Below are 57671 nucleotides of genomic sequence, written 5' to 3' on the forward strand. Positions count from 1 at the left end.
AGTAAATTATTATAGAAATAGAAAAACAGGTGGAGAAAAACAACTCGTTTTTCTCCACCTGTTTTATTTTAGGGACTTATTAGACAGCCCCTTTTATATTTATCGGTCGATTCCATTCGTTTATCAGTCAAACTTGAAGATATATCGGTCCATTTATCAATATATCGGTCAATTGGTTACTTAAAGGTTTAGTTCTTCTGGTGGCTCACCGTTATTATTCATAAGTCGAATAGAATCGGGTTTGATCTGTAATAATACGTAGTTTGGATCTTCTGGCCCTTCAAACCATTGTTCAAAGGATTTATTCCATAATTTTTTCTTCAATTCGGCGGTATCATTGATTTTCGATGTTCCTGAAATTTCAATGTATGAATCGCCAAGGCCTTCATTGTCATAGCCAAACAAGACATGAACATGTGGGTTCTTTTCTATTTCATCTATTTTTTCAGTCTTTACGCTTGTTGGTGTATAAAAGGTTAATTCCTCGTTGAAGAATGTCATGTAGCGCGAATAGGGCTTATTATTTTCTACTGTTGATAGGACTCCGATTTTACTTTCCTTGATCACATTCAATATTTTTTCTTTTAATTGATCTTGACTCATCTTCACCACTCCTTTTATTTTTCTCTTTATTACTCTTCCTCTTATGCCTATAACTTAAACGGATTTGCACAGTTTTTATTATTTGGATGAATGGAATTTATGCTAAAGTACCATACTATTGATTACGTGTTTATGGAAAAAGCAAATTCTTATTTTTAAATCTATAGGTGAAGGTGAGTACAAGCAAATGAATTGTGGAGAATTACTGATCATCGGCGGGGCGGAAGATAAATGCCTAGAAGGTGAAGTTTTGAATAAATTCGTGGAGCTTGCAACGAGAAAACCAGGTGGAATCGGGATCCTACCGACTGCTAGCGAAATTCCCGATGAGGTTAGTAAAGAATACATCCGCATCTTTAAAGAGCTTGGTGTAAATCGAGTGGAAGTTCTCGAGGTGAATTCGAAAAGAGATGCAGAGGATCCGGCCATTTGTGAACAATTGGCCTCTTTTTCGGCTGTATTCATAACAGGGGGGAATCAAAGCCGATTGTCCGAGCTGATCCGTGATTCCCGATTGCATCAGACTCTTTCGAAGTCCTGGCATGACGGAATGGTCGTAGCCGGGACAAGCGCAGGTGCCTCGATTATGGGGAAGCGAATGATTGTTGCCGCCGATATGAAACTGGATGATGAAAAATTGAAGGTGGAAATAGGGAAGGGATTCGGATTTTTGGATGGACTCCTGATTGACCAGCATTTTTCACAACGCGGCCGGTTCGATCGGTTATTAAGTGCGATAGCCGAAAATGAAGAAATCATGGGTATTGGTATAGATGAAAATACAGCGATAGTAGTAAGCGATGGGAAATTTGAAGTGTATGGAATAAATCAAGTTCTGGTGCTTGATGGAAGTAGTAGTGACTATATCAATATTACGATTGCTGAAAACGGAAGCGAAGAACTGACACTTTCAGGTTTTCGTCTACATGCTTTAACTAGAGGGTATCAATTTGACTTGAAGACAAGAAAATTGTCGCTGGAGAAGAGGATTCAATCATGAAAATCAATCGAGTCCGCTATTTAAAAGGACCTAACTTTTTCGCATATAAACCAACCATTTGCATTGAATTGGACTTGGAGGAACTGGAGGAAAGGCCATCTGATTCGATTCCTGGCTTTAATGAAAGGCTGTTGGAGGTGCTCCCCGACCTGGGCAAGCATACATGTTCTCATGGATATGAGGGTGGTTTTGCTGAGAGGTTGAACCGTGGTACATGGATGGGACATGTATTGGAGCATATGGCGATTGAACTGCAAAATATGGCTGGTATAGACGTTGTTCGTGGGAAAACGATTATGATGAAAGATCCTGGGGTTTATTCCGTTACCTACGATTATAAGGAGCCTAAGTCGGGATTTCAGGCATTCCTCTCCAGCAAAGAAATCGTGGAAGCCATTTTAAAACGTGAAAAGAATATCAATGTTCAATCCTATGTGGAGCAAATAGCCAATTTATATTACCAACATAAATTGGGACCTAGTACAGAGGCCATTTACCAGGCGGCACATGCGAGGAATATCCCTGTGGAGCGAATTGGGGAAAATAGCTTGGTCCGGATAGGGACTGGTTCTAGGCAGAAGTTTGTCCAGGCGACGATTACAAGCCAGACTTCCAATATAGCCGTAGAGAATGCCTGTGATAAATCGATGACGAAGGAAATTCTGAAAGGCTGTGGCCTTCCCGTACCGGAAGGCGAAGTCGCGCATTCGATTGAGGAAATATTTGATTCAGCGGATAGACTTGGTTTTCCACTCGTCCTTAAACCTTTTAACGGGCGGCAGGGCCAAGGGGTCATTACCCATATTAAAAATAAAGATGAATTATTTAATGTCGCTCATTGCTTGGAATCCCACGTACAGAAGTACATTGTGGAACGCCATTTTGAAGGGCATGATTATCGCTTATTAGTCGTAGATGGAAAGCTTGCTGCCGCTAGTCTCCGGCTACCACCCTACGTCATCGGGAATGGGAGGGAGACTATACGCAACCTGATAGAGAAGGAAAACCAGAATCCGTTGAGGGGAGAGGGCCATGAAAAACCGATGTCCAAAATCCCCCTTACACATACGGTAACGTGTTATTTGGAAAAACAGAACAGGAACCTGGGGAGCATTCCGAAAAAAGGCGAGGTAATCCAAGTGGTCGGAAATGCAAACCTTTCAACCGGAGGGAAGGCAATCGATGTAACGGAACAGGTTCACCCGACTATAAGGAAAGTGGCTATAGGTGCTGCAAATGCGATTAATCTGGATGTAGCGGGCATAGACTTTATTTGCCAAGACATTTCGCAACCATTCGATTACACAAAAATGGCCATCATAGAAGTGAATGCAGCGCCAGGGATCCGGATGCACCATTATCCAAGTGAAGGCAAAAAAAGAGATGTGGGCAAGGCAATTGTCGATTATCTATTTCCTAGCCGAGAAGAAGCGGCCATCCCGATTATCGCAGTAACGGGGACAAACGGAAAAACCACAACGACCAGAATGATACATTATTTTCTTTCTAATGATCGGAATAAAGTAGGAATGACGAATTCCGACGGGGTATATGTGGGACAAGAGGTTCTAGATCAAGGGGATTGCAGTGGGCCAATAAGTGCAAGAATGGTCTTATCCCATCCAGAAGTAGATACAGCCATATTGGAGACAGCAAGAGGTGGGATTTTAAGGGAAGGGCTTGCTTTTCGTAGGTGCGACGTAGGGGTTATTACAAATGTGAGTGAGGATCATCTTGGCTGTGATGGAATTGAAACGCTGGAGGACCTAGTTAAATTAAAGCGACTTGTAGCGGAGGTTGTTCTCGAAAATGGATATTGTGTGTTGAACGCGGATGACCCTCATGTAGTGGCCATGAACGAATATACAGACGGGGAAGTGATTTATACCTCTACTCAAGCCAACCATCCCGTCATAATGGCAGCGATTAAAGAAAGAAAAAGGGCTTGGTTTGTGGATGAACAAGGAATAATCAATTATGTGGAAAATGGAGGAGTAAAACGTTTCATGGAATGTGAGGAAGTACCCATCACGATTAAGGGCAAGGCACGCCATAACGTATCCAATTTGCTCCAAGCTTTAGCGGCAGCCTCGACACAAGGCATTTCTATCGATGAATTACGAAAGAAGGCTATGACATTCATGCCAGATGGGAATCTATCCAAAGGAAGATTTAACTTGAAAAAGGTCAATGAAAGGACCATACTCATTGACTATGCTCATAATGCAGCAGGACTAAAAGCCATTTTCGATACCGTTAGTGCGTATCATAGAAATCGACTCATTACTGTTTTGGCGGGACCAGGCGATCGAATAAATGAAGAAATCATTAGCCTGGCAAATATCGTGGCTGTACAGACGGATTTGTTCATTATTAAAGAGGACGATGATTTGCGAGGCAGAAACCCTTTAGAAGTAGCTGAACTGATTCAGGAAGCGGCGTTTAAAAGAGGTTTGACCGGTGAACAGGCAGTCATTGTTCCAAATGAAATGGATGCGTTTTTAAAAGCTTGGGAATTATCCCAACCTGGGGACCTTCTATTGTTTTTTTACACCGATTTTAATTATGTAGAGCGTTTTTTCGAAACCATTACAAAAAATGCATTGCCTAAGAAAATGAATGGAAAATAGGTAAATAGCGGATTTAGGAAGATGATCCTTACATAAAGGTCATCTTCTTTGGCCTTTTACCCTTTATCCTATAAAAAACCCTGTAGTTCAGACTCCTTGAAAAGTCTGAACTACAGGGTATAGTAATAGGGTTAGCTTTTTTTTGCGTTGGTTTCATTGACGGCAGGCACATTTGTCTTTTCGTTGTTATAAACACGTTGAAGTACAATGGTCTGTACAATCATGAATAATCCGCCTACTGACCAATATAGTGGCAAAGCAGCAGGGGCGGAGAATGAAATGAACAAGATCATGGCAGGTGAGACCAAACTCATTATCTTCATTTGTTTCTGTTGATCTTCCGGCATTTGCCTCATGGAAATCACAGATTGGAAATAGTAAATGACTCCGGCAATGAGTGCCATGGCGATATTAGGCTCCCCAAGACTGAACCAAAGGAAGTTATGGGTAGCAATTTCATGAGATCCTTGAATCGCATAATACACACCCATTAGAATCGGCATCTGGATCAAAAGGGGCAAGCAACCCATATTTAAAGGATTGACACCATGTTTTTGATAGAGTTTCATCATTTCCTGCTGAAGTTCCTTCTGTTTGGCTGGATCTTTCGTTTCTTTAATCTTCTGCTGAATGGCAGTCATTTCTGGCTTGAGTCCATTCATTTTCGTCTTCATATTGCGTTGTGTTTTATATTGCTTGATATTCAATGGTAACAGAATGAGACGAATGATGACAGTCATCATGATGATGCCTATCCCATAATTCCCGTTAAAAAAATCCGCATTAAATTCAAGCAATGTGTTCATCGGATTGACTACTACAGTATGAAAGGGTCCGCTAGTAGCTGCTGAACATCCTGATAAAAGGCCGATCATTAGAAAGAGTGTTCCAATTAATAGTACATTTTTCTTCTTCAAAATATATTCCTCCTCAAATTGTTAATGGTTAAACAATGAGAAGGAGGCTTGGCTCTTCAGAATCATCTGGAGAGTCCTTTTGGCGAATATAAGTGATAAAGCGTCGTATTCCTAGTGGATGAAAAACGCTACCTGTATAAACAAGAGATTTACCAGGGCTTGAGTGAAGTGAAGCTTGATATTTATCATTTAAGAGTGTCTGATTTTTATTAATAAAGTAAAACGCCGCAAAAGGGAAGACGAAGGTCAATAAGTACCCTGCCCATAGTGCATGGCGGATGGTTTGATAATCAAATTCTAATAATAACTCCCACATAGTAATCCCTTCTTTTTCTTAGATAAGGATAGTTGCTGTATAAAACGCATTCTAATATCTGTAAGAACACTATACCAGATTCAAGTTATAGAATGCGAAAAAATCATATGTTTTTTAAAAAGAAAATAGAGGGATATTTTAGTTTTTCATGGGTACGCTGAATGAAAATCATTTTAATTATATCAGTCAGCCATGTCACGGATGGTCTGCAGCCTACATATGAATAGAGGGAAGTTTATAACGAGGTGAAAAAAGGATGAATCTATACGATCCATTAAATTCGCACATCAATTATTTTGATAGTCATTTCTATCTTAATCCATTTAACCCATATGTGGATAATGGTTTTCCAGTGGAGCCCAATCAATTTGACTATCTGAATTTTGAAGAGAGGCAGCCGCCACCACCAAGACCGCCTCAAGGTGGACCACCACCACGACCACCTCAAGGAGGTCCGCCACCGCCTAAGCCGCCTCAAGGTGGTCCGCCACCAAGGCCCCCTCAAGGAGGAGGACCACCTACTGTACCTCCGCCGTCATTCATCCCCCAATTTCCAAATGTAGGTTTTTTCGGAATTGAAGCTGGGGCAATGAGAGGGTGTTTATATAAAAATACGTATATTTGGTTAAGGAATGGCCGCTCATTTTGGCTTTATCCTACGTATGTTGGTCGGAATACCGTTGCAGGTTACCGCTGGAGACCCAATCAAAAACGATGGGCCTACTATGGTACCGATGAAGATGAAATTCAATCTTTTCAATGCTATTGAAAAAAACAATCCGCAGAAGCGGATTGTTTTTTTGGGGGATCCAATGTTATCTCTCTTTCAAAAAAAGTCGGGAAAATCCGAAATGATTCCATCCAAGTTCATTTTCTTTAGAGACTGCATCTGTTTTTTATTGTTGACTGTCCAAGTAAATACTTTCATTCCGTGACTCTGAATTCGTGTTTTAAGATTCGGGTTTAACAACGTTTGCTTTGGATTCGCAAAAGTTGCAAATTCTGAAATCTCTTTTAGTTTTTGATCCGAAATTCGCCGATTGATTAGTACGCCGACTGGAATTTTGGGTAAGAGTTCGTGAAAAGTTTTCATGGAGTTCATATCAAAAGAATGAACCATGATTTTATTTTCAACGTTTGAATTAAGCGGACTTTTCAAGAGTTCTTCTGCCAGTTTTCTCTCGATACCGGGGTAAAGGGAGGGGTGTTTAATTTCTATTAATAGTCCAATCTCATAAGACGAAAAAGTTTCCAAAACCTCGCTAAGCAAGGGAATCTTCTCGTTTTTAAAATCAGGGTGAAACCAGCTCCCGGCATCCAATTCTAGTAACTCTGCGGCTGTATAGTCCCTGATATTTCCCTTACCGTTAGTCGTCCTCTCGAGAGTTGGATCATGATGCACCATAAGTTCCCCATCTTTACTAAGATGGATATCTACTTCCAGAACATCCACGCCCATCTCTATTGCTTTATAATAGGATGCCATTGTATTCTCAGGACAATATCCCGATGCCCCGCGATGTCCAATCTTTAGTGGTGTATGTTGATTTGAGAGAATGGGAACCACCCTTTTCCTTCTGTTAAAGGAAAAAATGAGCAGGATGAATAAGATGATAAAGACTATAAGGAATAACTCTTTCAATTTGCACACTCCTTGATTATATTTATGGGTTATTAGATATCTACCCTCATTTAAAAGAAATAAAAGAACGTTGTCAAAACGTCTATATGAGAGAGATAAGGAGGATTGAAGGAGCTTGGCGTCTTGTATATAACAGGCAATAAAAGAAAGAATGGATGCAGCTTTAGAAGCTGCATCCATTCCTTTTTCATTATACGATGATTGGTGTAACGTCTATATTCCCGCGGGTTGCCTTGGAGTAAGGGCAAGTTGCGTGTGCTTTCTTTACAAATCCTTCAGCTTCTTCTTTGCTCAGGTCTGGGATGGAAACATCTAATCTAACGGCCAATTTGAAACCGCCATCTGTCTCATCTTTCCCGATTGTGACATTCGCAGTCACGGATGTATCCACTTTCTTTTTTTCCTTACTAAGTACAAGGTTCAATGCACTGCCAAAACAAGCGGCATACCCTGCGGCAAATAACTGTTCCGGGTTTGTTGCCTTTTCACCAGAACCACCTAATTCTTTCGGTGACCTTACATCAAAATCGAGGATGCCGTCCTCCGATTTTACATGGCCTTCACGTCCACCGTGTACGGTAACTGCAGTTGTATATAATGGTTTCAAAAAAACAACTCCTTTTGATTTAGTTATATTATATAGGTTCCCATTAATTGGACTTGTTAAACAAAAGAAAGAGAGTTGGTCATCTATTTATAATTTATTTAAAAATTGTATGAAATTGGAATAAGTTGTTTTATAATAACTGTATTAAGCCAAGTAGTACACTTATTACAGTGAGGGGGCTGATGATGTTTGAGTTGGACGTACAAAGTAGAAGACCCATTTATGAACAATTAATGGAAAAATTCAAAGAGCTTATAATCAGTGACGTACTAAAAGAACATGACCAGCTGCCTTCCGTTAGAATATTGGCTCAGGAACTGACCATTAACCCTAATACGATTCAAAAAGCTTATAGGCAGCTTGAAGCGGAAGGGTTTATATATACGATACCAGGAAAAGGTAATTTCGTTTTACCCCCCGGGGAATTGAAGAATTCATTAAAGGAAGAGAAGATAAGGTCGGAGCTTACTAGGGTGTTAGCGGAAGCCCTGTATATTGGTATCGAAAAAAAAGAAATTTATAGGTTGGTCAAGGATATAAGTTCGATAGCAAAGGGGGGAGAAACATGATAGAAATCAAGCGTGTTAGTAAGTTATATGAAGGAAAAGTAGCGATCAAAGACGTAAGTTTGGATATACAAAGAGGATCTATTTTTGGATTGTTGGGATCGAACGGGGCAGGAAAGACGACCCTTTTGAAAATGCTATCAGGAAATTTGATCCAGGATAGCGGTGAGGTTCTTATCGATGAATCCCCAGTATTTGAAAACCGGGTAGTGAAAAATCGATGTTTCTTCCTTCCTGATATGCCTTACTTCTTGGCTAACTATTCCATCATGCAAATGGCAGGTTTTTATAGTCATGTTTATAGTGAATGGAATCAAGAACGTTTTTATCAATTGCAGGAAGTGTTTGCGATTCCCTTTCAATATAAAATTCACAAGCTGTCTAAGGGAATGCAGAGGCAGGTTGCTTTTTGGCTGGCCCTTTCAACGATGCCAGAAGTTTTAATACTCGATGAACCCTTTGATGGGCTTGATCCGGTCATGCGCAAAAATGTGAAACAGTTGCTGATTCAGGATGTATCCGAACGAGAAATGACGATCTTGATTTCATCCCATAACCTTCGGGAAATTGAAGATTTAGCAGATCATGTGGGGATATTGCATCAAGGGGAGCTCATCATCCAGAAGGATTTGGATGATTTGAAAGCGGATGTACATAAAGTTCAAATAGCCTTTAAAAATAAAATTCCATATGGCATTTACCGTGGCATGCAAATCCTGAATAAGGAAAGGAGGGGCAGCGTCATCGTCTGCATCTTAAAAGGAAAAGAATCTGATATCAAGACTCATTTCAGCCAGTTTCAACCTGATATATTCGATATCCTGCCCCTCACTTTGGAAGAAATCTTCATATATGAAATGGGGGACATCGGCTATGCCATTCAAAATAGTCTCGTTTAATAAAGAACTGGTATTTTATATTTTTAGAAGTACCGGATGGATTGGGTTTCTTTATTTTATCGGCCTCATTTTTGCACTACCTTTGGAAATATTAACGATTATTCTCAATAATAATAGTGAATATATGAACTTTGTAAATTTATTTTCCAGTCAGGGGATGATTCAATTCGTCCTAGTCATAAGCATTCCAGTATTGCTCGCCATTTTCCTATTTCGATTTTTACAAGTAAAACAGGCTTCGGATTTTATACATAGTTTACCGATCACTAGGAGAAGTATATACGTTCATATGATAGGGATGGGGATTTCCTTTATCATTGTCCCCATTTTGCTTACAGGCCTCATCTTGTATTTATTCCACTCAGCCTTAGATGTTGAAAAATTGTATAGCCTGACAGATATTTGGTCGTGGGTGGGCATTACTTTTGTCATGGAGACAGTGATTTTCTCTGTAGCTGTCTTAATTGGAATGGTGACGGGATTATCGGCTCTACAGGGCTTACTTACCTATATAACGCTTGGGTTGCCAGCTGGGCTATTTATCTTACTAGCGGCGAATGTGAAGTTTTTGATGGTTGGTTTTTTTGCCGAATACTACTTAAGTGCCAACATGAATAGCATGTCCCCTATATTGGCGGCAACTGAAATGGAAAAAATGAATGTTTTCTCCTTTCAGCTACTAATCTATGCACTGGTCTCCTGCCTATTTCTATGGCTTTCATTGGTTCTCTATAAACGGAGAAAGCTGGAGTATGTATCGCAAGCCTTTGTGTTCCCCTTGATTAAACCGGTATTTAAATATGGTTTAACGATAAGCATGATGCTTTTTTCCGGCTTTTATTTTAGTCAAACAACCGGGAAAATCGAATGGGTCGTGTTCGGCTATGTGATTGGATCCATAATTGGCTATTATTTAGGCGATCTCGTCTTGCAAAAGACTTGGCGGGTCCGGTTTTCTTTTAAAGGGTACATCACCTTTATGGTGAGTGTCATCGCTCTTTCCATCCTTCTAAAGTTAGATCCGCTTTCGTATGAGTCAAAGGTGCCTGATAAAAAGATGATCAACCAAATATATATAGGGAACCATTCACCTATATATTATGAAGATGAGGATTCAGGGAGTTCAATCTATCTAAAAGAAAAAGAAAATATCTCAGCTGTACGTTTGTTACATCAGCAGATTCTTGAAAAGGGTAAGATGGAGAGCGTCGCAGATCCTAATCCTGAAAACTCCGTGTTTCTTATATACGAACTTGAAAATGGAAGACATTTAGCGAGGGAGTACCATTTGCAAAATTATGAGTCGTATATGCCGCTTTTAGCCAAAATCTATGAATCTAGCGAATATAAACAAACAGTGAATGAGCTGTTGCATGTACCGGTTGAAGAAGTTTCCAAAATGAAAATCAATGCCACCGGAGAAATGGATAAGTCCGTAATCATTACTGATAAACAGCAGCTTGCGGAAGCGGTTCAGGCGTTATCGGAAGACCTGAATAACCAGACACTCGCCCAAATGACGAAGACCTGGGGAGAATATGCATACATTGAAGTTCTTCTCGAAAATAACAAGACCATCTATATGAATTGGAACTCTTCTTATCCTGCCTTCACAAATTGGATGGAACAAACGGGACAAGCTGAAGAGGCAAGATTAACGGCAAATGATATCTCTCATATTCTTGTAACGAAGACCGATTTTAATTTATATAGTACGTCCGAAGAAGAAATTGAACAAATAGTGGAAAAGCAGTCGATTCTGTTGAAGATTGATCAGCCTGATGAAATAGAGATGGCCATCGAAAACAGTCAATTGGATTATGGGGAAGGAAAGTATACAGCTGTTTTTTATTATAAGGATAGCCGAGATTTTGAGATAAGGACTTTTTCTGGTGACCATGTTCCCGATTTTATTTTAAACCACTTTGAATGAATAGAAAGGGAGGATGAATTTGAAGAAAGGACATTGTAATGAAGCTGAAGGTTTCACCAGGGTTTATCATTCATTTTATAAGCGAATCTATTACATTGCTTTATCCATCATCAAATGTCCATATCTCGCCGAAGATATTACTCAGGAAACCTATATAAAAGCCTATACTAAACGTGATACGATCAAGGATGACAGAAAAATGGGGGCATGGTTAGCCTGCATCGCCACGAGGACGGCCATTGATTTTTCGCGTAAGCAAAAACGGGGAAGCCATTTGATTCAGCAGGAAATGATGGATTGGTTGGAAAGTCAGCCCTGTAGTCAAAATGAGGTAGAAGATGCCATGGATTTATGGACATTAAAAGAAGACATCATCCACGTCTTATTTAAATTATCCCATAAACAGCGGGAAATACTATTGCTTAAGGTGAATGGCGGGTTAAAAGAACGTGAAATCGCCATGGTGCTCAACATTAAGCAGGCGACGGTTAAAATCAATCTGTATAGGGCAAGAAAACAATTAAGAAATGAGTTGCAAAACAAGGAAATTGCATAAAAATCAACGGGATGATGCCCAATTGCTACTTCCATTTATATTTTTATTGAACGGTTTACGTAAGTTATTCTTACTTTAAGGAAAAAATATGTAAAAGGGGGGAGATGAGATGAAAATCAGTCAAGTTTATTATCTACTAGTCATCATGGCGGTTTTCATGGCGGGTTGTAAAGATGAAGAAGGTTCTACTCATTCTTCAACTGCGGATGAGGGCATCACTTCGAAGCAGGCGACCCACGCATCAGTAGAGGGAGCCACGTATCCTCTTGAAGAAATGGAGAGTTTGTCAAACAAAATGGATGTGGCGTTCACGAGCCAAAATCGTTCGAAATGGCAGAATGAAAATCAGGCAGTCATGAAACGTTGGAAACAATTGCATGATCAAGTAGGGATAGTGAATGAGGAGTATGCGGCGGTAGAAAATGAGCTGAAAATGATAGAGGCTGAGCTTCAAAAAGAAGAGGCAAATGAAGCAAAACTGAAATCAATGATGAAGGAAGCAAAGGTGAGAATCGATTTACTTAAGCTGACATTAAAAGAATGATGTGGGGCGATCTAAAGTTTTCCTAAACGATATTTTGGGTATAGAAAAGGAAAGAAAGGATGATGAATCATGAAAAAACTCCTAAAACGAGCAGTCATTTTTGCCGCTCCTTTAATCTTTAAAGAAGTCAAGAAACGTTGGAAAAAAAAGCGTAATCAAAAAGCCATGAAGGCTGGTAGGATAAGTAACTAGCAGACTCAACATCACATTATAAGCACCAGGGGAGAAGACGCTGATACAGCGTCTTTTGTTTTTTATTACTCCTTTCATTTCTTGGATTCATTCACCTCTACATCTTTCGTTCATATCGTGTTAAAATAGTAAGGTTGATTGAAATGGATACCGGAGTAGCGAAGGTATAAGCCTTATGATATATTTTTCGTACATATATTGTGTATGTTCAAGACTTTTGCATACTAGGAAAGGTTGACATTCCAATGTGAAAAAAACGATTAGGTTCTCTATACATGCTATGTGACAATTCCAATAATGAAAGGAACATATTATGCCTACTTTAAAAGATGAGGTCCATTCAAGACGGACTTTTGCAATAATTTCCCACCCGGATGCCGGGAAAACTACATTAACAGAGAAACTACTACTGTTTGGTGGCGCGATTCGTGATGCCGGAACAGTTAAGGCTAGAAAAACAGGAAAGTATGCAACGAGTGACTGGATGGAGATTGAAAAGCAGCGGGGAATCTCCGTTACATCTTCGGTCATGCAATTTGATTATGACGATTTCCGTGTGAATATCCTGGATACACCAGGTCACCAAGATTTCAGTGAAGACACATACCGCACACTGATGGCTGTAGATAGTGCCGTAATGATTATCGATTCGGCAAAAGGGATTGAAGATCAAACGGTTAAATTATTCAAAGTATGTCGGATGAGAGGCATTCCGATTTTTACCTTCATTAATAAAATGGACCGTCAAGGGAAAATGCCACTTGAATTGCTTGCTGAACTTGAGGAAGTGCTTGGTATTGAAACGTATCCAATGAACTGGCCGATCGGGATGGGAAAAGATTTCGTAGGTATATACGATCGATTCAATAACCGCATCGAACAATTTAAGACGGAAGGACCGGAACGTTACCTTACTTTGAATGACGAAGGTGAACTTGATGGAGATCATATATTGAAGGAATCACCGTTATATGAGCAAACATTAGAAGAAATTATGCTGTTGACGGAAGCCGGAAACCAGTTCTCGGAAGAGAGAATTGCTAATGGTCAACTAAGTCCAGTATTTTTCGGTAGTGCGTTAACGGCGTTCGGTGTCCAAACATTTTTAGATGCTTATCTCCAGTTTGCACCTGAGCCACAAGCTCGTATGACCACTTCAGGTGAAGTGAATCCTGTCAGTGAAGAATTTTCCGGATTCATTTTCAAGATTCAAGCGAACATGAATCCGAAACACCGTGACCGGATTGCTTTCCTCCGCATTTGTTCAGGAAAATTCGAGCGTGGAATGAATGTAAACTTGAGCAGAACGGGCAAACCAATCAATCTTTCGTCTTCTACCCAATTCATGGCGGATGACCGGAACACCGTGAATGAAGCCGTGAGCGGAGATATCATTGGTCTGTATGACACTGGGAACTATCAAATTGGTGATACGATTACGACAAGTAAAGATATGTATCAGTTTGAACGTTTACCTCAGTTTACCCCTGAGCTTTTCATGCGGGTAACGGCTAAAAATGTTATGAAGCAGAAACATTTTCATAAAGGTATTAATCAACTGGTCCAAGAAGGAGCGATTCAGCTCTTCAAAACGGTCCGTATGGAAGAATATCTTCTAGGTGCCGTTGGTCAACTTCAATTTGAAGTATTCGAACACAGAATGAGAAACGAATACAATGTTGAGGTAATGATGGAGCGTATGGGTAGCAAAATCACCCGTTGGGCAGAAGATGAAAAACTCGATGAAAATCTGCACAGTTCTAGAAGCATACTGGTCAAAGACCGTTATGATAAATATGCATTTTTGTTTGAAAATGAGTTTGCATTACGTTGGTTCCAGGATAAGAATCCGGATGTGACTTTATATAACCCAATGGATTTAAAATAAGGTTGAGCCCGTGGATCATAAACACGGGCTTTTCTCATAGAAATCAATAGTGATTAGTTTTTCCTATAGTTATGTCTTCAGCTTAGAGAATAAATTCGAAAAGGACATCTAAGGATCATCACGTAACTGTAATAAAGGGGAAGACTTAAGGATAATGCATATGAATAGAATCGTAGAAGGTATTCGTGCAATTTGGTGATACTATGAGCACCGTATAGAATAAAATTCCTTTGACAATATTGAAAAACTTATATATATTTATACCTATGCTTTAGTGCTTAAAAGCGTCTAAGTGAAAGTGAGTGCGAGCGATTCTTACCTCGAGAATATTTAACTTGAAAGCGGTGAAAAATATCATGCGTCTTGAAGATGCGAAGCTTAAGCTCTCATTGCCCGAAGCACTCGGTGTTTTGGCCATTCTATTATTGATTATAGCAACTGGAATTATACATTATGGCTTGGATCCTCATATTCCAATTATAGTAGCTATCCTTTTTTTATTTGTTTATGGGAAAGTGAAAAAGCTTCCATTTTCAATCATGGAGTCAGCTATCGTCAAAGGGGCGGTCTCCGGTATGGGAGCCATCTATATTTTCTTCTTTATTGGAATGTTAATTTCAATCTGGATGGCGAGCGGAACAATTCCGACCATCATGTATTATGGATTTGACTGGATTTCTGGTGAATCCTTTTATGCAGTGACATTTCTGGTGACATCGCTTCTCGGATTGTGCATCGGGAGTTCACTCACCACCTCGGCTACGATAGGTGTCGCTTTCATCGGAATGGCGGCGGCCATGGATTTATCGCTGGCCATCACGGCGGGTGCCATTATCTCGGGGGCCTTTCTTGGGGATAAAATGTCACCACTTTCCGATACAACGAACTTGGCATCGGAAACAGTGGGCGTATCTTTGTTTGAACATATTAAAAATATGCTTTGGACGACACTTCCGGGATTTATTATCACGCTGGTTATCTTTTTCTTCCTTTCCCCTGATATCAATATAGCCCGGATAGAGGAAATAGAAGTGATGAGCCGTACGTTGAAGATGGAAACGAATATCAGTATATGGAGCTTGCTTCCATTTATCATCGTTTTAGGTATGGCTTTGAAAAAGATATCAGCCATCCCGACTTTATCTGCAGGAATCGTTTCCGCAGCAATCATTGCCTTTTTACAAACACCGGGTTTTACTGTTCCAAAGCTAGCTGATATTCTATTTAGCGGTTTCGTTCTTGATAGTGGGATGGAACAGCTGGATTCCATTTTATCCCGGGGTGGCATTGAAAGCATGATGTTCTCGATTTCTCTCGTTCTATTGGCATTGGCCATGGGTGGACTTTTATTTGAATTGGGCATTATCCCATCTATTCTTAGTAGCATTCAGGATTCGCTGACGAGTGTTTCGAAGTTAATTGCCGCAACTGTTTTTACAGGAATCAGTACCAACTTCCTTGTTGGGGAGCAATATTTATCGGTGTTGTTGCCGGGGAAGGCTTTCCAACAAAAGTATGATGATCTGGGGTTGCATCCTAAGACACTGGCACGTGTGCTTGAAGATTCAGGAACGGTAGTGAATCCACTTGTACCTTGGGGAGTCTGTGGTGTCTTTCTGACAAAGGTACTGGATGTTCCGACCTTGGAGTATGCACCATTTGCTTTTTTCTGTTTACTCTGTCCATTACTTAGTTTGATCAGTGGATTCACAAAAATCGGCATTCATTATAATAAGTAAGAAAAAAAGCGGTGAAGAAAACGAAAGGTTTTTCTTCACCGCTTTTTTACATTACAGACTCTTCTTTTGAAACAATACTCCATCCGTTCGCCAAAAGCTTATCTATATAATCTTCGATAGGCAATTCCTCTAAATCTATGGCCACGGGTTTCATAGATACATAGCATTCATCTTTCTCATAATTAACAGTGACTTTTACGACCTCGTACCCATTATGATACTTAGCATCAAATCCAGGGTCCTCGATGATATCTCCTAGAAAGGGACGAAAGGATGATTCAAATGTTTTCATTACAACTTCGGATCTATTTTTTTCCTTATGTTCCTTGGAAGACGTTAAAAAAATGAACAGTTTAATTTTCATCAGTACCTCTCCTTTTCTAAAGTATAGTAAGCAGTAGCTACCCTTTGAAGTTCTTGAAATAGGAAAGGCTGCCCCAAATGTCACCTTTGATGATGTTTGGGGCAGCCCTTTTTTTGTTAAATTGGTTTTATCCAATTCACTTGGAAGAGATAATATCTTCCGTTGGAACCGTCGTAATGACTTTTTCTTTTTGTTCAAGCAAGTTCATTCTCATCACGACATTTTGGTAGATACCCATTGAAAGCATCAGTAGGAGTAAGGATGAACCACCATAACTGATGAATGGAAGGGTAATCCCTGTAATGGGAATGAGCCCCGTCACGCCTCCAACATTAATGCCCACTTGTATGCCTATCATGGAAGATATACCAATCAAGAGAAGGCTGCCAAATGGGTCTTTGCATTTTGCAGAAAGGATGAAGCCCCTTAAGACGATGAAACCGAGTGTCAACAGGACGAAAGCCACACCGAATATTCCTAGCTCTTCCGCAATGATGGCCATGATGAAATCGGTATGGGATTCGGGAAGATAGCCATACTTCTGTACGCTGTCTCCAAGGCCGACTCCCGTAAGACCGCCAGAACCGATTGCAAATAAAGAGTTCACGAGTTGATATCCGTCTTCTCCGGCTGTACCGAAAGGATCAGCGAATCCGGTAAAACGGGATACCTTATTCTCGGTGAAAATACTCGAAAAATTCCCTGTCACTAGTACGCCTAGAGCTACAAGGCCGATTAATAGCATCGTAAGTATAGATAGCTTAAAGATACTTTTAAAAGACATGCCAGACGAAAGGACCATGGTAACTGCAATGAGAAATATGACGGCAGCCGTTCCATAGTCAGGTTGAATGGCAATTAAAAAGCAAATACCAACGAGAAACCCGATCGGTGGAATGACGGCTTTATCGATGCTGTTGATTCGATCCTGTCTTTTACCGTAAATGGCGGCCAGATAAATAATCATGGCTAGCTTGGAAAACTCCGCGGGCTGAATGGATTTTGTTCCTATCTTAAACCAGCTCGTAGCATTACCCGCCGTATGGCCGAAGATGAATAGAAGTAAAAGGATACCAGCCATTCCAAACATCATACTCATTAAAAACGTTTTGTGCTTGTACATCTTATAAGGAAGAATCATCGTCACGATCATGGCAATGAATGAGATGATAAAGGCCGTTTTTTGTTTTTCAAAGAAGAAATCCATGGACAAGCCGTATCGAGCAACTGCAGTAATCATGCTCGAACTATAAATCATGACTAAACCAAACAGACAAAGTAATGTGACTGCGATGAAAATTGGGAAATCATATGCTTTAATAATTCTTTTCACTTGTGCGCTCACCTCGAATATGTATGCGCGAAAAATTCGCCTTCTTATATAGTAACGGAAAATCGGTTAGATAGATAATGATTTTAATCATTTACTAGAATTTAACCTTAAAGAATCGAATATAAACACCCGGTTTATTTAATGCACATGAATATTACTATTCTCTATTTTCGATAATCTGGTTGGATACTCCTTTTAAAAAAACAATATTTTTCTTTTCGTCCCTTGAATAATAGTAATAATTTGTCAAATAACTTACAATTAAGATAATTAAAGGGAGGGATAGGATGGGACATATATACTTTTTTACTGGTTTTCCAGGGTTCATTAGCAATCAGTTGATTAGGGAGCTTATAAAACAGGACGAGGCAGTAGATAAAGTCTATCTACTTGTACTACCTGAGCAAATGGGAAAAGCGGAAGCGGAAATCAAGACAATAGAAAGTGAACTGGACGGGGCAAAGGTGCTATTCCAATTAGGGATAGGAGATATCACGAAAGAGAACCTCAATATCGCTGTTCCGGAGAGTCAAAGTCTTCAACAAGAAATCACGCATGTTTTTCATCTAGCTGCGATATATGATTTGGCTGTCCCGGAAAAAATTGCTCAGCTAGTCAATGTCGTTGGTACGAAGCATGTGAATGAATGGGTCAAAGGGATCCCCAACCTTGTGCGTTATACCTATTTTAGTACCGCTTACGTTGCCGGTAATCGGGAAGGTGACCTGTTTGAACATGAACTTGTACTGCCGAAAAGCTTCAAGAACCATTACGAGCGGACGAAGTATGATGCAGAATTACTGGTCGAGCAATTAAAAAGCGAAGTACCCACAACAATCATCCGTCCAGGGATCGTGAAGGGACACTCCAAGACAGGGGAAACCATCAAATTTGACGGGCCATATTTTATCCTCAACTTCCTAGATCGTCTAAGTTTCCTGCCTATGTACCCATATATCTCGTCGGAAAGGGAGACCGTTGTCAATCTTGTGCCAGTTGATTATATTATACAGGCAACCGCTTATCTGGCATTATATAAAGAAGGTGTAGGTAAGACGTATCATCTAACCGATCCGAGTCCTTGTAAAGCCACTGAGATTTATGAACTTTTTGTTGGTGAATTATATAAGAAGAAACCAAAGGGTCATATGCCAATGGCGGTAAGCCAGGCCTTTTTATCGATCCGTCCTGTACGGACATATTTAGGTGTAGAAAAAGAAGCATTGGATTACTTCACATGGCAGGGACGATTCGATTGTACAAAAGCACAGGCTGATTTAGCGGGATCTGGAATTGCTTGCCCGAATTTCAAGGATGGCGTACCGGCCATGGTCGAATTTTATTTAAGAAACAAAAACGAAAAAAGATACCAGATAAAAATAAGGTGAAGCAAGGGGAGACATTATGGAAGAACTACATAAAAAGTGGGAAGTGTATTCTCCGGCAACAGGAAAGAAAATAGCGGAACTTGATGAAACCCCACTGGAGTCCATTCCTCAATTATATATAAAATCAAGGCAGGCTTTTCTGAATTGGTCTAAACTACCCATCGCCGAACGCTTGAACTATTTAAAGCGCCTTCGTTTTTTGATGGTGGAAAAGATGGATGAACTAGCAGAAACGATTTCGAAAGATACGGGGAAGGTCAAGATAGAAGCGCTTGTGGCAGATATCATGCCAACGATAGATGCGATCAAGCATATTGAAAAACATGCTGCAAAAGCCCTTTCGAGGCAGAAGGCATCAACCCCACTCATGTTAATTGGTAAGAAATCCTATATTGAATATATGCCACGTGGGACGGTCCTTGTCATTTCACCTTGGAATTATCCTTTCCAACTGGCGATGGTGCCGATACTGAATGCCTTAATTGGTGGAAATACGGTCATTTCCAAGCCTTCAGAGGTGACCCCTTTAGTGGGTATAAGCATGGATGACTTGTTTCAAGAAGCTGGATTTCCGGAGGGCGTCATTCAATTTGCCCATGGCGGAAAAGAGCTAGGGGCGGCATTGACGGAACAAAAACCCGATTATATATTTTTTACCGGCTCTGTAAGGACCGGTAAAATTATCGGTGAAGTGGCGGCTAAACAATTAATCCCCACTACGCTCGAACTTGGTGGAAAGGATCCGATGATCGTATTTGGTGATGCCAATTTGGAACGTGCTGTAAATGGGGCACTTTGGGGAGCTTTTACTAACAGTGGACAGGTGTGCATGAGCGTGGAAAGGGTTTATGTGGAAAGGACCGTTTATAAAGAGTTTCTGTCCTTGCTGAAGGAAAAGACGACTGCTTTAAGGCAGGGTACACAATTAACGGACGATGTTGGTTCGATGACGTTCCCGGCCCAGCTTGATATCGTTGCAGACCACTTGGATGATGCACTGAATAAGGGAGCCATCATGGAATCCGGCAGCATTCCGCATGACTGGAAAAAGGGAAGTACTTATTTCATCCCACCGACCATTTTGTCCAATGTCGATCATTCGATGAAAATCATGAATGAGGAAACATTCGGCCCGGTTCTTCCTGTTGTGCCATTCGATAGTGAAGAAGAGGCGGTTCGTCTTGCGAACGACAGTCAATATGGACTTAACTCAAGCGTATGGAGCATGGATGAGGAAAAAGCGAACCGGGTGGCCCGTCAGTTAGTGACAGGAGCGGTGACCATCAATGATGTCTTGATAACCGTTGCCAATCATGGACTGCCGTTTGGCGGGGCAAAGCAAAGTGGTATTGGCCGTTATCATGGGGAACAGGGAATGCGGATATTCTGCCATGAAAAAGCGATCATGCAGGATAAAGGGAAAAAGAATTCGGAAATCCAGTGGTATCCTTATGAAGGGAAATACCCAAGATTTTTATCGCTGTTCCAACATTACTTTTCAGCCAAGACCAATTGGATCAAATTTGGAAGAGAATATATGGAATTATTAAAGATTTCCAAAGAAAAACGAAAAAAATGATTGTTATTTATGCGGGTAGCACGTATACTACTAATATACTTAATAACTGATTTTCCTTTAATCAAAGGGGAGTAGCGTTAGGGTTCGCCCTAAAACAAAGTCGTCATTACGTGAATGGAGACATTCATCGGCTTTGTTGACATGATTTCATGTTCAGCAAGACCTTTGCCTATACGGCAGAGGTCTTTTTATTTTGCCAAATGCCGATAGGGAGGAAAATACAAACTATTGGAGGTAAAATATATGGAAGTATCATTATTATTGGAATATGGATGGGTCCTTCTTATCTTGGTCGGACTTGAAGGGATACTCGCTGCTGATAATGCAGTCGTCATGGCTGTCATGGTTAAGCATTTACCAAAAGATCAACAACGGAAAGCTTTGTTTTATGGATTGTTAGGAGCTTTTGTTTTCCGTTTTGCAAGTTTATTCCTGATTTCTTTCCTTGTCGACGTATGGCAAGTTCAAGCACTCGGTGCGCTTTACCTTCTCTTCATCGCTTTTCAGCATCTTTATAAGAAATATGCTGGTAAAGGCGAGGCTGAAGTCAAGAAACCTAAGAAACAATCCGGCTTCTGGATGACCGTCGTCAAAGTAGAAGTAGCGGATATTGCATTTGCCATTGATTCGATGCTGGCAGCCGTTGCATTAGCTGTTACACTTCCTGCTACAGGCTGGATGAAGGTCGGTGGAATTGACGGAGGACAATTTGCTGTCATGTTCCTCGGCGGGATGATAGGCTTGGTTATCATGCGTTTTGCAGCTAATGGATTCGTGAAGTTGCTTCATCAGCGTCCATCACTTGAAACTGCAGCCTTCTTGATTGTAGGTTGGGTAGGGGTTAAATTGGCCGTCTACACGCTAGCTCATCCTTCCCTCGGCGTCTTAGAACAGCATTTCCCTGAATCAACCCTTTGGAAGTCAATTTTCTGGGTTGTATTAGTTGGAATCGCGGTTGGTGCTTGGATCATTTCGAGTAAAAAAGAGAAACAAATTCAAGAAGTATAAAAAATGTCAGGCGTGAGAGTCACGCCTGACATTTTTTTTGTGCAATGAAAATTAATCATTTTGTGGAAAATGACCGCGTTACCCACAAAAAAATAATCCTATTTTCGAAATTTATGCTTAAGAGTCAAATATTAAATTAAAGTAATAAAAATGACAAATGTCCTATGAAACCATTAGAAAACTTCGATTTTTTTATTGAACTGTAACTTTAATGTAATAAACGAGAAAAAACTAAGCATTTTATCATGTTATATCGAAAATTTAATCTGTGATTTTCGGAAAATAGGTCTTTTGGAACTGTCATTTAGGCTTGCTCCCCTTAAGATTAAGATGTTGATGCATTATTTTGCATCAATAGGAGCGAGGTGAACAAATGCTTGGTTTGTTGTTTACAGCATTCAAAAAAAAGCGTTCTTTAGAATCGACCGTCTTGAAAATTCAACAAGGCGATTTAAGCCTTCGAAATGATACCATAGAATCATTCAAGCCTTTTATAGCTAAAACCGTCTCATCCGTTTGCAGACGTTACATATATGAAACAGATGATGAATTCAGTATTGGATTGATTGCATTTAATGAAGCAATCGATAAATATTCTCCTGAAAAAGGAAGTTCGTTACTGGCATTTGCAGAAACCCTTGTTAAAAGGAGGGTTATTGACTATTTGCGGAGCCAGTCAAGACGTAAAGAAATGACTGTGGATCTTGCAGTGGACGAAGAAAATAACCAAAACCAAAGTTATTTCGATGATAAAAATTCCATACAAGAATATGAAAAGCAATTGGAATCAGAAAAAAGAAGTGAAGAAATTCATCTTTACATAAATGAATTAAAAGATTTTGGTCTGTCGTTTGACGATCTTGTCGAAGTTTCTCCGAAACATGCTGATGCTAGGAAAGGAGCAATCATGATAGCTAAAATGCTAATGGAAGATGACGAGTTAAAAGAAATCCTGTTTACCAAGAAACGTCTTCCTGTTAAGCAGCTAGAGGGTAGGGTGGAAGTGAGTCGAAAAACAATTGAACGGAACCGAAAGTATATCATTGCTGTGGCCATAATACTGAATGGGGATTTCCTGTACTTGAACGAGTATATTAAAGGGGTGATTAATGGATGAAAAAAGGAGTTGTTCTTTCTATAAATAAACGTTTTGTCACTCTTTTAACCCCTGAAGGCGAGTTCTTAAAAACTAAAAGGAAAGCCCGGCCCTATAAAGTAGGAGAGGAAATTACCTTTTCGACTGTTAAACCATCGTTTAATTTTTCTTTATCTACCTTTCATTTTTCAGCAAAGAAAACCGTCGTACTCAGCTTGACATCCAGTTTTCTTATTCTCATTTCCCTCCTTCCGTCATTGTTTTCTGACCATGTCTCGGCTTATATGACGATCGATGTGAACCCAAGTATTGAATTGGAACTTAATGATGAACTGGAGGTTCTCAAGCTCACTGGACTTAATGGAGATGGGAAGTTGGTGATTAGGGAAATTTCAAACTGGAAAGGCAAGAATGTTAAAACGGTCACGAATCGTATCGTGAAGACCACAAAACAACTTGGTTATTTGAAAGGGAAAAAACAAATTGTGGTTTCAACAACTTTATTGGATGAGAATAAAGAACTGGATAAGAACCTAAAATCAGAAATTAATAAAATCTCAACTCAGGATAATATCGCCCAAACAAAGCTGAAAGTTATCCCAGCAACAGAAAGTGACCGCAAACACGCAAGGGAGCAGGGGATATCTACCGGAAAATATGTGGAAAAGAAGCTCGAGAAAAAGGAGAAGGAAAAAGGGGACACAAGGAAACCGGTACAGGGAAGTAACGCGAATCATTCAAGACACAGTGAAAATAATAGTAGCAAACGTGAATTACATAAAAAAGAAGCCGGAACAATACCTGAAAAAAATAAAGAGCTCGAGCAAAAGGAAAAAGCGGTAAAATCTTTAAGGGCTTCAGTAGAAGAGTCAACCAGAAAAAAGGAAGAATCGCCTCAGAAAAAACAAAAGGTGAATAATCCTAAAGTAAAAGCACCAAAGCAGGAGCCATCAAAGCCAAAGCCACAAAAGGAAAAAGCGTCAAGGCCACAGCCACAAAAGGAAAAAGCACCAAAGCCACAGCCACAAAAGGAAAAAGCACCAAAGCCACAGCCACAAAAGGAAAAAGCACCAAAGCCACAGCCGCAAAAGGAAAAGGCAGCAAAGCCAAAGCCACAAAAGGAAAAGGCAGCAAAGCCAAAGCCACAAAAGGAAAAGGCAGCAAAGCCAAAGCCACAAAAGGTGAAAGCACCAAAGCCACAGCCGCAAAAGGAAAAGGCAGCAAAGCCAAAGCCACAAAAGGTGAAAGCACCAAAGCCACAGCCGCAAAAGGAAAAGGCGTCAAGGCAGCAACTGCCAAAGGAAAAAGCACCGAAACAACCACCCCATAAAGAAAAAGCAACAAAACAAAATAGTGAACATTCCCCTAAGAAAAATGAAATCGATTTTCACCATAAATAGAGCCCAGCTAATAGCTGGGCCCTTATCCATTATATTCAGTTAGGTTAATTATTGACCTTTAAGCTGAGATTGTGCCTGCTGGACAAGTCGTTTTGTGATTTCTCCACCAACCGAACCATTTGCTCGGGCTGATGTATCTGAACCCAATTGAACACCGAATTCTGAAGCAATTTCATATTTAATTTGATCTAAGGCCTGTTCAATTCCAGGCACAAGAAGTTTATTGCTGCTACTATTATTAGCCATTTTATTTTCCCCCTTATTGGTTCAGCGGTTTTTCCGCTGTAATTATAGTATGAGTAAAACGGTTGTTTTTACTTATAGGACGGATGTCAAATTTATTGGTAAACCTACCTTATTGTTGTAAGTAAGTCAGTTCCTAAAAGGTAATGGAAAAATCATCGAAAAAAGAGTACACTAAGATAGATTTTGTAACAATCATCGATTACGTAGAGTAAGAAAGGAAAACTGCATGGTTGCTATTAAAAAGCTATTATCAAAATTAACGCCAGCCCAACTTATCGTTGGTTATTACTTTATGGCCGTCAGTGTTTCTACAATACTGCTTAGTTTGCCAGTTGCTCTAAAACCTGGAGTGAGATGGGGATTCATGGATGCACTTTTCACTGCGGTTAGCGCAGTAAGTGTGACAGGATTAACCGTAGTCAATACAGCTGAGGTATTCAGTAACACGGGCTATTTCATCTTAATGTTCGTTCTCCAATTTGGCGGAATTGGCATAATGACACTTGGAACTTTTTTTTGGTTGATTTTAGGCAAGAAAATTGGGATCAAAGAAAGACAGCTGATCATGACTGACCAGAATCAGACTAATCTTTCGGGTCTTGTTAAGTTATTGATTCAAATTATAAAGATTTTTGTCGTAATTGAATTAATTGGAGCTCTTATTTTAGGTGTTTACTTCCTGAATTATTATCCAGATTGGAAGGCAGCCTTGGTCAATGGACTCTTTTTAGCGGTCAGTTCCACTACAAATGCTGGTTTTGATATTAGTGGTGTTTCCATGATCCCTTTCAAAAGCGATTATTTCGTCCAATTTATCACGATTATCCTCCTGATTCTGGGGGCAATCGGATTTCCGGTCTTAATCGAATTAAAAGAGTTTTTGTCGAATAGTTCGCGTAGTTATAAGTTTCACTTTTCCTTGTTTACAAAGCTCACCTCGGTGACTTTTTTTGGTCTTATCATTGGAGGAAGCATCCTTATCTATCTCCTTGAAATCAAGGGCTTTTTTCACGGGAAAAGCTGGCATGAATCACTTTTCTACTCATTATTCATGTCGTCGAATACGAGAAGTGGTGGCCTTTCCACGATGATTGTTAGCGAGTTTTCGGAACCGACCTTATTACTGATGAGCATTCTAATGTTTATTGGAGCATCGCCTAGTTCTGTAGGTGGTGGCATACGGACGACGACCCTTGCTATCATGATTCTCTTTTTGTGGAACTTCATGCGGGGGAGAAAGTCCATTAAAGTATTCAAAAGGGAAGTGCATCCTGATGATACCCGAAAAGCAACGGCTGTCATGATAATGGGTTCCTTGCTATGTATCCTGGCGATTTTCGTTTTGACTATAAGCGAGAACTTCACTTTGATGCAGATCATTTTTGAAGTTTGTTCCGCTTTCGGTTCAGTAGGTCTTTCGATGGGCATTACTCCGGAATTGAGTAATGTGGGCAAAGTTGTCATTATGATAATTATGTTTATTGGTCGGGTTGGAATTACCTCCTTCCTCTATATCATCGGTCATAAAGAAGTTACAGAGAACTACCATTATCCTAAAGAGCGTGTCATAATTGGCTGATTATTAAATAATAAAGATGAACCTTTCCGTTATTGGAGAGGTTTTTTTGGTTAATAGCAGGAATTGCAGATATTTTATGGAATTTTACTTTAAAGAGATTGTTTACCATATATAACCAAATCCAGAGCGAATCGGACAAAAAATTTTATTGTTAGTATGGGAGGTGTAAGATTGAATACCTATGTTGGCAGACTGGTTGTCCCCACCCTATTTTCCGCATTGCAACTACCCTATATAGTTTGGCTTTACGCCGAGTCACGGAAAGTCCCTGTAGTAGGAATATTCTATCTTGCCATTATTGCTGCCGTTGCATGGTTGTTAGGAGCCGTCTATGATAAAAAACAAAGGATCATTGAATTATTGAAAGATAGCGAAGGACGTTATCGCATTATTTCTAAATCCTCTAAAGAGTTGCTTAACAGCTTCAACGAAGTGATTTTTAAAACGGATGAAAAAGGGAAATGGCAATATTTGAATCCAGCATGGAAAATGATGAGCGGAAGGACTGTCAATGAATCACTGGGTCTCCATTTTTCAAAAGAAATAGATAAGACATCTTATCATCGCATTTTGAAAGCGTTTGCAAATTCCTTCCGTGAAGGAAAGCGATATTTCCGTGTCGACATTAAAATGAAGAATCGAAATAATGAAGGGTCTTGGGTAGAAGCGTTCGTTAAATTAGTCTATGACGACGGTGGTGAATTCATTGGGACGGCGGGCATATTATCGGAAATCAATGAAAGGAAACATGCAGAAGAAAAACTTGTAAGCCTGAATGAACATTTAGCCATTACCTCCAGCAAGTTATCCACAGCTGCCCAACTTGCAGCTGGTATTGCCCATGAAGTCCGAAATCCTATGACTTCCATCTTGGGGTTTGTAAAATTAATCAAAGATGGGTCTGAAAACAAACAGGAATATTATGATATCATTTTCTCGGAAATTAGCCGAATCGAGCAAATCCTCAATGAATTATTGTTACTTTCGAAGCCTAGTAAAACTGAATTTTCGGAAAAAAATCTAATCGGTATTTGCAATCATGTTTTAACGTTGTTGGAGACAAATGCTGTTCTTAATAATATCCAAATTCATAAAAACTTTGATGAAGACCCGATTTTAATTTACTGTGATGAAAATCAAATCAAGCAGGTACTAATTAACCTTATAAAAAATGCGATTGAGTCCATGGCGAATGGTGGTAACATTTGTGTCAATATTCAAGAAAAGGATCACGAGGTTTCAATAGGCATATTGGACGAAGGGGAGGGAATACCAGAACACTCGATTCAAAAAATTGGCGAACCATTCTTCACGACGAAATCGTCAGGTACGGGGTTAGGTCTTTCTGTATGTTTCAAGATCATTGAAAATCATGGGGGAAAAGTGTTCATAACAAGTGAGAGAGCAAAAGGAACGAAAATTGTTTGTATCTTTCCTACCTGCAAAACCAGTGAAAAAAAGGAGGTACCTTTTAAAATAATGAATCAATTTTCAGAAAATAAAATTTAATTATTGAAAATATTGTAAAAATAATAATATAATGGAAAAGAATGAACATACCGACCAGTTAGTTAGTAAAAGGGAGGAATGAATGTGAATTTCGAACACACTCAAAAAGTGAAGGACTTAGAAAAAAAGTTAATCGGTTTCATGGAACAACATGTCTATCCAAATGAGGCCGTCTATCAAAAGGAATTAGAAAAACAAAACAGTCGCTGGAGTGCCATACCGCCCATTTTATCTGAATTGACGGGTAAAGCGAAGGAAGCTGGACTTTGGAATTTGTTTTTACCTGATAGTGAACACGGAGCAGGTTTAACCAATCTTGAATATGCACCACTTTGTGAAATCATGGGAAGATCCATGATAGGACCCGAAATATTCAACTGTAATGCACCGGATACGGGAAATATGGAAGTTTTGGTTCGTTATGGAACGGATGAGCATAAAGAACGCTGGCTTAAACCCTTGCTTGCCGGGGAAATAAGGTCTTGTTTTTCGATGACTGAGCCTGAAGTGGCCTCTTCCGATGCAACTAATATTGAATGCAGAATTGTAAGGGAAGGTGATGAATACGTCATCAATGGTCGAAAGTGGTGGTCATCTGGGGCTGGAGATCCGAGGTGTAAAATTGCAATTGTCATGGGTAAGACCAATGCCGAAGCACCCAAACATGAGCAGCAATCGATGATTCTGGTGCCGCTAGATACACCCGGCGTCAAAATTGAACGTATGCTTTCTGTTTTTGGTTATGACCATGCTCCACATGGACATGCTGAAATCACATTTACTAATGTCAGGGTCCCTTCTGAAAACATCCTCTGGGGTGAAGGGAAAGGATTTGCCATTGCTCAAGGAAGACTCGGACCTGGCAGGATCCATCACTGCATGAGGCTAATCGGTGCAGCTGAAAGAGCACTTGAAGAATTATGTAAGCGTATACAAGAACGTGTAGCATTCGGTAAGCCTTTGTCGAAACAGGGGGTGATCATGGAGTGGGTGGCCGATTCGAGGATTGAAATTGAACAAGCCAGACTTTTGACTTTAAAAGCTGCTTATATGATGGATACTGTTGGAAATAAAGAAGCGAAAGCTGAAATAGCCATGATAAAGGTAGTAGCTCCCAATATGGTATTGAAGGTGATAGACCGTGCAATCCAAGGCTTTGGTGCTGCAGGGGTTTCAGGTGACTTCCCGCTTGCTGCCCATTGGGCCAATGCTAGAACATTGCGGCTAGCGGATGGCCCAGATGAGGTACACCGTCAACAGGTGGCTAAAATCGAACTTCGTAAGTATCAAAAGGATGAGGTGAAAATATGAAAATAACCGAGTTATTCGACTTAACTGGAAAGACGGCGATAATTACTGGCGGTGGAAGGGGATTGGGCGAACAGATAGCGACCGGTTTTGCCGAGGCTGGGGCCAATGTCGTCCTGTGTTCAAGAAAGAAGGCCGCGTGCGATGAAGTTGCCGCCCGCGTGGAGGAACTTGGCGTAAAGGCGCTTTCCTTTAAATGCGATATCACAAATCCTGCCGACGTACAAGAAGTCGTGAATGAAACGATCCGGAAATTTGGCTCCATCGATATCTTGGTGAATAATAGCGGTGCATCCTGGGGAGCATCGGCCATCGACATGCCCCTTGAGGCCTGGAACAAAGTGATGAATGTGAATGTAACGGGTACCTTTATCATGTGCCAGACTGTTGGCAGGATCATGATTGAGCAGGGATATGGAAAAATCATAAACATCGCCTCGGTTGCCGGTCTGGGCGGTACGAATCCAAACATACTGGATGCCGTTGGCTATAATACGAGCAAGGGAGCGGTCATAACCTTGACAAAAGATTTAGCCGCTAAATGGGGTCAACATAATATCAACATAAATGCGATAGCCCCGGGTTTCTTTCCCACAACCATGACGAAAGGCGTGCTAGCTAAAGGGGAAAGTCCTATTCTCGATTCCACTCCGCTCAAAAGATTAGGCAACGAGGATGACTTGAAGGGTGCTGCTGTATACCTCGCCTCAAAAGCTTCAGATTATGTGACGGGCAATATCCTGATTGTTGATGGCGGTTCTCATGTCATGTAGAAAATAGAATCAAAAATGGCTGGAGGGTATGTAATGAATAATAAAAGATGGCTGTCCGTTTATCCTGATTCAATCTTGAAGGAAATTGAAGTCCCTGAAGTCCCGGTGCAACAGATCCTCCAAAAGGCATTTGAGTCCTATCCAAGCAACACAGCGATCACTTTTTATGGGAGAAAGATTTCGTACAAAGAGCTCTTCTTTGCATCACAGGCTTTTGCTTCCGCCCTTCAAAAAAAGGGAGTGCAAAAGGGTGATCGCGTTGCCCTCATGCTACCTAACTGTCCTCAATACGTTATCGCCTATTATGGGGCCTTGACGGCAGGGGCAATCATTACCCAAGTCAATCCAATGTTGGTCGAAAGGGAGCTTCAGCAAATTCTACAGGATTCCGGAGCCGAGACGATTGTCATTTTAGATGGATTGTATCCAAAAGTGAAGAGCGTACACCCCAATGGGAATGTGAAAAATGTCATTGTAGTCAGTCTCCAGCCATCTGAAGCGGATTTTCAACCCGATGTTGCTTTTGACCAGTTTTTGAAAACGGGTGACGGTAACATAATCCCTGTTTCATTTGATTCTGTAAATGATATAGCCGTCCTTCAATATACAGGAGGAACAACGGGACGATCCAAGGGTGCCATGTTGACGCATCGCAACATCTTGGCCAATGTCATTCAGTCTTATGAATTTTTTAAACATGAGTTGAAAATGGGAAGGGAACGAACGTTGACGGTCATCCCGCTTTTCCATGTGTTTGGGATGCAGTCTGCAATGAATTTGTCCATTTATACTGCGGGGGATTCGATTATGCTCCCTCGTTTTGAAATAGAAGAAGTACTTGAAACAATCAAGCGTGAACAGCCAACTACTTTTCCTGGAGTACCGACAATGTACGTCGCTTTGACGAATCATCCTAAAGCCGAAGAATACGGCATGGATTCTATACACCTTTGTAACAGTGGCAGTGCACCGATGCCCGTTGAGTTGCTTCGTGAATTCGAGAGGAAATCAGGTGCGAAGATATTGGAAGGATATGGACTTTCAGAAGCATCCCCAACCACACATTGCAATCCGGCGTTTGCTGAAAGAAAGCCAGGGAGCGTGGGGATTGGTTTCCCATCGACGGATTATAAAGTAGTGGACCTGGGGGAGGGATTGAGTGAAGTATCACCAGGGGAATTGGGAGAACTGGTGGTTAAAGGCCCACAAGTGATGAAAGGGTACTGGAACATGCCGGAGGAGACAGCGGTCACATTGAGAGATGGATGGCTTTATACGGGGGACATCGCCAAAGTGGATGAGGATGGATATCTCTATATTGTAGATCGGAAAAAGGATTTAATCATTGCTAGCGGATATAACATTTATCCGCGTGAAGTGGAAGAGGTACTTTATGAGCATCCAGCCGTCCAGGAAGCGGTGGTAATCGGAGTTCCAGATGCGTATAGGGGAGAAAGCGTAAAAGCGGTACTTGTTCTTAAAAGTAACCAGGAAACCAGCGAACAGGAAATCATCGATTATTGCCGGAAAAACTTATCGGCTTATAAAGTCCCTCAATTAGTTGAATTTCGAGATGCACTTCCAAAAACAAATGTCGGGAAGATTTTAAGGCGCGCTTTAAGAGAAGAAATGACTAGGAAATAAGAAGAGGCATGATTGTACGAAAGCGTATGGTATCAATTCAACTGATAGTTTAACAGAATGCGGGGATTACACACATGAAAGATAAAATGACGGAACATGGCATACGCTTATTCGAACAGAAAGGCTTCAGCGAAACGTCCATTCAGGATATTGTCGAATCGGTAGGGGTGACAAAAGGAACGTTTTATTATTACTTTACAAGTAAAGAACAGCTACTGATGGATATTCATCTCGCTTATATCAATGAACTGCTAATTGGGCAGGAAACGATTCTTCAGGATACTAGTAAAGGATGTAAGGATAAGCTGTTCGATATGGTTTATATGCTTTTAAAAAGCATCAAGTCCAAAAAGTCGAGTGCAACCATCTTTTTCCGCGAAATGAAAAACCTCAGCAAAGATAAATTGGATCAAATCCTTCCGAAGCGGGATGAATTCCGCAATAAAATAGAAGGATTGTTGATAGAGGGGGGCAAACGGGGGGAATTCCGTTCTACTCTTGATACCTCTATTATCTCATTTGCCATTTTGGGTGTGGTCAATTGGAGTTATCAATGGTTCGACCCTGATGGAAAAAAGACAGATCGGGAAGTGGCCGAAATATTCATGGAAATGATTTTACATGGAATTAATGAATAAACGAGTTAAAAAGGGAGGGTGACTCAATGTCGACCAATAAGATACAGTCGATATCGGTAATCGGGGCAGGACAGATGGGACATCAAATTGCGATGCTTGCTGCCCTAGGCGGATTCAATACGGTATTACAGGATGTCCAGGACACTGCTTTGCAATCGGCAAAGGAAAAGTTAGAGGCAATCATGAATAAATGGGTGCAAAAAGGAAAGCTGAGTGAAGACAGTAGATTGGCAGCCTTCACCCGTCTTCAATTTACGACCGATTTGAATAAAGCCGCCAGCAATGCCGATTTGATTATTGAGGCGGTAGTCGAAAAAATTGAAGTGAAGCAGGAGGTCTTCGCTAAACTAGAGCAATTTGCACCGGCAAACACCATTTTTGCGACAAATAGTTCGACTATCGTGAATAGTTTACTTTCCGGGGTGACGAACCGTCCGGATAAGTTCATCAATATGCATTTCTTTTTCCCGCCTCTTGTCATGGATTGCGTGGAAGTGGTCATGAGTGATCAAACATCCGAAGAAACAGCGAAGCTTGCATTAGAAGTCACGGAGAAAATGAATCGGACAGGAATTTTACTACGCAAGGAAATTTCCGGGTTCGTCGCAAATCGCATATTGGGGGCGTTGCAACGGGAAGCCCTTTATTTATATGAAGAAGGGATAGCGGATTATAAGGACATCGATTTGATTTGCCGTAAAGCTTTAAGTCACCCCATTGGCCCATTTGAATTGATGGATTTGTCTGGTATTGATGTGGGTTACTACGTTATGCAGCAACGTTATAAAGAAACAGGTAATCCAGAAGATAAACCTAATGCCTGTATAGAGGAAAAGGTGAAACAAGGTAATTTAGGAAGGAAAACTGGAAAAGGCTGGTACGACTATACAAATCAAGGAGTGAAGAATGTATGACAAACTTAGTGAGAGTGGAAAAAGAAAATCAGCTTGCGATTGTGACAATTGATAATCCGCCGTTGAATGTGATCAGCAGACAGGTATTTCAAGGATTGTCCGAAGTTTTCACACAACTTAAAGATGATAATGAAATTGTTGCCGTGCTCATTACCGGGTCTGGAGATATGGCGTTTGCCGCAGGTGCGGACATAAAAGAATTCCCACAAATGATGGGCAATCCAAATATGAAGGAGACGGTAAGAGAAAGCCATGGGGTTTTAACTCAGATTGACCAATTTCCTAAACCGACCATCGCTGTTTTGAATGGAATGACTTTAGGTGGTGGATGTGAATTGGCACTGGCTTGTGATTTGCGTGTTGCCGAAGTAGGCGTGCAAATCGGTTTACCGGAAGTGAAATTAGGGTTATTTCCAGGAGCTGGGGGCACGCAGCGTTTGTCGAGACTTGTAGGAAATGCTAAAGCGAAGGAAATGATCTTTACTGGAGATCCACTTTCTGCTCAGGAAGCAGAAAAAATTGGGCTCGTCAATAAAGTCGTGGATGTGGGAAGCGCGTTAAACGAGTCTAAAAAGTTGGCATCCCGAATGACGAGGCATTCATTACAGGCCCTATCAAGGATTAAGAAGGCCATCAATGAAGGGAGCGAATCCACACTTGAACAAGGGTTGGAGCTTGAAACGAATCTTTTTGAGGAAATCTTTCAAACGGAAGATGTGAAAGAAGGAGTTGCAGCATTTTTGGAAAAGCGGAAACCCGCGTTCTCCCATCGCTAAAAATTAGGAGGTATATTATGCATGAACTTAATGTGAACGTGCGTTTTTCTGAAACGGATGCATTGGGACATATCAATAACACCAGTTATTTTATTTATCTTGAAGAGGCCCGAATGAAATTCTTTGAAGCGCTGGGATTGGCCTCGAATATCGAAGACTGGAATTTCTTACTTGCTTCGACAAAATGCGATTTTATTACCCAAGGGTACTTTAACCAACTCTTATCCGTTCGAACATATTTGACAAAGGTAGGGACGAAAAGCTGTGAGATGAGCCATGATATTATTTGTTCGCAAACGGGAGAGACCATCGCAAAAGGAACGGCGATATTGGTTTGCTTTAATTTCGGGGAACAAAAAAGCGAACCCATTCCTGAAACGATTAAAGAAAGATTAGTCTCGCATATTGTCCATAGCTAGTTTACTAAAGTACAAGGGGTGAAGGGAACGATGGATGATACCATTCCTGTTCGTTCAGGGGAGGAGCTCGGTGTTAAAAGACTAGAGGCATTCCTCCAGGAAAAGATAGTGGATTTGCCAAATGATCCATTGGAAGTGCAACAGTTCTCGACAGGATATTCCAATTTGACCTATCAACTTAAAGTCGGTGAGTGGGAAGCAGTATTGAGGAGACCTCCACTTGGTCCGGTCGCTCCAAAAGCCCATGATATGAAACGGGAGTACCATATTCTTTCTTCCATCCATCCGTATTTTCAAGCAGCGCCTGAACCCATCCTGTTTTCGGATGATGTCTCGGTTGTGGGCTCCCCTTTTTTTCTAATGGAAAGAAAACATGGAATAGTAATAGATTCCATGTTTCCTAAAGATATTGTCCCGACTGTGGAAAAGTGCCGTCAACTATCCACTATCATGGTGGATCAGCTTGCGGATCTTCATTCCATTCCATATGAAAAGACGGGATTAGCTCAAATTTCAAAGCCTGATGGATTTATGGAGAGACAGGTACACGGGTGGATTTCCCGATATGAACGGGCAAAGACGGATGAAATCAAGGAAGTGGGACCGCTCGTTGCTTATTTACAAAAGAATATGCCGCGTTATAGTCAAACCTCGATCATTCACTATGACTTTAAGATCAATAATGCGATGTTCAACCAGAATTTAAGCGAGATGGTCGGTCTTTTTGATTGGGAAATGTCGACGGTCGGTGATCCGCTGGCTGATTTAGGCGTTGCCTTAAGCTATTGGACGGAAAGTGGCGACCCAGAAATGGTCAAATCCGGTTTGGGCCAAGCATCGCTTACTACTATGGATGGTTTTTTATCAAGGAATGAATTTATCGAAGCCTATGCTGTGAGAAGCGGTAGAGACGTTTCTACCATCGATTATTATTTGACATTTGGCTATTTCAAGTTAGCTGTGATTCTTCAGCAAATCTATTATCGGTATGAATTGGGGCAGACCAAGGATATACGCTTTTCTTCATTGGGGAAAATGGTGAAAAGTTTAATTACTCATGCTGCCCACGTAGCCGCAAAGGAAGCCTGATTAGATGAAACAGACGATGCAGCATATACACTTGCTATTGAAAAAAGAAGAAATCAACAGGGACAAGCTTCTAGATGGGGAGAAAGTCGCCATCGTACTAGATGTGCTATTAGCAACCACGACCATCGTGTCTGCTCTTCATAATGGAGCGGAGCAGGTAATCCCTGTCCTGAGCCCTGCCGATGCCGAATTGAAAAGCAAAGATATGACTCAAGGGGAATGCCTCCTTGCCGGGGAAATGAGGGCCCAACCTATTGAGGGCTTCATCTATCCGAGTCCGACGCTGTTGAATAAGCTAGTTCAGGGTAAAACGCTTGTCTTATCGACAACTAATGGCACAGTGGCCCTACAAAAATCAAGTTCGGCCAAAAAGGTGTATATTGCCTCTTTACTGAATAATCCATCCGTTGCAGAAAAAATCAAAAACGTTCACCAAACGGAAACCATTGTTATTGTGTGTTCGGGCAATTCGGGTGAATTCAGTATGGAAGATTTTTATGGGGCCGGCCATTTGATTCATTGTTTGGTCAATGGGACACAAGATGCGTTCCTGTTAAATGATGCAGCGAAAGCAGCATGTGCCTTTTATAGCACGAATATCAACAGTGCCTTTGAAATCCTCCAAACTTCGCATGTTGGTCAGCTGTTTGAAGATCATGATTTAAATGGCGATTTGAGGTTGGCAACTCAAAAAGGGTCGATAACCCTTGTTCCGGAGTTGATAAATGGAAAAATACAAACTGTGAAGAATAGGCAGCAGACATAAAGGGTCGATAAGGTAAGAAGGAAAGGTGTGAAACAATGAGATTCTCACAATCCATTGCTGTAATAACAGGTGCAGGTTCGGGTATTGGGAAAGCGACAGCATTAAGGTTAACGGATGAGGGTGCACAGGTTTTATTAGTAGGAAGGACGAAAAGGAAGCTGAAAGAAGTGGCGGCTGAGATCAATGCCCGCCATACTATCCCGCTGGCTGACATTTTTCCTGCTGATGTTACGGATGAGGAAGACGTTAAAGAGCTGGCCATGTATGTTACCGAACAATACCGGGATCTTCATATTTTGATAAACAACGCGGGAGGATCGAGGTCCTCCAAACTTTTAGATACCTCCACAGAAGTCTGGGATATGATCCAAGATGTCAATTTGAAAAGTGTCTTTCTTGTCTCAAAATATTTAGGGAAGGTGATGAAAGAAGCGGCAAGCCATGAACTTGACTCTGCCGGCAATCGGGCCATCGTCAACACGGCCTCACTATCCGCCCATCAAGCAGGGGCCCATATCCCGCATTACAGTTCTGCTAAAGCTGGTGTACTTAGTCTGACGAAGTCATTGGCACTTGAACTGGCTCCATACGGAATCCGGGTTAATTCGGTATCACCGGGATTCATTGAAACTCCATTAACGGAGGATGGCTTGCAGAATGAGAAATTCCTGAAGTCGATACAAAGAAACACGGTCCTCGAAAGAGTAGGGAAGGCAGAGGAAATCAGTAACGTCATCGCATTTGTCGCTTCACCTGAAGCCTCATACATGACAGGCACCGATATTTTAGTGGATGGTGGATGGTTAATCAAATAAAGGGGGATGAAGACATGTTAAGAGAACATTTATTAACGGAGGTTTCCAATCATGTATTGCTGGTGACTTTGAACCGGCCTGAAAGTTTGAATGCCTTTAGTCCGGATATGATAGCGGACTTAACCAATACGATTGTTGATGTTCGGCAGAATTCTCAAATAAGAGCCATCGTAATCAGGGGAGCCGGACGGTCATTTTCCGCCGGAGGGGATGTCAAATCGATGGGCCAGGCCACTGCCGTACAAATGTATGACCATGTCGGTAAACTGAATGATTGTATATTGGCGATGGATTCCTGCGAGGTTCCCATTATTGCCGCGGTACATGGATTTGCTGCAGGGGCTGGTTTTAATTTGGCACTTGCTTGCGATTTAATCGTGGCTGCAGAGGATAGCCAATTTGCTATGAGTTTTTCAAAGGTAGGGTTAATTTCGGATGGAGGTGGTTCATACTTTTTACCCAAATTAGTGGGACCGCATCTTGCCAAACAACTCTTTTTCTCGGCCGAACCGATTTCGGCCGAACGTTTACATCAGTTAGGCGTTATCAATCATGTATTTCCATTGAATCAACTTGAAGAAGAAGTGTTAAAGATAGCCGACAAGCTGGCACATGGGCCAACAAAAGCCTATGGAATGATGAAAAAACTTGTGAGTCATTCGTTTACGGCTTCACTTGAGGAAATACTTGAACAGGAACGGATTACCCAAACCCTAATGGGGACAACTGAAGATCATATAGAAGGGGTTACTGCATTCAAAGAGAAACGAAAGCCGAAATATACGGGGAACTAAAAGAGGGGGAAGAAGATGAAAGCCATACAATTTGAAGCCTATGGTGGACCTGAAGTTCTAAAGTTGACAGAAAAGGAAAAACCCACGCCTACCGGATATGAAGTGTTGATTGAAATTGACTGTGTCGGGGTTAACTATGCCGATACAGCCCGGCGAGAAGGGCAATATGTCGTACCAACGCCGCTCCCGTTTATTCCAGGTGCAGAAGTGGCAGGGGTTGTGGTGGAAGTAGGCGAAAAAGTAACCAAGATCAAGGCTGGAACTAGGGTTGTGAGTTTGATTGAATCAGGCGGCTATTCCGAATATGCCTTGTCCAATGAATTCTCCGCCATTCCATTACCGGCTGAAATCTCTTTCCATGATGCGGTTGCTTTACCCCTTCAAGGGCTAAGTGCGTATCACATCTTAAAGACGATGGGACGCCTGCAGGCTGGGGAAGCGGTACTTATCCATGCAGCAGCCGGGGGCGTTGGAACGATTGCAGTCCAGCTTGCAAAGATTTTCGGGGCAGGGAAAGTAATTGCCACAGCTAGCACCGAAGAAAAACTGGAACTCGCAAAAGAGATGGGGGCGGACGTACTCATTGATTATACGAAAGAGGGATGGGAGCTCGAAGTGAGAGAGGCGACAGACGGTAAGGGCGTGGATGTTGCCCTTGAAATGGCAGGAGGGGACATTTTCAATAAGACCCTGAAATGTCTGGCTCCTTTTGGTCGCATAGTCGTTTTTGGCAATGCTAGTCGTGAGCTATATACGATGAATCCTCAGAATTTAATGCGCCGTAATCAATCCGTCATAGGTTTTTTCCTACCCCAGATCATGAAAAGACCGGATTTGCTTGTACCGAGTATCGAAGAACTTTTCTCTTATGTAGCCTCAGGTAAACTAAAGATGACCATCGGAGGTATTTATCCAATCGAACAGGCTGCAGCGGTTCATGAAGAAATGAACGCGCGTCAAACGAAAGGGAAATTGATTTTGCAGATTAAATAAGGAAAAAGGGTGTCCTTGAAGTTTCAGGATGCCCTTAAATTTGCGAGAGCTTAATCCGTTTCCGAGCTGACATCTTTATCGGGATGGAAAAAAGGGGCTTGAGGATCTCGTTTGGCTTCTAATAGTTCCCGATTTTCAGTCGAGTTCCAGCCAATATCATTTGTCGGGTGGACCCATTCATCACCAGCCATGATTTCCGGGTCTGTATCCTCACTCCAATTTTCAAGCGGTGAATTGTCTGAGGCGTACTTGCTGTCCCCAATGACCACTCCATACTCATTCACAAATGGTGCTTCTGGTTTTATTCCAGTGTTTTTGAAGCTAGGTGCATTGATTTGATGTGGCTGAGTATCTGATAAAATTGGGTTATCAAGTTTTTTCTTCATTATATCCTCCTCCGTTTTTAGTCTTAATGTACGCGAATGACGATATATTATCCGTGAATAATTTTGAACGGAATTACCCCATTCTATAATGTTAACTTTTTTTATAGAGGTGGAATGAAAATGAAAAGGAAAGCCAATGTTGATGGGGCTGTAAAAGCCAGTAAAACGCCGAAGAAGAATCAAGGAATAGATGAATTTTCAAATGAATTTGCAGCCGATGAAAATGTCATGAAGGGTGCAAACCGTAACTCTAAACAAGGCAGAAAAGGAAGAAGTTAAATGAATAAACAAACACGTAAACAACCAGAGAAAAAAGATAAGGCCCAGTACGTACGAACGGAATTCGGTATGGAATTTAGTGAAGATATGAATGCAACCGAGATCTATGAAATACTGGCCGCGAAAAATAACAAAAAGTAAATAAGGACGGACCCCACAAACAGGGGTCCGTCCTTATTCTTATTGTATTGTGCTTTCAGCCTTAGATAGTGAAAAGATGCGAGAACCTTTACCACTTGGATCAAAATAGGCAAGCATGATGGAAGGTTGTTCAATTATGGTCCCATCCGTTAAGTAGGTTTCTAAATCAAACGGAAGTTCTTCAATCAAGGTATGCTTATATATTTCCTTTTCGTTCAGTTGTAAATCCCTGAAATCGGTTCCTAGGTGCTCGGGATGCTTAAGAATTTCTTCATAAATCTTAGAACGGCCATGTTTATCTAAAGAGGCTTCCCACCAAGGTTTACGTGGCTTATATTTTTGATTCTTAAAGTAATCCAATTTCATGAGACCGATGACATTATTCAATTGATCGGTTTCCCTTTTAATCAAAAATAGCTCTAATCGCTTGAATAAATCTTCAAGCTGATGCCCAATGCGTGACCAGCCCTGCTCATCCCAATAGGTGCCGAATTCCTGGAAGAAGTCGAATGGGGAGGTAAATACCGTTTCTACAAGAAACTCGGTTGTATGGTTCATTCGATGATCGTTCCAGTATTTTTCAAGGACATCTTCGACTTGTTTAATGCGGACAATATCATCAAAGGTTAAAACATTGTTTCCCAGGATTTCGTAAGGGGCATGATCACTGTAAATATAATCGTGTTCATCCGCTCTAATTCGCAGCCCAGTGCCACGCAACATTTTTAAGAATCCGAGTTGCATCTCTTCGGGGCGTAGTGCAAAAACATCATTGAAGGTCTTTCTGAATGAAAAATAATCTTCTTCAGGCAGGCCAGCAATTAAATCGAGATGCTGATCTATTTTCTGTCCGTCTTTTACCATCGTGACAGTTCGGGTCAACTTTTCGAAATTCTGTCTTCTCATCACGAGATCATTTGTATGATCATTCGTAGACTGTACACCGATTTCAAAACGGAACAATCCGGCAGGCGCATGATCGTTCAAGAATTGAATGACTTCCGGGCGCATGATGTCAGCCGTGATTTCGAACTGAAAAACGACTCCAGGTTGATGCTCATCAATTAAAAACCTGAACATCTCCATCGCATAGCTCCGGCTAATGTTAAAGGTACGATCGACAAACTTAATCGTTCTTGCCCCATTATCCATCAAATACCTGATGTCTTCTTTAATTTTTTCGCGGTCAAAATAGCGCACACCCACTTCAATCGATGATAGGCAGAACTGACAGCTGAACGGACAGCCACGGCTTGTCTCGATATACGTCACCCGTTTGGATATCTCATTACGATCTTCCTCTAAACGGTATGGTGAGGGAAGGGATTTCAGGTCCACCTTGCCATTCTGGGGCTGAATCACCTTTTTACCATCTTGCCGATAAGCAATTCCACTAACTTTCTTATAGTTGTGTTCCCCTTCAATTTCGGAAAGCAGGTCCTTGAAGGTTACTTCCCCCTCGCCAATGACAATAAAATCAGCACCTGGAATTTGATCTAGCCAATCATGAACATCGTAGGTCACTTCAGGACCACCGAGGATGATAACCAGTTCAGGATTGATCTTTTTAAGCATCGCCACGACTTTCATGGTTTCTTCGATATTCCATATATAACAACTGAATCCGATTACATCCGGCTTTTTGGAATAGAGGTCGCCGACGATGTTCATAATCGGATCTTTGATGGTGTATTCCGCAAGCTGTGCATCGTATTCCGGTTGGGCATAAGCCTTCAGGTATCGTATGGATAGAGATGTATGGATGTATTTTGCATTAAGAGTACTAATAATTATATTCATAAAAAATGGCGCAATGAAAGCGCCTATCTCCTTTCGTGTACATGTTATCTAAAAGCCAACAAGCACTAACGAATAATTGTACCATAGTCTCTTGGTTTTGGAAAACCACTTACAGTATAAAATGTTAAATAGAAGAAATTAAAAGGACAACCCTATGGCTGCCCTTTTTGTTCTAAAACCTGGTAGTAGATTGTTTATGTTCTTTACTAGGCTTTATATATTCTTTAACTTTACGAGCGAACTGTTTGGTCCTGGATATTTTCAATTCGATAATGGGCTGTGCCATGGAACCTATGATTTCGCTTGAAAGCATAACTGTAATCAAGAAGGAAAGCCCGGCTAGCATGATGAAGCTTTCGGTGTTACTAAAGTATTCCTGAAGGGTGCTTTCACGGAAAAAACGAATGAAGAAGCCGTGAAGCAAGTACACATACAGGGTTTGCTTACCCCAGTTGGTAAAGAAATATTGTTGTCTTGGGATAAAGGATAAAAAGCTAAACACTGTAATGACACTTAATCCGTAAAAACCAAGACGTTTAAACATGGATATGATGGACGCTTCCTCTAGCTCGGAATAGGGCTTAGAGCCAAGCAACCATTTATAATTGATATCTGCTTTTAAATAAAAACCGATGAAAACAACAAGGATGATAGAGAGTGATGCTATATGGACTTTAGGTGTAAATAGTCTTTTTAAATGATCTTTGTTTAAATGATACCCAATTAAAAACATGGGGAAAAATACAAACGTTCTCGATAAGCTTAGGAAATTGGAAATGAAGTCCACATATCCAATTAGCAAGGCGATTAGGAACGATAAACCTATACCGACAAGCGGCTTCAGTTTAGAGAAACCGAGAAGCATGATATTCCAGCAAAATAAACTGATCAAGAACCACAAAGACCAATGGGGGGTGAGCATGTCTACATTGAAGGAAGAACGATCATAAAGAAAATAATAGTACACTGTGTAAATGATTTGGAAAATGATATAAGGTACGATCATTTTCATGGTGATTTTCGCTAAATACCCTTTTTGATAAAATCCTTTTGCAAAAAAACCGGAAACAAGGATGAAGGCCGGCATATGGAAGGAATAAATGGTTTTGTAAAGTGCATAAATCGTTTCACTATCGTTTATATAGGTGTTCAACAAGTGTCCAAAAACGACAAAGCCCATGAGAATGAACTTAGCATTGTCAAAGAAAAAATCACGTTGTTTCATAGTTGCCTCCAAATATTTATTTTTAGGAGAAGAAATCATTGTATCTCTATACCCTAAAAATAGAGATTGAAATCCATTATCATGGAAAGAGCTTAAATTTCCCTTAATTCAAAAATGAATTAAGAGAATGGCAATATAAATTTTACACGCATGACTAATTCTATTCTACTGTTTTTTTTGGAATAGCGAGGGAATTTGGGGTGGATGTCGAAAGAGATAGGTGTCGAAAGAAATGAATGGAAGTAGGTTAGGAAAGGGGTTTGAATATGAATGTAGAGTACGAGGCTGTCTGTAATGAGGAGATCATCAGGTTGAATAAACACATCGAAGAATATAAAGAAATCTTTAATTCCATTATAGAGCCCCATATAATGATCGATGAAAACCTGAGATTCACCTATGCGAATGAGGCGGCATGCTTGTTGTTCGATCAGCCCAGAGAACAACTGGCTAAACTGAAGCTTAGTGATTTTCTTCAAGCAAGTACCTTACTTGCAGTTGATGTGGAGGGATTAAGCAGGCATAAAAAGCCTCTTAAGAAAAGGAAAGCGGTACAACTCCATAATGGAAACATGAGGGAGTTTGAGTTTATACAGGTTGGGACACTTTCAGGTGGAAAGAGGATTTTTCGTTTGGAGGATGTGTCTGAAATCGATCAGGTCGGGAATTTGATGCCAACGCAAATGGTTTTGGATAATTTCGATACAGCAAAAGAGGGTATTCTCCTTTTAAGTCGTAAAGGACTTATACTAGAGGCAAACTCCGCATTCATGAATGGTTTGAAAATCAATAAAAGAGATCTTATTGGGAAAAGACTATCAGATTTGGTGACACATGATGATAAGTCACAGCTAGACGAAGGGGTTAGTGAAATTTTTACAACATTGAATTCTATGGGTGAATTGGAGGTAACCCTACATGGGAAGCCTTGTCGTTTTACTTTTTCAACCCGTACACCAGTCGGAAATGAATTATTCATAACGACGTTTTCGAAGATCACTGAATCGAATATTATTGAAAAGAAATTAGAGTCGAGCGAAAGGATTTTTGCCGAGTTATTTGATCAATCGATGGAAGGAATCGTTTTTTGGAATGAGGCCGGTGTTATTTTTCGAGTCAATCAATCAGCCTGTAAAATATTTGAATCCACTAAGGAAGAAATGATTGGCAGTGACATATGGAAATTCATCTATAAGGAAAATCGTTATTTTAAAAGAATGCTTGCTACTTTTGAAAGAGACGGCCAAGTCAGGGATGATATTTTTTATAAGATGCCAAACAATCAAATCAAATTACTTGAATTAACGGCAAAGAAACATGAGGGCGATGGGTATAATGTAACCATCTTTCGTAATGTAACCGAACGCTGGGAAATAGAAAAAGAATTAAGGAAAAGTGAAGAGAAATTCAGGAAAATTTTTGAGGGGTCACTTGATGGGTTGATCTTATGGAACAAGGATGGATTTACGGACTTTAATGAATCAGGCAAGGCAATACTGGAAATCTCTAAGGAAAAACTCCTTTCTCTAACCGTAAAGGAATTCATCGGAAAAGTACCGGAAAATGCAATTGATTTGAATGCACATGTGGAAGCGGTATATAAAAAAGGAGTGTATTCTTCCATCATTCCACTAAAATTCGAAGATGGAAGGATTAAGCATATTGAATTTTTAACAAGAGGCAATCTGTATTCAAACCTGAATTTAACCATTTTTCGCAATGTAAGTGAAAGGCTTGAAATGCAAGAACAAATCAGGAAATCGGATACCTTACATGTTGTTGGTGAACTTGCCGCCGGAATCGCCCATGAAATTAGAAACCCCATGACAGCTTTAAAAGGTTTCATCCAACTGCTTGAAGATTTGGTCAAAGAGGATTTCTCTACTTATTTTCACATAATCACTTCAGAAATACAGCGCATCGAGACGATTATTACAGAGTTCCTGGTTTTGGCTAAACCGCAGGCCCTTCAATATTTGGAACAAGACTTGCACATCATCCTGAAAGAGACACTGGAGCTTTTAGCGGCACAAGCTTTACTTAATAATGTCCGCTTTGAGACAGATTTTGAGGGAATTGCATGCAACATATTCTGTGAAGCAAATCAGTTAAAACAAGTATTTATCAATATTATTAAAAATGCACTGGAAGTCATGCCGGATGGCGGCACAATTCGTATCCAATCGAGCCAAGTATCAAATAGCCACGTTCGCATCTCGATTATTGACCAAGGAAACGGGATATCCAAAGAAAAGTTAAAAAAGTTAGGTGAGCCATTTTATACGACAAAGGAAAGAGGGACCGGCCTCGGATTGATGGTCAGCTATAAAATCATAGAAGAACATAATGGATATATCGAAGTGGAAAGCGAAGTCGATAAAGGGACAGTTTTTCATATCTATTTGCCCATTAAAAGTGAAGCTTAGAGGATGATGCCAATTGGGTAACTGGTTCTTTTCACAAGGTTGGGTACTTGAAATCTTTCATAAATTGAAGGGTTTTTTTTTGTTTGAAAAGGTCATAAGGGTTCCCGTCATTTTCTGTCTTCTGTTGCTTTGAATTTTATCGCAATATAAGAAGTTTTGTCTTTTTTTGCGAACCTATTTACATATAAGGTATATTTTGTAATAATTCTTAAATATAATCAAACTCTAAAAAGGGCAGGAGTAGTGAATATAGGTATGAATTGTCGGAATGCAATGGAAATTTGTAACGAAATACGAATAAAACGGTGGGAAATGATGGATTTTGCGCAAATACACGGAATGAGTCATAATCATACCATTCGGATCAGTGAGGAGCTTGATAAACTGATTAATGAATATTTGATTCTGCAACATCATACGCCTATTGAAATGAGAGTGGAAACAAAAGACTTGGTCGTCATCTTACAGGAACCTTTCTACAATGATTACTTCCTTTAATAAAATATATAAGAAAATGGATCGTGAATTTATCTTTGGATAGCAGTGACTATGAAGAAATAGAGGTCAAGAATGGAATATATTCAACTAGTAAAACGAGGGGAGATTAGCCAGGCGGCATTATTTTTTATCGAAGGGGAACTGATGAATGTCATTGTTATGGATCCTGATCGATTTAATTCCGGTGATGCCGTTATCTGCCTGCATAAATCCCAAACATTCGAAACGAATATCATAAAAAAACAAGAGAATAATCTATACTTATTTGTTCCATGGTACGATACCCTTCAGGATAGTGAAAGAAGACGGGCTGCAAGGGTATCGTATGTTGCTCAAGGAAAAATCCAGTCCCCCCAAAAAAGTGAAAGGGTTCAGTTGATTGATTTGAGCATCAAGGGCCTAGGATTTTCGTGTGAAAACAAACTAATGAAAGCAGAGTTGCATACCATCACCTTTATGATTGATCATGCCAGGAATCATTTTACCATCAGGATACAAAATGAGCGGGAAATGGAAGATGCATATCGGTATGGAGTCAGTTTCATAGGAGTGCCTGTCAAAGATTTGTTTTATGTCAGGAGATATATTCTTAACAGTCAGCTTGATAAATTATCATCTGCGGCTGTTTAAAAAGGAAAAAGGCTGACTCACATAAGGAGCCAGCCTTTGTCATGTTCAATTATCATAGAATTTCCAATAAGATGACCATAAATAAGAGTCCGACTATGAAGGAATAGGTGGAGGTGCGCTCATTCCCATCCCCGTGACTTTCGGGAATCAATTCTTTGTAGACGATGAATAGCATAGCACCAGCGGCAAATGCAAGACCATAAGGGACCAAGAATTCAATATAAGAGGTTAAGTAATATCCTAATAGACCCGTGACGATTTCTATGGCGCCAGTTAAGGTGGCAATTATGAAAGCCGTGAATCTCCCAATTTTTTGATTGATTAGAAACAATGCGACGAGCAAGCCTTCGGGAGCATTTTGGAGACCTATTGCAAAAGCTATCAAATTCCCTGTATCAGGCGCATTTGAGGCATAACTGACCCCAACGGAGAGACCTTCAGGAATATTGTGCAATGTGATGGCCGTGATGATGAGCAAAGCTTTCTCATCAAATTGAATACCACTTTTCGTATGGCCGAGATCAATGTGTGGAATATTTTTTTCCATCATCGTTAAAGTTAAGACTCCGAGGAAAACCCCGATGATAAGTTGGATATACCCCCCGGTTGCCAATGATTCTGGAATGAGGCTTAGCAAGGAAGCAGCCATCATGATTCCAGCTGTAAATGCTAAAAGTGTATCCCTGAATCGATGGGTCATGGACCCTTTAATGAAAAGAATCGGTAGCGCACCGGCCCCTGTAGACATAGCAGAGAGGATACTGCCTAATAAAACTCCACTCATAAATTTCTCCTTTGCATGGTTGTTCTTTTTTCATTCTTTCTTTTTTCTTCTTCTCTGGGTAAAACAATAATGTATTGTATTTTTGATTATCCAAATTGGTTACAGTGTGAAACCTATTTTTCGGGATACCATTGTTTTAACATGAAATCACTTGGTAGGAAGACACTGAGGATCCCTAGCAAGGGCAAAAATCCTACGATTTTAATCATGGCTGCAATCCCGATAATATCTGCAATCGCCCCCAATGAAACGGATCCAATCGCCCCCATGCCAAAAGCGAGTCCTACAGTTAGACCAGCCATTGTCCCCACTTTACCGGGAACTAATTCCTGTGCATATATGACGGTAACGGAAAAACTGCTCATGATGATGAATCCGGCAATCAGTAATAGAATGAAAGCTGCAATCGGTGGTACGAATGGCAGAAGACCGGTTATCGGCGTACTTGCAGCAAAGGAAAAAAGTATCACGTTTTTCCGCCCAAAGCGGTCGGCGAGCGGGCCACCGAAAAATGTCCCGACTGCCCCAGCGGCTAAAAAGGCAAAAAGGAAGATCTGTGCCGCTTTTATTGTGAATGAGTGCTGTTCGATTAAATAAAAACTATAAAAATTTGTCATGCAGGATACATACCAGGAGCGGGCGAAGATAATGAATAATATTAAGACCAAGGCTTTGGCCACTTTATTGGAACGCTCTTTATTAACGACTTTAGCCGCCAGAGTTTTTGGCTGAAAATGCACGAGCCTTTGGGAATACCACTTGGCTATGTACAGTAATAGCATGACCGCGGCAAAGGCAACGAAAGCAAACCAGAGAGCGCCCTTCTGCCCGAACGGGACAAGAATGATGGCCGTGATGAGCGGAGCTAGTGCCTGCCCACTGTTTCCACCCACTTGATAAATTGACTGGGCCAATCCACGCTTGGGACCTCCAGCCATATAGGCGACTCTGGATCCTTCTGGGTGGAAAATGGCTGATCCAAAGCCCATTAAAACGACAGCACCGAGTATAGTTATATAGTTTGGTGCAAGAGCCAGGATGATGACTCCGATTAATGTGCTGGTTAATCCAACTGGCAAAGCATAAGGCAGTGGCTTTTTATCGGTATAAAATCCGACAGCTGGCTGTAGAAGTGATGAGATGATGTTCAGGCAGAAGGCAATCATGCCCAACTGTGTATAAGTTAAAGACATGGATTTTTCTAGGATGGGAAACATGGCCGGTACCACGGCCTGAAGAGAATCATTCATTAAGTGGCATATGCCAATAATAATCATTATTTTGAGGGTCATCTCTTGATTTTTTGGTATAGGTTTAGTTGCTGTGGTACTTGCCATATGTATTTGCCTTCTTTCTAAATTAGAATCTTATTCTAGTGACCTTTTATTTAAGGTCCGTCAAGATGATTATCTTAGGTATAGAAGGGTTTACTTTACTGAAACGTGATTCTTTCCATATAGATTACTTACTCACGTTCTCTTTTAGGATTGGTAAGCGAATCATGACCGTCGTACCCTCCGAAAGCTTGCTTGTAATCTCGATTGTTCCATTGAAGAGTTCGATGATTCTCTTGCAGACGAAAAGTCCTAAACCGGTCCCTTCCTTTTTGGAAGTATAGAATGGCTCAAATACTTTCTGGATGTCGTTCGATTCCAACCCGTGTCCAGTGTCAATGATTTCTATAATAGCTTCTTGTTTTTTTTGATAAATATGTATGGTCAGGTTTTTGCCTTGTTCCATGGCCTCAAAGCCATTTTTTGCTATATTAAGTATGACCTGCTTGAGTTGGTCCTTCGTACAGTATACAGGAAGTGGTGACCTAACTATATCCCATTCGACTTCGATACAGTAAAAACGAGCTTCAGATTCTATTATCGGTCTTAATTCAGCAACGATACCGCGTACATCATATGAGGATAAGTTTTGCACCATCGGCTTACCTAGAATCAAGAACTCACTGACGATACTGTTTATCCTTTCTATCTCTTTCATGATGATGGAATAATAAAACTGGTCTTGTTCATCTGGATGCTTCTCATTTAGCAATTGGACAAGTCCTTTTATGCCCGTGAGTGGATTTTTGATTTCATGTGCAGTACTTGCTGCAAGTGTACCTACGAAATTCAACTTTTGGTCATCAATGAGTTGTTTTTGTTTTTTTGAATTCCTACGATAGAGGAACTCATATACAATAATATAAATCACATGGGTGATGATGAAGGTGAAAAATATAAAAGAATAGAATATATGGATGTTTTGGGTATCCTTTTTTTCAAGCATTTTAACTGATATGGACCATTCGGCTTCTGTCAAGGGGAGGGTCATCCATCTTGAACTTGGGTTTACATTCCCGATATTTATATCAACGACCTTTTCTCTCTCATTCGTTTGAAGTTTTACTGTTTGTTCAGGTGAAAGTGTATTCAAGATATTCTTTAAATAATCGAATTTGATCTGAACCAATAAAAATCCCCGTACTTCCTTATCCTTTTCCAATATTGGGGCGAAGATGGTGAAGCATGTACAATTCAAATCATCAATTCCTGTTTTGTGGGCCATCACCGCTTTTTGAGTATTTATAGCTAAGTCCATATCTTCATGATTAATTAATTTGGATTGGGGGGGCTGCTTGCTTGTACTATGTATGGTCATTCCTTCTCGATCCAGTAGATAAATGTCAGCGTATCTGGGGTCTGTATCTTTGATGGAGTCTAACAATTGATTCTTTGATTTTTCGTCCATATATGGAATAGAACGGTTACGACTCAACCATTCCACATTTCCCTTGGTTTCCCTGATTACTTGGTCTATCGATTTTTGATAAACGGATCCAATCCATTCAGCCTTTGCTTTCCGTTCTTCTTGGATGGAATAATCAAAATATAACCAATAAGTGATAGTTAAAATGATTAATGGTAAAATGACAATAAGTATGTATTTCGAAAATCTCTGCCTTGAATTCATGTGGTCACTACTTTTATTTTTTCTTTTAGTATATCAAACTGGAGAATTAAACAATAGCAATAGCCATGCCCTATAGGCAAATTGACAAAAAAGGCGCAATAGAATATAATAACCTTCAATTCAAGATATTTTAATTAAAAATTTTAAGGTTGTGAAGTTATGGGGAATGATAGCATCCAACAGTCATTAAAGCTGTTTATCGTGATGTCAAGAGCTCACCGTTCGATTAATGATATAGTGAATAAACATATAGCTGAAGCGGGCTTGAATCCTACTGAATTTGCCGTACTTGAACTGTTATATCATAAAGGTGATCAACCTCTTCAACAAATCGGTGGCAAGATCCTGCTTGCAAGCGGTAGCATTACTTATGTAGTGGACAAGCTTGAACAGAAGGAGTTTTTACAGCGGATAGCTTGTAAAGATGACCGACGTGTAACGTTTGCCAAAATTACGGATAAAGGTAAAGCCTTTATTGAGGATGTCTTTCCTGATCATGAAAAAAGAATCGATGATGTGATGAGCGTCCTTACGAAAGAGGAAAAAGAAACGGCAATAGAATTACTGAAAAAGATTGGTTACTCCGCAAAAAAATAATCCAGTAAACCAGCACCTTAATTTAATTGAGGTGTTTTTGTAGTTTTATTATGATTCGTCCGAAACTGACGGTCATGCCCACTAAAGGCGGAGAACCCTATTACTTTTTTCGTAAATAGGAAGGCTTTACATAAGAATATGGCGAATGTAATTATGTCCTATTTTAACTGGCAACCAATGAACACGATAGGTGTTTTTTGGGGAAAAAGGGATACAAATGATGAAATTGGGGTGTAAGTATGAAATTTAATGAGTATAAATATGAACGGCCTGAATTGGATGACATTAAAGGGAAGTTCACGAAAGCTCTTAAGCAGTTTGTGGATGCGACTGAGGTTGAAGAACAAGTAGAGGCCATAAGTGAAATAAATGCCATTCGAAACTATGTTGGTACGATGAGCAATCTGGTCTATATTCGGCATACCATTGATACGACTGATGAGTTTTATAAAAATGAAAATGATTATTTGGACGAATTCTCACCTGAAATGGAGGAAATGACTTCCGCGTTTTATACAGAACTCGTTCAATCGAAATTCCGTCGGGAACTTGAGTCCAAGTGGGGAAGGCAACTATTTGATTTGGCTGAGGCACAGCTCAAAACGTTCTCGCCGGAAATCATCCCGCAACTGCAAAAAGAAAATAAGCTGGCAAGTGAGTACTCACAGTTAATAGCTTCCGCGAAAATTGAATTTGAGGGAGAAGAGCGGACATTGGCACAGCTTCAGCCCTTCATGGAGTCTGAGAGCCGTTCCATCAGAAAAATGGCAAGTGATGCTTACTATGGTTTCTTTGCAGAGAAGCAGGACGAACTGGATCGGATTTTTGATGAGCTGGTAAAGGTGCGACATGGCATAGCAACGACATTAGGGTATGATAACTTCGTCGAGCTAGGTTATTATCGCATGACACGGACCGATTATAATGCAGAGATGGTGGCAGCTTTCCGTAAACAGGTGAAAGAGGAAGTGGTCCCGCTCGTTACCCGCTTGAAGGAACGTCAGCAGAAACGCCTAGGTCTGGAGAAACTCTATTATTACGATGAGAATTTCCAATTCAGTACGGGGAATGCCGTTCCTAAAGGCGAAGCGGAGTGGATCGTGGAAAATGGTCAAAAAATGTACCATGAACTTTCTGCCGAAACGGATGAGTTTTTCAATTTTATGATTGAAAATGATTTAATGGACCTGGTTGCTAAAAAAGGAAAAGCAAGTGGTGGATATTGTACATTCATTGAAGATTATAAAGCTCCCTACATTTTTTCCAACTTCAATGGGACATCTGGTGATATCGATGTTCTTACACATGAGGCAGGACACGCTTTCCAGGTGTATCGAAGCCGTGACCTGGATATTCCGGAATATAATTGGCCAACCTATGAGGCTTGCGAAATCCATTCGATGAGCATGGAGTTCCTTACATGGCCTTGGATGGATCTGTTCTTCAAAGAAGATACAGAAAAGTATAAGTTCTCCCATTTAAGTAGCTCGCTCGTGTTCCTGCCATATGGGGTGGCTGTGGATGAATTCCAACATTTTGTCTACGAAAATCCAAACGCATCGCCACTTGAGAGAAGACAGGCATGGCGCAAAATCGAGAAGGAATACTTACCTCATCGTGATTATGAAGAGAACGGATTTTTAGAGGGCGGAGGCTATTGGCAACGTCAAAGTCATATCTATCAGTCTCCATTTTATTACATTGACTATGCTTTGGCTCAAATATGTGCTTTCCAATTTTGGAAAAAGTCTGTGGAAAAAGATGAAAGTGCGTGGAAGGACTATTTAAACCTTTGTCAACTTGGAGGAAGTAAATCATTCCTTGGGCTCGTGGAATCGGCCAACCTTGATTCCCCATTTGCAGAAGGTACTGTGCAGTCTGTCGTAAGGGTTATCGATGAATGGCTGAGTTCGGTCGATGACCAAGCTTTATAAGTTGTGAAATCTCGTGAATCGTTAGCGGGTCTTCTATAGAAAGGCGCTCCCTTTAGAGGGAGCGTTTTTAAAATGGGAGGACCGAAGCTTTCCCATTAATTTAGGTTAAACTGACTTGGACTGTCTTAAAATTCTCCCTCTTACATATAGATGTAGGGAGGAGGGGTGTACATGCTTTCTAGGTGGTCAGGAATCTTTCAGGTTGCAGCCGTTTATGTAGGTACAGTTGTCGGAGCGGGTTTTGCAACTGGAAAGGAGGTTGTTGAGTTCTTTACCCGTTATGGCTTTTATGGCTTTATCGGGATTTTAATAGCAGGCTATATTTTCATTTTCAGTGGTACGAAGATCATGTTGATTTCCTCAAGGATCAAGGCAGCTTCCTATGAAGAATTCAATCAATTTTTATTTGGGAAGAAATTAGCGGGCGTCATCAATGTTTTTTTCCTTATCATGCTGCTAGGTGTTACAGCGGTCATGATTTCGGGATCAGGTGCCGTTTTCGAGGAACAGCTTGGCATCTCGAAAAACGTTGGGAGCTGGACAACGGCCCTTCTGGCTTCATTGGTTTTGATGCTAGGAATGCGTGGGCTTTTTACAGTGAATTCTTTTGTTGTTCCCATCATGATTCTATTTAGCTTGATTCTGTTCTTCTCGACTTTAGGCACGGGTGAATTTTTATCTTCTCTAACGCAATTCCCAGAAGAACGGATCAGCTTGAAGATGATATTCTCCCCGTTTGCCTATACCGCTTTTAACCTGGCTTTAGCGCAGGCGGTGCTTGTTCCGGTGGCGTTTGAGGTTAAGGATGAAAGGATTATAAAGCAAGGTGCTATTTTGGGTGGGGTATTCCTTACGATTATTCTACTCACTGGGCATTTATCACTTATGACCCTTCCGGATGTGATGAGCTATGAAATTCCATCGGCGGTCCTTATGAAAATGGTGGGCGGTCATTTACATTGGATGTTCATCTTGGTGATATACGGCGAAATCTTCACTTCAGTCATCGGAAATATTTACGGATTGCAGAGGCAAATCAGCAACTATATTAAAGTGCCTGGCATATTCATCATCGCCTTCAGCTTTATTGTGGCGTTGATTATCGGCACGTACGGATATGGAAGACTCCTGGGTTATCTCTATCCGGTATTTGGATACATAAGTTTACTGTTTTTAATCCTCGTCTGGAAAAGTGATGCAGGCAAAAAAATTTAAAACGAGGGAAAGGGCTTACGTGCCCTTTCCCTCGTTTTGATATCAGGATTCTTTCAGGATTGTTTTAGCCATCTCTAGAAAGGCATCCCGGTAATCTTTGTCCTTCTTTGTAAACATGGTTAAGCGGACAGGGGACTTCTCATCTTTGAGTAAGACAGAAGTAACCACATCATCGCCGTTCACGACTTCATAGCCGGAACCATTATCTATGTTAAGTGCCGGGTCCTCTATCTTCTCTGAAATGCTTTTCAGTTGGGTTTGGACATTTTCCTCTACTTCGTCCCATTTGACATCGCCCGTTAATAATTCAATCCTCATGGATACAGAGTCGTCATCGGTCAGGAAAAGGACATCCTTTCCAGGCTCCTCGGCAGTCAACTCGAACTGTTGTAAGACGTATAGGCTGAATGGTTGATTATCACTATTTTTCAGGAAGGCTGTTTCTTCTTTTGCTTCACCATTACTTGTATATTGCAAATTCTGTTCCATAAGCCTAACCTTTTTTGTCCCTTCAGAACTATCAGTAGCTCCATTTGTTGAGCCTGCTGTATTCTCTTCTTTTACCGTATCTTCTTGTGGTTCAGCCGTCTTGTCGTCCGTGGTTGTCCCACATCCGCTCAGCAATAGGGCCGCCATTGTCGCTCCGCCTAAATATTGCGTCCATTTTTTCATCGTTTTCCCTCAACTTTCTGTTGAATTTCTCATATGTGTAGAAAGGCATGACCTATCGACGCTCTGGAGAGAATCATCCCTTTTATATATAGACGAATGAAAAAGAAAAAAGTTACAAATAATATCATGGTAACCAAATGAACCATAAAGTTCCTGCATAGGAAAACGGAATGGTCAAAAACCATTCCGTCGTTCAGTACCTTCATCCGATGATCTTATAATTTTTATGATTGACAACTGTCTTCTGTTCAAGCTCCAAGTCAAGGTAATTTTCCATATACGTGACGTCCACGATTACAGAGTTCTCATTCACTTTCTCGACGATTCCTTGTAAGCCTTCTCTAAATTCAATGATATTTCCAACTTCCGCTTTCTTCATGGTAATCATCCTTTCCCATCTCGTTTTCAATGATAATCAGTAACTATGAATAAATGGATTATTCGAACACCTTGCTGTTTAGATTTTGACCTGGGAAGTGCAAGTAAAAAGATATAGAGTAGTTATAATGACTGGTTAGAAAGTACAGGTATGTGTTTTTTACATATTATGGAAATCAATATAAGCACACTTACTCTTACTTGTATGAGTCTGGATGATACTTATGTACGAAAAATACCAATCAATTTACAATGTGATATTTTACTTTACAGTTTGCACTATTTTTATGTATTCGTAAAGAATAATATAGTCAAGAGACCACAAAAAGTTCTGATTGATAATAAGCGTTAAGGTTATGTTAAAATAGAAACGGAATTTCTCCTATACAGGTAAGGAACAGAAACAACTAATAAGGAGGAAATAGAATGGATTCCGAAGAAGCAAAACTAGTCCTGAATAAACTGGCTAATCGGGAAATGGAAGAGTTCAGGATCAATAAGGAAGAATTTTTGAGTTTTCGTGAAGTGCTTGTTCAAAGAGCGGATTTCAAACATTTCCGAGGAAATGCCCAACATAATGGGGAAGTCATTTATACGTATTTAGAGGAAGCAAGAAGTTAAAATAGGAAAAGGACGGTTCGAATCGATGAACCGTCCTTTTCCTATTTTTTTATGGAATATCCATCTCCTTCCTCAATTTAAGAAGGGTGGTTTTTCGCCATGATTTCACGGCTGCAATCGAGACATTGAATGTATTGGCGATTTCATTTTGATTTTTATTTCCGATGAAAGTAAAGATGAGCCAGCGTTGCTGGTTCAATGTCAAGTTTTCTGTGTAGGCTAAGAGGTTCTCTGTCACGAGGGCCTCTGTGTGCATAGAAAAGGGATCTTCTATTTCAAGAACCGCTGCGTCAACTGGCTGGATATGCGTGTCGTATTTATGGAGGCGTTTTAATTCATTGATGATTCTCCCTTTTATGACTGTATATGCGAAGTTGGAGAATTGTCCGTTTGCTTCCTTGTACTTGCCTTGAGCTTCCCATAATGCAATTAATCCAATTTGAAAGAAATCCTCTTTGTTTTTATAAATGGATAGTGAGCGGATAACATGATGAATCATCGGAGTGAATTGTTCTGATAAACTTGTAAAACCGTCCATTTTCTACGCCTTTTTAAAAAGTGCACTTTTCGTATATTCCCGGGTGCTTTCACCTTAAATAATTTCATGGAATATATCGAAATGGAAAAATGCATAAAATAAAGGGGAGAAAATTGAATTTTGCGACGGAAAAACGTAAAAAAGCACCATCCATTATCGATATTTCGAAGTTTTGATTGGGTTAGACAAAATAAATAAAGGCACACCCGGCTTGCCGGGTGCGCCTAATGAAACTATTGATTATTTTTCCGATAGATTTTCAGTTCCTTGATTATCGTTTCTTTCAAACTTTCATTTTCATTCATAATGAAACCGTACATATAAGCGGATCCACTTTTCTTTTTCCAGAGAATTCGTCCACGTAAATCAATCTCGTCTGCATTTATGATGAAAGTTAGCAAAAGCTCGAGGTCCGCTTGCTCCGGAAGGTCAAGATTGGACTGGAACTTGAGCCCTCCGGCACTGATGTCCAGAACGGACATGGCCCCATTTCGGCTTTTATTTTCCAAGTTGTTTACTCTAATGATGCTAAAAAAACCAGAAAGCGGACGATCGAAAATAAAACGAAATGCTTCATCCCTGTTATATTTCACAATATGTCCCCCTGGAAATTCAGTATCTTTTCCGTTTTCTATTTTATCCATTTACAAGAATGAACGGATGGATACGTGTATGACCTTAACTCTGTGATTTCCGGAAGCCGGCCTTCACTGCATCCTGTTCTGTACAAAACATTTCTTCTTCTTTTGTTATATCATAGTATTGTCCACTTGGTATGTGGTAGATCTTATCACCTTTTGAATTGATATTTCCTTTAATGTTCGGATTGGAGCACGATGATTTTTCGGTGGTTTTTTCTGTTGTTCCTTTATCCGTTTTCGAATCATCGAATCCTTTCGAAGTGGCATAGTTTTCAATCGACCAAATGCCGATTTCCTCTTTTTGAGCTTGTTTCTGGATGGCTTCCAGTTCGTCAAGATATTTTGTATTGGGTGCATATACGTATGCGACCCGTGCGAGCCCTTTTTCTAGCAGAAGTTTATTTACCATTTTTCCATCTACATAAAAATAGGCCAGCAGACGCCCATATTTGTCTCGTTCACCGATTCCTGTCTCCACTTCCACCTCCGAACCGGCAGGCATTAGCTCTTTTGAAAACTTGCTAGCTTCAGGACCAAAGGGTTGTACGGGCTTGGAAGGATGGACGGTTTCAGGGGTATCGATTAAAAGAAGCCTGACCGTTTCTTCCTTTCCATTAGACGTCTTAATTTTCACCGTGTCGCCATCGACCACGCGAACTATTTGAGCTGTGAAGGTTTTTCCTTTTGATTCATTGGAGACTTGGTCTGTAGAAAGGGAGTTTTCCTTGGTGGAAGTATTCGTTTCTTCTGTGGACTTTTCTTCTGACAAATCGTCGGTTATTTCCTGGCAACCTGTTAATGTAAACGCACATAACGAAATCAGTAAAAATACATATTTAAAAAAAGTACTATATGTCGGTGTAGTCACCATAAATCCTCCATTCAAGTTGTTTTCCATGGTGTCATGGATAAGTAAGGGTCGCAAATAATACTACCTTATAAAATGATGAAAGAAAATGAAAAATATTCTATTTTCACCATATCCACTGTCCTCTCTGATGGTTTATTCTTATTAAGAAATCGTGAAGCAAGAAAGGTAGGAACCGGAAATATGTTCAGGTTAGAAAACATAACGTTTAAAGGGATTCTAAATATTGACCATCTTGAAATCCCGGCAAGGAAAATAACTTGTTTGACTGGGGAGAGCGGAGCTGGGAAAACGTCACTGCTTAGACTATTAAATAGAATGAATGAGCCGGACACCGGGTCGATTTTTTATCAAGAGCAACTCCTTGGAACATTTAACCCGATAGAGCTCCGTCGCCAAGTTACGATGCTATCTCAAACAGCACTCACCTTACCTGGAACCATTGAAGAAAACCTCCAATTTGGATTAGAGTTGACCGAAAGAGAAAAGGAATCAAAGGACGAGCTACTAAACGTACTTGAAACGGTATTGTTAAAGAAGCCATTATCAGCTGATGTAGAGAAATTGTCGGGTGGGGAGAAGCAAAGGTTGGCATTGGCAAGATTGCTTCT

60 protein-coding genes and 1 riboswitch (1 of these 61 running past the window's edge) are annotated in these 57671 nt (G+C 40.6%); of the genes, 41 read left to right on the plus strand and 19 right to left on the minus strand.

Annotation, left to right across the window (positions count from 1 at the left end; genetic code table 11):
• A partial coding sequence (locus ACIQXQ_RS05435; RefSeq protein WP_402956056.1) for a hypothetical protein occupies nt 1–184 on the plus strand: 184 nt, incomplete at its 5' end.
• On the opposite strand, the gene ACIQXQ_RS05440 is transcribed toward ACIQXQ_RS05435, so the two are convergent.
• On the minus strand, nt 181–603 hold the full coding sequence (locus tag ACIQXQ_RS05440; protein ID WP_402867910.1) for a pyridoxamine 5'-phosphate oxidase family protein: 423 nt from the start codon (nt 601–603) through the stop codon (nt 181–183). The genes ACIQXQ_RS05435 and ACIQXQ_RS05440 overlap by 4 nt on opposite strands.
• Before the next feature lie 187 nt (nt 604–790).
• On the opposite strand from ACIQXQ_RS05440, the gene ACIQXQ_RS05445 reads away from it, so the two are divergent.
• A complete protein-coding gene (locus ACIQXQ_RS05445; RefSeq protein ID WP_402867911.1) occupies nt 791–1603 on the plus strand; it encodes a cyanophycinase in 813 nt (270 codons plus the stop codon).
• The gene (gene cphA / locus ACIQXQ_RS05450; protein WP_402956058.1) at nt 1600–4233 is read left to right on the plus strand and encodes a cyanophycin synthetase; all 2634 of its coding nucleotides are present in this window, start codon (nt 1600–1602) and stop codon (nt 4231–4233) included. The genes ACIQXQ_RS05445 and cphA overlap by 4 nt, the downstream gene beginning before the upstream one ends.
• 131 nt (nt 4234–4364) lie before the next feature.
• Here cphA and yidC read toward each other — a convergent pair whose 3' ends face one another.
• Together yidC and ACIQXQ_RS05460 are read right to left on the minus strand one after the other, a co-directional pair.
• Nucleotides 4365–5150 carry a membrane protein insertase YidC gene (gene yidC, locus ACIQXQ_RS05455; protein ID WP_402867913.1) on the minus strand — a complete coding sequence of 262 codons (786 nt, stop codon included), beginning with the start codon at nt 5148–5150 and terminating at the stop codon, nt 4365–4367.
• 28 nt (nt 5151–5178) lie between these two features.
• Nucleotides 5179–5466, minus strand: a complete 288-nt coding sequence (locus ACIQXQ_RS05460; RefSeq protein ID WP_402867914.1) for a hypothetical protein — start codon at nt 5464–5466, stop codon at nt 5179–5181.
• Nucleotides 5467–5722: 256 nt separating this feature from the next.
• On the opposite strand from ACIQXQ_RS05460, the gene ACIQXQ_RS05465 reads away from it, so the two are divergent.
• Nucleotides 5723–6235, plus strand: a complete 513-nt coding sequence (locus tag ACIQXQ_RS05465) for a transporter (protein ID WP_402956060.1) — start codon at nt 5723–5725, stop codon at nt 6233–6235.
• A 57-nt stretch (nt 6236–6292) separates the two neighbouring features.
• On the opposite strand, the gene ACIQXQ_RS05470 is transcribed toward ACIQXQ_RS05465, so the two are convergent.
• The gene (locus tag ACIQXQ_RS05470; protein WP_402956062.1) at nt 6293–7108 is read right to left on the minus strand and encodes a glycerophosphodiester phosphodiesterase; all 816 of its coding nucleotides are present in this window, start codon (nt 7106–7108) and stop codon (nt 6293–6295) included.
• Nucleotides 7109–7298: 190 nt separating this feature from the next.
• Complete coding sequence (locus ACIQXQ_RS05475; protein ID WP_402867917.1) at nt 7299–7715, minus strand: organic hydroperoxide resistance protein; 417 nt, start codon at nt 7713–7715, stop codon at nt 7299–7301.
• A gap of 185 nt (nt 7716–7900) precedes the next feature.
• On the opposite strand from ACIQXQ_RS05475, the gene ACIQXQ_RS05480 reads away from it, so the two are divergent.
• The 8 genes from ACIQXQ_RS05480 (at nt 7901) to nhaC (ending at nt 16032) form a co-directional block, all read left to right on the plus strand.
• Nucleotides 7901–8284, plus strand: coding sequence for a GntR family transcriptional regulator (locus ACIQXQ_RS05480; protein ID WP_402867918.1), 384 nt, complete (start codon nt 7901–7903; stop codon nt 8282–8284).
• Nucleotides 8281–9180: an ABC transporter ATP-binding protein gene (locus tag ACIQXQ_RS05485; RefSeq protein ID WP_402867919.1), complete on the plus strand. Its 900-nt coding sequence runs from the start codon at nt 8281–8283 to the stop codon at nt 9178–9180. The genes ACIQXQ_RS05480 and ACIQXQ_RS05485 overlap by 4 nt, the downstream gene beginning before the upstream one ends.
• Nucleotides 9155–11113 carry a DUF6449 domain-containing protein gene (locus ACIQXQ_RS05490; RefSeq protein ID WP_402956064.1) on the plus strand — a complete coding sequence of 653 codons (1959 nt, stop codon included), beginning with the start codon at nt 9155–9157 and terminating at the stop codon, nt 11111–11113. Before ACIQXQ_RS05485 ends, ACIQXQ_RS05490 begins: the two co-directional genes overlap by 26 nt.
• A gap of 19 nt (nt 11114–11132) precedes the next feature.
• Nucleotides 11133–11669 (plus strand): RNA polymerase sigma factor, encoded by a 537-nt coding sequence (locus tag ACIQXQ_RS05495; RefSeq protein WP_402867921.1) that lies wholly within the window; start codon nt 11133–11135, stop codon nt 11667–11669.
• Between the two features lie 109 nt (nt 11670–11778).
• Nucleotides 11779–12213 (plus strand): hypothetical protein, encoded by a 435-nt coding sequence (locus tag ACIQXQ_RS05500; protein ID WP_402956066.1) that lies wholly within the window; start codon nt 11779–11781, stop codon nt 12211–12213.
• A 69-nt stretch (nt 12214–12282) separates the two neighbouring features.
• Complete coding sequence (locus tag ACIQXQ_RS05505) at nt 12283–12405, plus strand: hypothetical protein (RefSeq protein WP_402867923.1); 123 nt, start codon at nt 12283–12285, stop codon at nt 12403–12405.
• Nucleotides 12406–12718: 313 nt separating this feature from the next.
• Nucleotides 12719–14293: a peptide chain release factor 3 gene (locus tag ACIQXQ_RS05510; protein WP_402867924.1), complete on the plus strand. Its 1575-nt coding sequence runs from the start codon at nt 12719–12721 to the stop codon at nt 14291–14293.
• A 344-nt stretch (nt 14294–14637) separates the two neighbouring features.
• Nucleotides 14638–16032 (plus strand): Na+/H+ antiporter NhaC, encoded by a 1395-nt coding sequence (nhaC, locus tag ACIQXQ_RS05515; RefSeq protein WP_402868555.1) that lies wholly within the window; start codon nt 14638–14640, stop codon nt 16030–16032.
• A gap of 46 nt (nt 16033–16078) precedes the next feature.
• Here nhaC and ACIQXQ_RS05520 read toward each other — a convergent pair whose 3' ends face one another.
• Nucleotides 16079–16396: a hypothetical protein gene (locus ACIQXQ_RS05520; protein ID WP_402867925.1), complete on the minus strand. Its 318-nt coding sequence runs from the start codon at nt 16394–16396 to the stop codon at nt 16079–16081.
• A gap of 136 nt (nt 16397–16532) precedes the next feature.
• On the minus strand, nt 16533–17729 hold the full coding sequence (locus tag ACIQXQ_RS05525) for an FtsW/RodA/SpoVE family cell cycle protein (protein WP_402867926.1): 1197 nt from the start codon (nt 17727–17729) through the stop codon (nt 16533–16535).
• Nucleotides 17730–18016: 287 nt separating this feature from the next.
• Here ACIQXQ_RS05525 and ACIQXQ_RS05530 point away from each other — a divergent pair, with 287 nt between their 5' ends.
• The 5 genes from ACIQXQ_RS05530 (at nt 18017) to ACIQXQ_RS05550 (ending at nt 24200) form a co-directional block, all read left to right on the plus strand.
• The gene (locus ACIQXQ_RS05530; protein WP_402956068.1) at nt 18017–19117 is read left to right on the plus strand and encodes an SDR family oxidoreductase; all 1101 of its coding nucleotides are present in this window, start codon (nt 18017–18019) and stop codon (nt 19115–19117) included.
• Nucleotides 19118–19133: 16 nt separating this feature from the next.
• A complete protein-coding gene (locus ACIQXQ_RS05535; protein WP_402867928.1) occupies nt 19134–20696 on the plus strand; it encodes an aldehyde dehydrogenase family protein in 1563 nt (520 codons plus the stop codon).
• 54 nt (nt 20697–20750) lie between these two features.
• Nucleotides 20751–20851: riboswitch (yybP-ykoY riboswitch) on the plus strand.
• Between the two features lie 88 nt (nt 20852–20939).
• Entirely contained in the window at nt 20940–21704 is a 765-nt protein-coding gene (locus ACIQXQ_RS05540; RefSeq protein WP_402956070.1) for a TerC family protein, read from the plus strand.
• Nucleotides 21705–22077: 373 nt separating this feature from the next.
• The gene (sigI, locus tag ACIQXQ_RS05545; RefSeq protein WP_402867930.1) at nt 22078–22821 is read left to right on the plus strand and encodes an RNA polymerase sigma factor SigI; all 744 of its coding nucleotides are present in this window, start codon (nt 22078–22080) and stop codon (nt 22819–22821) included.
• Nucleotides 22818–24200, plus strand: coding sequence for an anti-sigma factor domain-containing protein (locus ACIQXQ_RS05550; RefSeq protein WP_402956072.1), 1383 nt, complete (start codon nt 22818–22820; stop codon nt 24198–24200). The genes sigI and ACIQXQ_RS05550 overlap by 4 nt, the downstream gene beginning before the upstream one ends.
• Nucleotides 24201–24248: 48 nt before the next feature.
• Here ACIQXQ_RS05550 and ACIQXQ_RS05555 read toward each other — a convergent pair whose 3' ends face one another.
• Nucleotides 24249–24446, minus strand: coding sequence for an alpha/beta-type small acid-soluble spore protein (locus ACIQXQ_RS05555; RefSeq protein ID WP_402867932.1), 198 nt, complete (start codon nt 24444–24446; stop codon nt 24249–24251).
• Between the two features lie 226 nt (nt 24447–24672).
• Between ACIQXQ_RS05555 and ACIQXQ_RS05560 the strand changes: the two genes are divergently transcribed.
• The 14 genes from ACIQXQ_RS05560 to ACIQXQ_RS05625 all read left to right on the plus strand — a co-directional run bounded on the left by ACIQXQ_RS05560 (nt 24673) and on the right by ACIQXQ_RS05625 (nt 38463).
• Entirely contained in the window at nt 24673–26025 is a 1353-nt protein-coding gene (locus ACIQXQ_RS05560) for a TrkH family potassium uptake protein (protein ID WP_402956074.1), read from the plus strand.
• A 171-nt stretch (nt 26026–26196) separates the two neighbouring features.
• Entirely contained in the window at nt 26197–27534 is a 1338-nt protein-coding gene (locus tag ACIQXQ_RS05565; RefSeq protein ID WP_402956076.1) for an ATP-binding protein, read from the plus strand.
• A 141-nt stretch (nt 27535–27675) separates the two neighbouring features.
• Nucleotides 27676–28845 (plus strand): acyl-CoA dehydrogenase family protein, encoded by a 1170-nt coding sequence (locus ACIQXQ_RS05570; RefSeq protein WP_402956487.1) that lies wholly within the window; start codon nt 27676–27678, stop codon nt 28843–28845.
• Entirely contained in the window at nt 28842–29615 is a 774-nt protein-coding gene (locus tag ACIQXQ_RS05575; RefSeq protein ID WP_402956078.1) for an SDR family oxidoreductase, read from the plus strand. The genes ACIQXQ_RS05570 and ACIQXQ_RS05575 overlap by 4 nt, the downstream gene beginning before the upstream one ends.
• Nucleotides 29616–29648: 33 nt before the next feature.
• On the plus strand, nt 29649–31259 hold the full coding sequence (locus ACIQXQ_RS05580) for a long-chain-fatty-acid--CoA ligase (protein ID WP_402956080.1): 1611 nt from the start codon (nt 29649–29651) through the stop codon (nt 31257–31259).
• 74 nt (nt 31260–31333) lie between these two features.
• Nucleotides 31334–31897 (plus strand): TetR/AcrR family transcriptional regulator, encoded by a 564-nt coding sequence (locus ACIQXQ_RS05585; protein ID WP_402867937.1) that lies wholly within the window; start codon nt 31334–31336, stop codon nt 31895–31897.
• A gap of 26 nt (nt 31898–31923) precedes the next feature.
• Nucleotides 31924–32811 carry a 3-hydroxyacyl-CoA dehydrogenase family protein gene (locus ACIQXQ_RS05590; protein ID WP_402956082.1) on the plus strand — a complete coding sequence of 296 codons (888 nt, stop codon included), beginning with the start codon at nt 31924–31926 and terminating at the stop codon, nt 32809–32811.
• Nucleotides 32808–33587 (plus strand): enoyl-CoA hydratase/isomerase family protein, encoded by a 780-nt coding sequence (locus ACIQXQ_RS05595; protein ID WP_402867939.1) that lies wholly within the window; start codon nt 32808–32810, stop codon nt 33585–33587. The genes ACIQXQ_RS05590 and ACIQXQ_RS05595 overlap by 4 nt, the downstream gene beginning before the upstream one ends.
• Before the next feature lie 17 nt (nt 33588–33604).
• Complete coding sequence (locus ACIQXQ_RS05600) at nt 33605–34006, plus strand: acyl-CoA thioesterase (RefSeq protein ID WP_402867940.1); 402 nt, start codon at nt 33605–33607, stop codon at nt 34004–34006.
• A 30-nt stretch (nt 34007–34036) separates the two neighbouring features.
• A complete protein-coding gene (locus ACIQXQ_RS05605; protein WP_402956084.1) occupies nt 34037–35095 on the plus strand; it encodes a phosphotransferase family protein in 1059 nt (352 codons plus the stop codon).
• A 4-nt stretch (nt 35096–35099) separates the two neighbouring features.
• Complete coding sequence (locus ACIQXQ_RS05610) at nt 35100–35861, plus strand: 2-phosphosulfolactate phosphatase (RefSeq protein WP_402956086.1); 762 nt, start codon at nt 35100–35102, stop codon at nt 35859–35861.
• Between the two features lie 35 nt (nt 35862–35896).
• Nucleotides 35897–36676: an SDR family NAD(P)-dependent oxidoreductase gene (locus tag ACIQXQ_RS05615; protein ID WP_402867943.1), complete on the plus strand. Its 780-nt coding sequence runs from the start codon at nt 35897–35899 to the stop codon at nt 36674–36676.
• Nucleotides 36677–36690: 14 nt separating this feature from the next.
• A complete protein-coding gene (locus ACIQXQ_RS05620) occupies nt 36691–37470 on the plus strand; it encodes an enoyl-CoA hydratase/isomerase family protein (RefSeq protein ID WP_402867944.1) in 780 nt (259 codons plus the stop codon).
• A gap of 15 nt (nt 37471–37485) precedes the next feature.
• On the plus strand, nt 37486–38463 hold the full coding sequence (locus ACIQXQ_RS05625) for a quinone oxidoreductase family protein (protein WP_402867946.1): 978 nt from the start codon (nt 37486–37488) through the stop codon (nt 38461–38463).
• Nucleotides 38464–38513: 50 nt separating this feature from the next.
• Here the strand turns inward: ACIQXQ_RS05625 and ACIQXQ_RS05630 are convergent, their stop codons facing one another.
• Nucleotides 38514–38849, minus strand: coding sequence for a DUF3905 domain-containing protein (locus ACIQXQ_RS05630; RefSeq protein ID WP_402867948.1), 336 nt, complete (start codon nt 38847–38849; stop codon nt 38514–38516).
• A 120-nt stretch (nt 38850–38969) separates the two neighbouring features.
• Between ACIQXQ_RS05630 and ACIQXQ_RS05635 the strand changes: the two genes are divergently transcribed.
• Nucleotides 38970–39128 (plus strand): hypothetical protein, encoded by a 159-nt coding sequence (locus ACIQXQ_RS05635; RefSeq protein WP_402867950.1) that lies wholly within the window; start codon nt 38970–38972, stop codon nt 39126–39128.
• Entirely contained in the window at nt 39129–39269 is a 141-nt protein-coding gene (locus ACIQXQ_RS05640; RefSeq protein ID WP_402867952.1) for a hypothetical protein, read from the plus strand.
• 39 nt (nt 39270–39308) lie between these two features.
• On the opposite strand, the gene ACIQXQ_RS05645 is transcribed toward ACIQXQ_RS05640, so the two are convergent.
• Nucleotides 39309–41069: a B12-binding domain-containing radical SAM protein gene (locus ACIQXQ_RS05645; protein ID WP_402867954.1), complete on the minus strand. Its 1761-nt coding sequence runs from the start codon at nt 41067–41069 to the stop codon at nt 39309–39311.
• Between the two features lie 172 nt (nt 41070–41241).
• Entirely contained in the window at nt 41242–42294 is a 1053-nt protein-coding gene (locus tag ACIQXQ_RS05650) for an acyltransferase family protein (protein WP_402867956.1), read from the minus strand.
• A gap of 266 nt (nt 42295–42560) precedes the next feature.
• Here ACIQXQ_RS05650 and ACIQXQ_RS05655 point away from each other — a divergent pair, with 266 nt between their 5' ends.
• The 3 genes from ACIQXQ_RS05655 to ACIQXQ_RS05665 all read left to right on the plus strand — a co-directional run bounded on the left by ACIQXQ_RS05655 (nt 42561) and on the right by ACIQXQ_RS05665 (nt 45848).
• Nucleotides 42561–44720: a PAS domain-containing protein gene (locus tag ACIQXQ_RS05655; protein ID WP_402956088.1), complete on the plus strand. Its 2160-nt coding sequence runs from the start codon at nt 42561–42563 to the stop codon at nt 44718–44720.
• 273 nt (nt 44721–44993) lie between these two features.
• Nucleotides 44994–45218, plus strand: coding sequence for an aspartyl-phosphate phosphatase Spo0E family protein (locus ACIQXQ_RS05660; RefSeq protein WP_402867960.1), 225 nt, complete (start codon nt 44994–44996; stop codon nt 45216–45218).
• A gap of 72 nt (nt 45219–45290) precedes the next feature.
• Nucleotides 45291–45848, plus strand: a complete 558-nt coding sequence (locus ACIQXQ_RS05665; RefSeq protein WP_402956090.1) for a PilZ domain-containing protein — start codon at nt 45291–45293, stop codon at nt 45846–45848.
• A 52-nt stretch (nt 45849–45900) separates the two neighbouring features.
• On the opposite strand, the gene ACIQXQ_RS05670 is transcribed toward ACIQXQ_RS05665, so the two are convergent.
• From ACIQXQ_RS05670 to ACIQXQ_RS05680, 3 genes are all read right to left on the minus strand, one after another.
• Nucleotides 45901–46632: a ZIP family metal transporter gene (locus ACIQXQ_RS05670; RefSeq protein ID WP_402867963.1), complete on the minus strand. Its 732-nt coding sequence runs from the start codon at nt 46630–46632 to the stop codon at nt 45901–45903.
• Between the two features lie 113 nt (nt 46633–46745).
• Nucleotides 46746–47975, minus strand: coding sequence for an MFS transporter (locus ACIQXQ_RS05675; RefSeq protein WP_402956491.1), 1230 nt, complete (start codon nt 47973–47975; stop codon nt 46746–46748).
• Nucleotides 47976–48093: 118 nt separating this feature from the next.
• Nucleotides 48094–49596, minus strand: a complete 1503-nt coding sequence (locus ACIQXQ_RS05680) for an ATP-binding protein (RefSeq protein ID WP_402956092.1) — start codon at nt 49594–49596, stop codon at nt 48094–48096.
• A 159-nt stretch (nt 49597–49755) separates the two neighbouring features.
• Between ACIQXQ_RS05680 and ACIQXQ_RS05685 the strand changes: the two genes are divergently transcribed.
• From ACIQXQ_RS05685 to ACIQXQ_RS05695, 3 genes are all read left to right on the plus strand, one after another.
• A complete protein-coding gene (locus ACIQXQ_RS05685; protein ID WP_402867969.1) occupies nt 49756–50193 on the plus strand; it encodes a MarR family winged helix-turn-helix transcriptional regulator in 438 nt (145 codons plus the stop codon).
• Nucleotides 50194–50432: 239 nt separating this feature from the next.
• Nucleotides 50433–52127 carry a M3 family oligoendopeptidase gene (locus tag ACIQXQ_RS05690; RefSeq protein ID WP_402867971.1) on the plus strand — a complete coding sequence of 565 codons (1695 nt, stop codon included), beginning with the start codon at nt 50433–50435 and terminating at the stop codon, nt 52125–52127.
• 171 nt (nt 52128–52298) lie between these two features.
• Nucleotides 52299–53342 (plus strand): YkvI family membrane protein, encoded by a 1044-nt coding sequence (locus tag ACIQXQ_RS05695; RefSeq protein ID WP_402956094.1) that lies wholly within the window; start codon nt 52299–52301, stop codon nt 53340–53342.
• Between the two features lie 42 nt (nt 53343–53384).
• On the opposite strand, the gene ACIQXQ_RS05700 is transcribed toward ACIQXQ_RS05695, so the two are convergent.
• Both ACIQXQ_RS05700 and ACIQXQ_RS05705 read right to left on the minus strand, forming a co-directional pair.
• Entirely contained in the window at nt 53385–54014 is a 630-nt protein-coding gene (locus ACIQXQ_RS05700) for a hypothetical protein (protein ID WP_402867975.1), read from the minus strand.
• A 202-nt stretch (nt 54015–54216) separates the two neighbouring features.
• Nucleotides 54217–54393 carry a YkvS family protein gene (locus ACIQXQ_RS05705; protein ID WP_402867977.1) on the minus strand — a complete coding sequence of 59 codons (177 nt, stop codon included), beginning with the start codon at nt 54391–54393 and terminating at the stop codon, nt 54217–54219.
• A 425-nt stretch (nt 54394–54818) separates the two neighbouring features.
• On the opposite strand from ACIQXQ_RS05705, the gene ACIQXQ_RS05710 reads away from it, so the two are divergent.
• Complete coding sequence (locus tag ACIQXQ_RS05710) at nt 54819–55013, plus strand: abortive phage infection protein (protein WP_402867979.1); 195 nt, start codon at nt 54819–54821, stop codon at nt 55011–55013.
• Nucleotides 55014–55062: 49 nt separating this feature from the next.
• Here ACIQXQ_RS05710 and ACIQXQ_RS05715 read toward each other — a convergent pair whose 3' ends face one another.
• From ACIQXQ_RS05715 to ACIQXQ_RS05725, 3 genes are all read right to left on the minus strand, one after another.
• Complete coding sequence (locus ACIQXQ_RS05715) at nt 55063–55551, minus strand: sigma-70 family RNA polymerase sigma factor (RefSeq protein WP_402867981.1); 489 nt, start codon at nt 55549–55551, stop codon at nt 55063–55065.
• Nucleotides 55552–55784: 233 nt separating this feature from the next.
• The gene (locus ACIQXQ_RS05720; RefSeq protein WP_402956096.1) at nt 55785–56144 is read right to left on the minus strand and encodes a PilZ domain-containing protein; all 360 of its coding nucleotides are present in this window, start codon (nt 56142–56144) and stop codon (nt 55785–55787) included.
• Between the two features lie 85 nt (nt 56145–56229).
• Nucleotides 56230–57060 (minus strand): thermonuclease family protein, encoded by an 831-nt coding sequence (locus tag ACIQXQ_RS05725; RefSeq protein ID WP_402956099.1) that lies wholly within the window; start codon nt 57058–57060, stop codon nt 56230–56232.
• Between the two features lie 183 nt (nt 57061–57243).
• Here ACIQXQ_RS05725 and ACIQXQ_RS05730 point away from each other — a divergent pair, with 183 nt between their 5' ends.
• On the plus strand, nt 57244–57671 hold the 5' portion of the coding sequence (locus ACIQXQ_RS05730; RefSeq protein WP_402956101.1) for an ABC transporter ATP-binding protein. Its footprint extends 202 nt past the window's final position; the window shows 428 of its 630 coding nt (coding positions 1–428); it begins with the start codon at nt 57244–57246; the stop codon falls past the right edge of the window.

It is taken from the genome of Peribacillus sp. NPDC097198 (assembly GCF_044762055.1).
In the GTDB taxonomy this organism is placed as follows: Bacteria; Bacillota; Bacilli; order Bacillales; family DSM-1321; genus Peribacillus.

Coding starts and splice junctions, on each gene's coding strand:
- ACIQXQ_RS05440 (WP_402867910.1), bottom strand. CDS start 603: ATGAGTCAAGATCAATTAAAAGAAAAAATATTGAATGTGATCAAGGAA.
- ACIQXQ_RS05445 (WP_402867911.1), top strand. CDS start 791: ATGAATTGTGGAGAATTACTGATCATCGGCGGGGCGGAAGATAAATGC.
- cphA (WP_402956058.1), top strand. CDS start 1,600: ATGAAAATCAATCGAGTCCGCTATTTAAAAGGACCTAACTTTTTCGCA.
- ACIQXQ_RS05460 (WP_402867914.1), bottom strand. CDS start 5,466: ATGTGGGAGTTATTATTAGAATTTGATTATCAAACCATCCGCCATGCA.
- ACIQXQ_RS05465 (WP_402956060.1), top strand. CDS start 5,723: ATGAATCTATACGATCCATTAAATTCGCACATCAATTATTTTGATAGT.
- ACIQXQ_RS05480 (WP_402867918.1), top strand. CDS start 7,901: ATGTTTGAGTTGGACGTACAAAGTAGAAGACCCATTTATGAACAATTA.
- ACIQXQ_RS05485 (WP_402867919.1), top strand. CDS start 8,281: ATGATAGAAATCAAGCGTGTTAGTAAGTTATATGAAGGAAAAGTAGCG.
- ACIQXQ_RS05490 (WP_402956064.1), top strand. CDS start 9,155: ATGCCATTCAAAATAGTCTCGTTTAATAAAGAACTGGTATTTTATATT.
- ACIQXQ_RS05500 (WP_402956066.1), top strand. CDS start 11,779: ATGAAAATCAGTCAAGTTTATTATCTACTAGTCATCATGGCGGTTTTC.
- ACIQXQ_RS05505 (WP_402867923.1), top strand. CDS start 12,283: ATGAAAAAACTCCTAAAACGAGCAGTCATTTTTGCCGCTCCTTTAATC.
- ACIQXQ_RS05510 (WP_402867924.1), top strand. CDS start 12,719: ATGCCTACTTTAAAAGATGAGGTCCATTCAAGACGGACTTTTGCAATA.
- ACIQXQ_RS05520 (WP_402867925.1), bottom strand. CDS start 16,396: ATGAAAATTAAACTGTTCATTTTTTTAACGTCTTCCAAGGAACATAAG.
- ACIQXQ_RS05530 (WP_402956068.1), top strand. CDS start 18,017: ATGGGACATATATACTTTTTTACTGGTTTTCCAGGGTTCATTAGCAAT.
- ACIQXQ_RS05535 (WP_402867928.1), top strand. CDS start 19,134: ATGGAAGAACTACATAAAAAGTGGGAAGTGTATTCTCCGGCAACAGGA.
- ACIQXQ_RS05540 (WP_402956070.1), top strand. CDS start 20,940: ATGGAAGTATCATTATTATTGGAATATGGATGGGTCCTTCTTATCTTG.
- sigI (WP_402867930.1), top strand. CDS start 22,078: ATGCTTGGTTTGTTGTTTACAGCATTCAAAAAAAAGCGTTCTTTAGAA.
- ACIQXQ_RS05550 (WP_402956072.1), top strand. CDS start 22,818: ATGAAAAAAGGAGTTGTTCTTTCTATAAATAAACGTTTTGTCACTCTT.
- ACIQXQ_RS05555 (WP_402867932.1), bottom strand. CDS start 24,446: ATGGCTAATAATAGTAGCAGCAATAAACTTCTTGTGCCTGGAATTGAA.
- ACIQXQ_RS05560 (WP_402956074.1), top strand. CDS start 24,673: ATGGTTGCTATTAAAAAGCTATTATCAAAATTAACGCCAGCCCAACTT.
- ACIQXQ_RS05570 (WP_402956487.1), top strand. CDS start 27,676: ATGGAACAACATGTCTATCCAAATGAGGCCGTCTATCAAAAGGAATTA.
- ACIQXQ_RS05575 (WP_402956078.1), top strand. CDS start 28,842: ATGAAAATAACCGAGTTATTCGACTTAACTGGAAAGACGGCGATAATT.
- ACIQXQ_RS05580 (WP_402956080.1), top strand. CDS start 29,649: ATGAATAATAAAAGATGGCTGTCCGTTTATCCTGATTCAATCTTGAAG.
- ACIQXQ_RS05585 (WP_402867937.1), top strand. CDS start 31,334: ATGAAAGATAAAATGACGGAACATGGCATACGCTTATTCGAACAGAAA.
- ACIQXQ_RS05590 (WP_402956082.1), top strand. CDS start 31,924: ATGTCGACCAATAAGATACAGTCGATATCGGTAATCGGGGCAGGACAG.
- ACIQXQ_RS05595 (WP_402867939.1), top strand. CDS start 32,808: ATGACAAACTTAGTGAGAGTGGAAAAAGAAAATCAGCTTGCGATTGTG.
- ACIQXQ_RS05600 (WP_402867940.1), top strand. CDS start 33,605: ATGCATGAACTTAATGTGAACGTGCGTTTTTCTGAAACGGATGCATTG.
- ACIQXQ_RS05605 (WP_402956084.1), top strand. CDS start 34,037: ATGGATGATACCATTCCTGTTCGTTCAGGGGAGGAGCTCGGTGTTAAA.
- ACIQXQ_RS05610 (WP_402956086.1), top strand. CDS start 35,100: ATGAAACAGACGATGCAGCATATACACTTGCTATTGAAAAAAGAAGAA.
- ACIQXQ_RS05615 (WP_402867943.1), top strand. CDS start 35,897: ATGAGATTCTCACAATCCATTGCTGTAATAACAGGTGCAGGTTCGGGT.
- ACIQXQ_RS05620 (WP_402867944.1), top strand. CDS start 36,691: ATGTTAAGAGAACATTTATTAACGGAGGTTTCCAATCATGTATTGCTG.
- ACIQXQ_RS05625 (WP_402867946.1), top strand. CDS start 37,486: ATGAAAGCCATACAATTTGAAGCCTATGGTGGACCTGAAGTTCTAAAG.
- ACIQXQ_RS05630 (WP_402867948.1), bottom strand. CDS start 38,849: ATGAAGAAAAAACTTGATAACCCAATTTTATCAGATACTCAGCCACAT.
- ACIQXQ_RS05635 (WP_402867950.1), top strand. CDS start 38,970: ATGAAAAGGAAAGCCAATGTTGATGGGGCTGTAAAAGCCAGTAAAACG.
- ACIQXQ_RS05640 (WP_402867952.1), top strand. CDS start 39,129: ATGAATAAACAAACACGTAAACAACCAGAGAAAAAAGATAAGGCCCAG.
- ACIQXQ_RS05645 (WP_402867954.1), bottom strand. CDS start 41,069: ATGAATATAATTATTAGTACTCTTAATGCAAAATACATCCATACATCT.
- ACIQXQ_RS05650 (WP_402867956.1), bottom strand. CDS start 42,294: ATGAAACAACGTGATTTTTTCTTTGACAATGCTAAGTTCATTCTCATG.
- ACIQXQ_RS05655 (WP_402956088.1), top strand. CDS start 42,561: ATGAATGTAGAGTACGAGGCTGTCTGTAATGAGGAGATCATCAGGTTG.
- ACIQXQ_RS05660 (WP_402867960.1), top strand. CDS start 44,994: ATGGAAATTTGTAACGAAATACGAATAAAACGGTGGGAAATGATGGAT.
- ACIQXQ_RS05665 (WP_402956090.1), top strand. CDS start 45,291: ATGGAATATATTCAACTAGTAAAACGAGGGGAGATTAGCCAGGCGGCA.
- ACIQXQ_RS05670 (WP_402867963.1), bottom strand. CDS start 46,632: ATGAGTGGAGTTTTATTAGGCAGTATCCTCTCTGCTATGTCTACAGGG.
- ACIQXQ_RS05680 (WP_402956092.1), bottom strand. CDS start 49,596: ATGAATTCAAGGCAGAGATTTTCGAAATACATACTTATTGTCATTTTA.
- ACIQXQ_RS05685 (WP_402867969.1), top strand. CDS start 49,756: ATGGGGAATGATAGCATCCAACAGTCATTAAAGCTGTTTATCGTGATG.
- ACIQXQ_RS05690 (WP_402867971.1), top strand. CDS start 50,433: ATGAAATTTAATGAGTATAAATATGAACGGCCTGAATTGGATGACATT.
- ACIQXQ_RS05695 (WP_402956094.1), top strand. CDS start 52,299: ATGCTTTCTAGGTGGTCAGGAATCTTTCAGGTTGCAGCCGTTTATGTA.
- ACIQXQ_RS05700 (WP_402867975.1), bottom strand. CDS start 54,014: ATGAAAAAATGGACGCAATATTTAGGCGGAGCGACAATGGCGGCCCTA.
- ACIQXQ_RS05705 (WP_402867977.1), bottom strand. CDS start 54,393: ATGAAGAAAGCGGAAGTTGGAAATATCATTGAATTTAGAGAAGGCTTA.
- ACIQXQ_RS05710 (WP_402867979.1), top strand. CDS start 54,819: ATGGATTCCGAAGAAGCAAAACTAGTCCTGAATAAACTGGCTAATCGG.
- ACIQXQ_RS05715 (WP_402867981.1), bottom strand. CDS start 55,551: ATGGACGGTTTTACAAGTTTATCAGAACAATTCACTCCGATGATTCAT.